Below are 54,237 nucleotides of genomic sequence, written 5' to 3'. Positions count from 1 at the left end.
TGTTGGCTTGTCTTTCTCTGCTTCTTGCGCTTCTGCCACCAGCTCTACTATTTGAGCTTGAAGAGCTAGAGCCGTGTTTTTCTCTTTGCCTTTCTCGGCTAGCAGCACTACGACCACCTGCTTGTTTTTTATCCCCGCTCCAAGAGCTATGTCCGCCATTAAAGGCTTTTCCTGCGGCAGCGCTAAGCCCAGCTCCACTTAAATTACCAAAACCTCCATTATAGTGAGAATGTGTATCTGAAAAGCCGCCCCAACCTCCATCGAAACCACTATAACCACCTCTGCCATTGCCGCCACTTCCTCCATTTTTACTAGCGGCAGCTTCTGCTGCTTTTTGTTTTTCGATAGCCGTTTTTGCGGCAGCAAGGGCAGCAGCTACTTTTGAAGCAAGCCCATAGTCGATTTTAGCCCCACCAAAGCCAACCAAACCCATTGCCTCTACCATATTGCCTGCTGGAGTATTTGAAAAACTAAAATTTCCGTTTTTATCAACCGACACTCCAAGCCCATTGCCGCCATTTCTCATTATTGATGCAAGTTTTGTGGCAGTGTTTGCCCACTCATTTGAGCCAGTATATGTGTTTTCTCTAGCTGTTGTGCTGGCGTTAGTGTGATCACTTTCTGACGCTCCAGCTGGCGCAATATTAAAGGCATTCAAATCAAAAGCTACTACTTTATCAAGCAATGATTTTGTTATTTGCTGCGTCGCACTAAATGCCACATCTGATAGCGTTGTATCAAAACCTGCATTTTGTAGTGATGTGCGAGTGTTTATCTCGTAGTTTAGCCTGCCTAGACTATCCATGCGCATATTTGTCATTAGCGAGCTTTGCGACCTTATGCCCTCTAGTTTATTGCGTGCAAAATTTTGCATTGCTGCTCTTGCTGGATCAAGGCTAGTTAGTGTTTTTGTGCCAGGTCTGCCATGTAGTGCATCATCAAAGGTTTGTTGCATTTTGTATCCATATAGTTGTTTGCCAACTCTCACGCCAGTTATGTTGCCGTTGTAGTCAGTTTGTCCTATCACTGCATCAGGTATGCCAAACCAACCGCTAAACGTATCTTGCATAAACTCGCCAAAACTCATAGGGCGATCATAAAAAGCAGTGTTGCCTACTACTGCGTTTAGATCACCACCAAAACCAAAACTATTATCAAGCCCTACCGCCATCTCAAAGACTTCAGTTATAAGGGCGTTAATCAGTCCAGCTATCGGAGCTATACCAAGTGGGGATATGGTCGTGCCAAGTGCTGAAAGTGTGTTTTGGATAGCGACCGAGGTTAGTGTGCTTTTCATATTTTGATACATCGCCTCAGCTACGTTCATGGCGTTAAAGCGTCCATTTACAATGCCATCATATAGCATGCCAGCCAAAGCTTGACCTACTACGCCACCATACATCCTGCCGACGTCCTCAGCTAGATTTTCGGCATAGCTGTCGTTTCTTAGCTCGCTTACAAACTCTTTTAGGCTTGTGTAGTCGCCTCTTTGCAAACTAGCAAAGCCATTGCCGTCTATTCTGCCAAAGCGATTATCTCTGTTTGAGTTTTTAGGAGTAGAGAATTTTATTTTAGATACTGCTTCTACGCCGTCTAAGAGTAAATTTATACTCGTATCATAGTCAGGTTGATTTATGGCGATTATCATCGGCATTAGCACGTATTCGGCAAAGTCTTCATTTAACCCAACTATTGCGCCGCTTAAGTTGCCAGCTTGCGCGATAAAAAAACTCCTTAAATCAGGCGAAGGTGTGTTAAAAGCAGAGTAACCAAGACTACCTGCTTGATAAAAATCAAACTGACCACCAGCCATAAACTCATAGTCGTCGCCAGTGTCCGAGTTTGTTAAATTTAGTATATCGCTTAAGCCGATCATTTCTTTGTCATTATGAAGTTGTTGTTTTCTTCGATTGTTATATCATTTTTAATCAGAGCATGCACCATATTAAATAGATATTTTGTCATATCTGACGGCACTATCATTCCGCCAGCTTGATTTTCTGCGATGAAATTTCCAAGCACTGACATTGATTTGATTATTCTATTGTCGATTACTTGCCTATCTACTGCACGTTGTTGGCTCTCTGCTAGCGCTTGCTCTTTTGCTAGTTTTGCTATTTGAGCGCGTAAAAGATTATTCTGCTGTTTTAAATTTTCTAGTTTATCAGCTGCTTGAGCCTCTAGCTCATTATTTTTTAGTTTAGTGTTTCTTGTTTGCTCTTTTATGCCCTCAATGTTTGCATCCATAGCAGCTGCTTGCTTTTCAAGGTTTTTAAGTGACAACTCAAAGCTCAAATCCTGCTGTGTTAGCTCAAGCCCAGTTTGCATCGCTGTAATAGTAAATTGTGTTGTAATAAGGGGAAGCATTTGAGAAAGCACGTTTATTCTGTGCTGGTTTGGTATCTCGTATTTTTCAAAACAATCATCAAGATATTTTAGGGTTTCTTGATATGGTGTATCAGCACCAATGCTTAATTTTAATAACTCTCTCGTTCTTTCTAAATATGCGTTTTTAAAGTCCATTGTCTTTTCTCTCCAGTCTAGTTACTTTTATTCTTTGTAAATCAAGATCATCACGCAAGTCGCTTACGGCACTTTTTAAGCCATTTGTTTCTATTCGTCTAATCCTTGATGAAAAGCCGTTGATTGTGTTGTTTAGGTCGTTTGTAAAACTTCGCAATGATATAGCTTCAGCTTCAATGCTACTGATCTTATTTGTAATTGTTTGTAGCTGTGTTTTGATTTCGTCGATCTCGTCGCCTAAATTTCTTTCAGCCATTACACACTCCTCGCTCTATTCTTCCAACCTCGCTCATATACGCCAAGGCGTGGGTTTTTTCTTATTAAATTTCGATAATAGGCGATCTCTGCTCTATCAAAATCAACATCAAAGGCTTGTTCGTTATAATTATTTAGTGCCCTTAGCGTTTCTTGTCCCATTATGCCGTCGCATTGCAGCCCCAGCATATTTTGAAGCACACGCACGGCACTTTTTACTCCGACATTGATTGCAAAGCAAAAAAGCTCATTTGCTTTTAGCTGGCTATTGACATCATCTAGGCATAGAGCGTCCCAGTATGTTTTCTTGTAAAAACTTGCCACTAAATTTACAAGTGCATCGTCGTTATACAAAGCGACGCTAGCCTTTTTTAGATCGCCGTATGCGTTGATTGCCGCCCTAACTTGCCCCCAGCCTTGCCAGCTTGGGTTTGCTGCTTCATAGATACCCATAAATGTTAAGCCTTTTTCGTTTGGGTTTTTATGTAGTGCGTTTTCAGGGCGACTAAATTCTAAGCTCATTAAAAGATTAAAAGCTTGTGTGTAGTTCATTTTTCATCTCCTATATCGTAGTCACGAGGGGGTCTTGGCGGATAGTCATAGTTGTTGTCGCTTAAGTTGTCTATCTTTTTATCTATCGCTTTATCAATCACGGCGCTAACCCAAGCTGTGCCACGCCAAGCAAAAAAGCCACCAACTGCGAGGCTAAAGCTACCTTTCCCAGTAAAATAAAAAGCCGTCTCGTAAGCTACCCAGCATATAAAAGTCGAGCTAATAGTGCCAACGAAAAAATTTATGATAGCCTTGCCATCGCTTGCAACCTTAGCGTTGCCCCCTGCAATGCTTAACACACCACCCACAAAGCCAACTATTATCACCCAAAAGTAAAAGCCTAGCCTATCCATAAGATCATCCATTACCCAGTCCTTTTTTTAAAATTTATAGGTAAAAACATACATTATTAGGACGGATAATATTATTTCTATTACGACCATCTTATTAAGCCAAAAGGCTTTAGTTTTCTTTATTATTCGTTCCATTTACACACCCTTTTAAAAGTTCTTCGCATGTTAAAAAGTAGCCCATTAGCTCCTTTGCGCTTCGTAAATCACTAGGGCTATACTTTGGCTTTGTTGGCATCTTTTCAATGCACGCCACCGGCACATATACGTCTTGATATTGTGTTTTTACGATTACTTCAGGCTTTGAAGCGCATCCAGCCATAAAAAACGCCACTATTAGGCTACTTACTATTAGCTTCATTGAGTAGCCTTTCGTAAAAATTTAGCTTTTCCTCGCAGTCAGCAGGGTTAATAGGCATTGTTACGCGTATAACCCTAGTTGCAACACGCTCTTTTATCTTTGCCTCGTCTTGTTTTGGCACACTTAGAGCTTTTAGGCTTGTGTTGGCTAGCTCGATCTTGGCGTTACATGTTTCCAAATTAGAAACAACTACTGCATTACTTGCCTCTTTTAGCGCTATCTTTTTGGTTAGCTCGTCGATTTTTTCCGCTGCGCTATTGTTTAGCCAGTAGAGCACACCAACTACAAAACTCAAAAACAAGATAGCCCCTATATAAAATTTATCGCTCATTTCGCACCCTCTTAAATGGATTTATCGCCCATACGCTCTTAAGATACTCTTTGTCGTCTGGCTGCATAAAAGTATCTTTGTTGTATTCGTTCATCTCACATATATCCATAAGCTTCCATCCTAGATAGATACGGCAATAAAAGCCACTTAAAAAGCCTTTGTAGCGGATCGTTTTGTAAAGTCCAAAACGAGTGCGTCCGTCCTTTAGTTTTAGCGTCACTTTGCAAAAGTCGCTTATCGTTCCGCCGTTGCTTGTTACTTTTGGATTGCCTTGCACTCTTACACTTGACGGATCTATCTCGCTCACTTTTACGCCGTTTATTTTGCTTGAAAAGTAGCCGATACGGTTTCTATATAGCCACAAAAGACGCGCAAAATACGTCCTATTTTTGCCGTTTGGGTAGTGTTCTTTACACCAGCCACTATCGCCGTTTATGGCTGAATTTATGCCGTCGTAGTAGTCGCTTGCGTCCTCGAAGTATCTAGCCCACTTTGGCAAGTGTTCGCTTTGCTTATTGCAAAATGCTAGAGCGATAGGCACTACTATGTAGCTAAGTATCTCTAGTGGTAGCTCGACGGCTATAATGGCTAGGATTTGCAAAAGCTCTTTAAATTTAAGCATCACTCATCCTTTTTATCTTTTGGTTTTTCTTGCTCTTTTTCTTTATATTTAGGACTTTTGGGACACCCATCCCAAGTGCAGTTGCCATCTTTGTCTATCCTGCTGGCGCAAATTTCGCACCTTTTAATTTTTACTCTCATTTTTTATCCCTTATAAATGATCTGTCGGCGCTACCGTCATAGGCTCGCTTGCTTCGTTTAGTTTCTCACGCTCTGCAATTAGCTCTTTATATTCGCTTCTTAGATTTTCAAGTACGGCGTTGTTGCCGATTATCAAAGCGTGGCGGATATAGTTTTCACACTCAGCGATCTCGGCTTCAATTTCGGCTAGTTGCTTGTCTTGCTCGTCTATCTTTGGTTCAAGAAGTCTGCTTGCTTCTTCGTCGCTTATTGGTATTAGTCCTAGCTCTTTTACTCTTTGGTTTATTATCTCTTTGCTTATGTCATCTTCATAAGCATAAATTTCATTATTTTGATTTTTGTATTTTTTCATTTTTCCTCCTAACTAAGCTCTATCCAGCTGTAAAGAGCCCCATTTGATGTGACTTTGTACCTTGTTTTTGGTGGTATCAGTACGGTTATGTTTGTGTGCGTTGCCGATGTTGTAGTAGCCGTGTTTGATGATGTGAGAGTAGCGGATCCGATAGTGACATTAAGCGCTAGTTGTGTGATAACGCCATTATTCCATACATCTATATAAAGCACTATTACTTTATCTGTTGTATTCTCATAAAAAATATTGAAGGCTCTTTGTGTTGTCACCACTTTTGTGGTTTGATTTACCCCTATGACTTGATCGATCTTGGCAAATTTATCATCGCACTCTTGTTTTAGATAGCTAGCCCCACTATTTGCCTTTGTATTTATAGAGGCATCAAGTACCTCTTTTAGTGATGTTATTTTTCTCGTAGTATCGCTTGACATTTCGGCTTTTGCAGAAGCTATACTCTCTTTTAACCCATTACTTGACACTTTTACTTCATTTGATACAAAGCTTTTTAAACTGGCAGTGGTAGATAGTGAGGTACTATTTATTAACTCATTTATCTTACTGCTTGAATATGTGTGATCAGTATCAACAAGAGTGTCATTTATCAGCCCTAAAGCACTGAGGTTTTCTATCTTTTTTTTAAGAGCATTAAGTTCGGTGAGCTTTTCTTGAGTTTTTACTATCTCGTTAAGAACATTTTGTGTTTTTTGTTCTAGTGGTTTTATAGTTTCTAAAACCTCTTTAGCTTCAGCTAAATTTTCTTTTATTTGGTCTATTTTTTCAGCAGTTGCAACAATGAGAGGATAATTTTCTAAAATTACTCTATTTTTTGCATCAAAGTCTGCTTTCTCTTTATTAAAGCTATCAAAAAGTACGTCAAGCTGAGCCCTTTTTTCTATAATTTCACTCCCCATACTCTCAAGTATATTTTTGGTGTCTTGCAAAGTTTTTGCTTGCTCTTTTGCCAAGACATTGTTTTGCCTTAGCTCTTCCATATCTATTGTTTTTAGCTCACCTTCAAGCTCACTAACATTTATGAGTAGATATTTTAATGCCTCTAATGTTTCATTCCCTAACTTTAATTCTTCAATGCTTACCATTTTTTATCCCTGCTTTTTTGATTGCTTCATTGCATTTTTTTAAACATTTCGCCATATCCTTAAAAAACTGCAAAAGGTCTATATTGCTTAGTTTCAATCCCACAACTTCTATTTTTTCTAAATCTCTCATATGCCAAACTCCACTCCATTATTTGCGTTATAATCAGCTATTATTTCAAGTGCTAGCGTGCGGTAGTAAGTGTCTTTGTTTATTAAAAAAGCTACGTAGTTAATCACTGCATAACTCAAGCTCTCGTCTATTTGCAAGTGCTCTTTGTCGTTACTAAAATTTGGTACATCTGGCACACAAATAAAGCAGTTTCCTTCAATGTTTCGATATACTTTTTCACTACTATGTTTTCTAATAAGCACATTTGGTACACACTTATCACAGCAAAAAAGCATAGCCTCTAAAAATAGCGAGCCAAGCATATCATCAGCAGGGAGCTTAACCCCTGCTGTCGTTTTAAAGCTCAAATGTTTTTTGGCTTCAGTGCAAAGCATTACTAAGCCTTTAAGCCAACGCCTATTGCAAATGCGTCTGCGTTTCTTACCTCTATACAACTTTCTGTGTAGTATCTCTTTTGGATAGCTGTTTTTGAAGTAGTCACGTCTTTTAGTTCAGTTGGCACTAATAGACCATTTTTCATGTAGTCAAAATCGCCAGCGATGATACAATCGCCCAAGCCGTATTTAGGGCTCAAGAAGCGGTGAAGTCTAAAATTTACCCTGCCAAAGTCAGTGTCTAGACTAACAACGCTAGAGTTGATATTTTTCTCATTGCCAAATTGACGAGTTGCTATTTTATTGATAGCTGGTTTTAATTCCGCACCGATAAACACATCTTTTGGAGTTGTGCCTGCATCCCAAATATTTTGAAGTAGTTGTGATAGCACAGTTTCGGTTAGTGCTGCTGGAGTACCTTTCCAATCGCCTGAGCTATCAAATGCTACAACATTGCCACGCTTACCACTTGCAAATGCAGCCGCACCTTTAGCCAAGAAATAAAATAAGCCTGCCATTTCGCCAGCTGTTGCGTCAGTTCTAACGCTCGGTGCTTTAAACACGCTCTTTTTAACATCAGCATCACGACCAAGACCAAAAATGGCATACTCCATATCTAGCTTATGCTCTTTCGCTCTTTTAGCTGTCTCACGCTCTAGCTCTTTACCGCCGTAAGTAGCCACTGCTTGCATACTTCTTGAAACGCTAACGTTTGAAGTGAAAATTTGCACCGCATTTGAAGTCTTTTGCACGCTTGATTTGATCTGATCATCAAAGTCAGAAATCTCTAGCTGTGCATTTTTCTTTGGGGCAGCTAAGCTGTCAGTTAGCCAAGAGTGCTCTATACCTTTAACACTTGAAGTGCCAATTAGTTTAAGTATAGGCGTCTCGTCAGCACCTATTAAGATTATGTTTTCATAGACTGAGGGCTTTAAGCCTTCACGTTTTGTAGCTGGGGCTTGAAACCCAGTTGTAGTTATTGCCATTTCTTTGCTCCTTTTATGCAATTTAATGGCAATTTATCATTAAGGGCTGTGTCAAATCTACCCAATTTTGAGAAAATCAAAAAGAAAATTTAGTGTTTTTAAAAAAAGTGAGCCCTAAAAGATAGGGCTTTTTAATTATTATTGGAGTTTTTAGTAGATATATAGCTATTTTTTACACCTTGACTAATTTTATTTTTAGTTAGCCTATTTACTGCTTTAGCTTTTACTCCGTCGCTTATATCTTTATTTAGTAGCACTTTCTTAATTAAGCCTACCTTATCGCTACTTGTGTCTATCGCATCAAGTAGCTTAAGCTTTGGGTTTTCAAACTTCATAGGCTCTTTTAAGTTTCTATCAGAATAAAAGGTTATAATGTCATCAAGGCTGCCACTTGGGCTTAATCCCTTTTTCGTGGCTGGGCGAAGGTCATTAGTAATTGAGGACACGTCTTGGCTTTTGCCAAGCGGTAACCCTCTCCCTTCGCCATTTTTATTACTAACTACTAGCTTAAACCTGACACCTTTATCATCTTCCCACTCATAAATACGAGCATTTTTCTTATTTACAAATGGCTCTTTGTGTTCTTTAATAAAATTACGCACATTTTCACCCAAATTTAGCAATTCCTCTTTCGTAACAAAACCAGCCTTATTTTCATCATCTAAGTGCCTGATGCTTATATGCTTCGCTCCTTTACCAATATTGCCTCGTTCATACTTGATAGCATCATTTATGTTGTCTAAATCTTGCTTTATTTGTGTAGAGTTCTTGCCATTATATGTAACATTATAGATGCCTCTTTTTTCTTTTAGCTCAGGTAGTTTTTGACTAAAATTTACTCCGTCTTCTCTACTTACAAATGTATCATTTGGATTTACGTCAAAGGTCTCATGCGGATAAGCTCTATCTTTTTTATTTAGGTCGAGCCTATTTTGTACATTCCTTGCTTCGGCTTCACCATGGGAGAGGGCATATTTTTTATCATTTGTGTTGCTCCCTTTTGCAAACCCTTCAATATCTTGTATGGCGTGTTGGATTTCGTGCATTAAGGTTGATTTATCTGCTATTTCTCTAAGACCAATTTCTTTTTTAACTGGGTCGTAATAGCCTTTATTACCTGATGCATAAATATCATTTTCTTTATTAAAATTTCCATTGTTTTTCACATGTTTTATTTGGTTTGGGTTAAATGCAACTATTACGTTATCGTCTAATATAATGCTATCATATCCTGCATTTTGCAATTTATCTTTAAACGCTCTTGCCTTTGTATCATATTGTTTTAGGTTGGTATTTTTTATATATTCATAAAGACTTTTACCAACACCATTTTTTATGTCATCTCTTTTTGCTAAATTCCCAAGCAATGCTTGATATTTATTAGCAGTATCCTTTGTGATTTCTTCTCTTAAATCAAAAGGCTTTTTGGCATTTATATATACCTCCATAACTCCGCTATTTGGTTCTTTTAGCCCATATCGCCCTTTTGAATATTCCTCGCTCAACCCTTTATCAGTTGTAAAGAAAAACCCCCACTTACTTTTATCAAACTTTTGGTCAAACTCGCTTATATTTGATTTTTTAGTCCCATGATAAAAAATTTTGGGGGTTCCATCTGTGTTTTTAGTTAGTGGGGAGCTCTCTTTGTGCCAATCCTTTAAGTTTTTATTGTAAAGTTCATCTTTTATTTTTACTACGTTTATATCCTTCAGCTCAGGATATGCTTTAAATAACTCTTTATGCTCTAGTAAGTCGCCTAATTTATCTGCGTTTTGATTTTTGATTTTAGCTGGGCTATCATCTATCTCAAACTTCCAAGCGCCATCTTTATCTTTATACCAACCAGTGCTTTGCCAAATCTTAACTTCATCTTCGCCTTTTTCTAGCATAGCTTTAGCTTTTGAGAGTTTATTAGCACTAGCATTAAGTGCCTTTTCTCCTGCAAAAGAATTTATACTATTGCTCTTTGCTGATCCATAAATTTTAGTTAATAATTTTGGATTATCTTTCACCATTTGCGGCATCTTTTTGCCAAGCCCAAGAATAGAATTGTAAAGCTCTGGGCTTATGCGTTTAACTGCTGAAGCACTAAATTTTGATCCAAACAATGCATATATAAAACCTTTTGCAAACTCTTCAGGGCTAACGTTGCCATTTTCATCAGCACCATTTGCTGTGCCACCAAGTAAGCCACTTGCTATATGTGGGCTTGCATTTATTGTTTTAGTATTTTTGTCTTTTTGTGGTATAATGCTTTCATCAGAGCTAGAGAATGTGCTTTTTGCACCAGCCGTCGGTCCAACCTGATTAACATCAGCACGTTGGAGTGTAGGATATGGCGTTCCTACCTTTAGCTCTTTCTCATTAACTTTTCTTAGTCTATCCATCTCATTTTTATTTGTGCTTTTTGATAAGTGTCCTACAAGCCCACTTTCTTTTACTATGCCAAGCTTCCCTACACTCCCGTCTTCTAAGACCTTAGCTATTAAAGCTATATCTGGACGGTTGTTTTTAAAAAAGTGAGTTGGGTTATTTTTTATCTCTTTTAGCAGCCTATACACATCGCTTGGCTTTTTAAAAAGTTCAGGGTGCTTATTTTGTAAAATAAATAAATTTGCACTAAGCTCGTTATTATTTATTTCTGATAGTTCCCTCACCCAGTCATCCACGCTAATTTTTACATTTAAATCACTTTTTGGCGCTGGACTTTCTTTTGTGATGAAATTATCCCCTTTTATTTCTGCGTTTTGAGCCTCTTCTCTTAACGCCTTTACCTCGTTTTTAAAAGCTTCTAATAGTTTAGTTGAGTTCTCTGGTGCATCTTTTATCTCTATCTTTTCAAGATTATTAATAACACTTTTTAGATCGCCTGCATTATTAATTGCATTTCTTATATGATTTTTTAAAGATGCGTCATTGCCTAATACTGGGAGCAGTGATTTTAACCTTTCAATGGCTAAATTTCTCTTCATTGTCATAAGTGCTCCAGTTACTGAATGCCCTATGCCTTGTTGTAGCTCTTTAGCTTTTGGATTAATCGCTGTTAGCTTTTCAAGCAGTGAAGATGTGTTATTTAGTATAGGAGCTTTTTTATTTAGCTCTCCCATTATCTCCACCGCTCTTTTACTCTCAAACGGAGCATTTTCTAAAGTATTGCTTACTTTAGAAAAGTCAGTTATTCCATCTTTGGTAAATTTTTCTATTACACCACGGATTAAGTTAGTTTCTAATGCTTCTTGTTCGCTACTGCTTAATCTGGCTGTAAGAGCTTTTAAATCTAAGCCATTTTCCGCATTAAGAGCTTTTAAGAGTGAGTTTGTTATATCGCCACTACTCTTTAGCTCACCCATTACATCATGGTAAATTTTAGAGTTTTGAAGTTCTTTAAAAAGAGCGTATTCGCTTCTTGCTTGTTTTAAAACATCTTTTGCTTTTTGACTAAGAGCTGGGTTGCCAAAAGCTTGCTCGGCGACATTGTCTATTGCATTATCTACTGCTTCTATCATCTTGCCAAGTGTTTTTTTGGTACCTGCTGTGATAGCATCAGGAGCAGTTAGCCTTGCCATATCAGCACTTAGCACGTTTCTTACTTCATTAAGCCCTTTAAAGCCTTTGGTATTCCCTAATAACTCTAATGTACTATCTCTATACCCTGCTGGCAATCTTAACGCCTGAGTGCCAAGTTCATGCTTAGCTTGGAGTAAATTTGCGCTTGCTTCTTTGCCTACAAAAGCATCATCAAGAGCATTTATCACCTCGCCAAAATTATCTTTTGTGCGTTTTTCGTATCCGCTTAAAATATCTGCTGTCTTTTTCTTTTCTATCATATTAAGAAAAGCACTTTTTGCGTCTGCGTTTAAGTCGCTTGACATTTTATAAATTTTTGAAAAGCTTTTTGGGTCTCTTGCAACTGCATCGGCAATTATATCTGCTCCCTTAGCGTCGTTACCAAGAGCAGTTAAAAATAGATCCATTTCTCGCTCTCTTGTCCCCTCACCCTTTATCATATCTCTTGTTATTTTTTGGGCTGGAGCTAAGATATTATCGTTTACGTAGTTAATGCCTTTTTGTATCTTTTCATTGCCAACTTTTGGTAAAGCATAAGCTTGGTTGTCGTTTAGTAAAGTCCTATAAAGGTCATCGCCAAGTGCATTTTTAGATAAATTTTGAGCTGCTGCCGTGTTTGCCTCTCCGCCTAATTTATCCATTATTGCTTTTTCAGCCCCACCAATATTGTCATTTATTACATATCTTGCAAGAGGTTTTACAAGTGATAGATCAGAAGCTGTTTTTGCCCCTTTTTTTAACGCTTCTTTAACTGCTGGCGATGCCATTGCTGCTAGTGGAGCCGAGACTAAAGCATCATCGCTTGCGCCACGCAAAGCGTGTTTTAAATAATCATCAGTGGTTATGCTATCATCGCCTAAAATTCTTTTATCGGCAAAAACGTCCATTGCGGCACCAATACCAGATGCTCCAGCTGTACCAAGAGCAGCAGTTACCGCCTTTTGTGCTGCACTTAGTTTTTTATTTGGTAAAAGATTAGACGCTAGAGTTATTGCTCCCATGGGCACGCCCATTTCGTTTAGGTAGGTTGAGACGCTATCGCCTATACCTGGCTCATCTACTGGGATAAAATTATCTCCTTTTTGTAAATAATACTTACCATTAGCCTCTCTTACGTCATCATAATTATTCTTTTTAGCCCAGTTGTAGAGCAAATTTTCAGTTCTTTCTTTCACCGCCTGATCTTTACTCTCGTCACCTGTAAGCTGTGAGATAATGTTCCTATCATCGCTTGCGTGTTTTGCTCTTGCTAGGGCTTCAGTAGCCTTTTTTGCTTCTAATTCTTTGCCAGTAGCTCCGTCATAATGAGAATACTCAAGCATTCCCCCTAACTCTTTACCTACCCCTTTTATGACATTTATTGGAGAGATTTTATCCGCAAACTCACCAACTTTGTCATACCATGTCTTTTCTTTTGGTGTAGCATCTACTGCTTTACTCATATCAGGAGCAGGCGGCGCATAAGTTGGCGCGCTATTTGCTGTTGGTTGCGTGCCTAATAAATTATCAGGTATCTCGACCTCTTTCATGCCACTAGGTATTTTTACCCAGTTGCCACCTATCTGCATTTCAGTTTTGTTTTCAGGTATTTTTATCCAAGCCATTTTTTTGTTTCCTATCTAAAATTTATGCCAAGTGTTTTTGCGTCTATATAATTTTTTTGTGAGTTGTTTTTGTTTGCCCCAATACTTCGTCCTTCTTGAGGTGAGATTTTTTGTTTTTCAGGCTCACCTCTTGGGTTGTAATAAAGCCCGTTAATCTGCGACTGTATCTCTGGGAGCATCCCTTCAAACTCTCTCATATCAACGCCCCCATTTTGCATTTGTTCAACTGTATTTTTATAATATGACCCCAACGCGTCAAGAGTGGCGTCATAATTTGAAATAAAAGCCTTATCGCTCGCTTCATCCCCAGTTGGGAAACTATTTATGAGTTGCTGATATTGCAAATTTGACATCTTACCGTCACCAAACACGCCTTTTGCAAAAAGCATTGCGTTGTTTAGAGCAGATCTAAAATCGTTCATTTGCTTGCCGTCAAAACCCAAATATTTTGCCCCACTATGCAATGTAGTATCAAGCCATCCAGTGTTTGTAGAGCTATATTTTTCTTTCGCCCTTTTTAGGCTATCGAGCAGTGTTTTTAGGTCGCTTAAGTTTTGCACTGATTTTTGTGCTAGTTGTTTTCTATCCACAAGAGACCCACTTGCCCCATTTAAAGCTTTATTTGTCTCTACGTTTATAACTGCTTTTTTGTAAGCTTGCACTTCTTGCGGAGACATATTTTCTGCCCAATCAGGCAACTTTGCCCCTAGCTTCTCAAATGCCAAATTGGTTTCTAAACTATCACTATTTAACCCATTATTGTATCTTTGTACGTCAAAATTAAGTCTATTTGCGTTTGTGTTTGCATTTTGCATAGCAACATTTGCCATTAGATGGTTATAGAGGGCATCGTTTTGATACTTGTTTGCTTTTAGGTTTAGTTCTTGCCCTTTTATCCCAAGCTCGTCACGCTTAAGCCCTTGATTTATGGCATTGTTATTCGCTGTTTCAGTTTCGGTTGAAATATTGTGACGTATGTTTTCGTTTAGCCTATCTATATTATTTTGCTCGGTTGCTAAATTTGATCTATTCTCCTCTGCTAATTTCTGCTTTGTGAAGTTATTTCTCACGCTATCTTGGTAAATGTCCCATAATGCTCTACCAGTTGCACCTACTGCGTCTATTGTGTTGGTGTTGTAGTTAAAATCTACTTTGTTTGGGTTAAAATACGGCATTTTTGCTCCTTTTTGTGAGGCTTAGATTAGTAAGCCTCGTCCTCTTGTTGTTTGTGAAAATTTGATGCGTTCCAAGCATTGACTAAATTTTGATTTGCTTGATTTTCTCTTTGTAGCTGTCTTTGTGAAAGCATTTTATTGAAATCGTAAGCATCTTTATTTAGATTAAATGCTTTTTTTGCCATTTTGCTTTGATTATAAGCGCTCCATAACGCACCACCAGTTCCTAAAGCTGTAAGCCAGTTAGGTGTGCCACCTACACCGTTTTTATCTCCACCACTTGAACCGCCAAGCCAGCCTAAAATATTTCCAAATAGGCCATTTTCAGTTTCTGCCATTTTTTACTCCTCTTATAATCCTGCTAGTTTCAAAAGCTCTGCGCCATATTCTACGTCGCTCACATTCTCGCCTTTTTTGGCTCTATCAAACGCCGATAGCTCACTGCTTGCATTTGAGCCGCTTAAAATTTCGTCTGGCTTCTCTTTGCTTTTTGCTACATTGATCATTCCCATTGCTACTGCTTTCCAGCCTACATAATTTTCGCCTAGTAGATCACTCATGCCGTGAGCTTTTGCAAACTCTGCTAGATCATCAGGGCGTATTGTTGGGTAGTCTTTTTTAAACTCTGCTAGGTTTTTGTCAAAAACTGCTTGTCGTCTAGCTTCCTCTGCTTGTGCTGCTTGTGCTTGTGTGATTTGATCCATTTGAGCTTTTAGTGCGTCAAGATTTCCAAGACCTAAACTATCAAGTAGTGCTTGTTTTTCAGGGGCAAGCTGTGGTTGTGATGGCTCTTGCGGTTGCTCTTTTGCTGCTAGCGCTTCAGCCATTGCTTGCTTGATAGCCTCGATATTAAGCTCCTCTTTTTTTGGCTCTTCTGTTGCTACTGGTTGCTCTGTTGGCTGTTCTTGTGGTTCTTGTGCCACTTCGTTTGTTTCAGGCTCTACTTGATCATCACCATTTACGATACTTACTAATTCATTTAGTGCTTCTTGTTCTGTCATTTATTACTCCTCTTTGTAATTTTCAAAAAAACTTAAAAGGCTTTCGAGTGTTTTTATGTTCTCGATCGCCCTTAACCTCATTTCATCGCTGTTCTTTTCATTTTGGCTAGCGGTCACACTTGCCGCATAAAGCCCTAATAGATATTCTGAAAAATCCCTAAACGCTTGGCATTGCGTCAGCTGGTAAAGCTCCTGCTTCTGCGTCAAGGCTTGCCACGCTTGGCAAAATAGCCTGTGGCTTAAATTGTTTAGCAAGCTCACTCTCCTTTCCGATAAAATTCTCTGGGTCTTTTATGCCATATAGTGGCAATAGCTCTAATAGGATTTTCTCGTTTGCTTCTTTCATTCTATTTGCACCCTCGCCGTCTTGTAATTGCAAGCACATACCAAATTGAGCTGCTATTACTTGGCTAGCGTCCATTAGGCTTTTCTTTTGCACCTCTTTGTTGAGCGCTCCTATACCAGTGTTTAGGTTGATGTTGAAGCTCGGTACCTCTCCGCGGTTAAAGCCTGCAAAAAACAATGGGTCGCCGTATTTCCAAACTAAGAATGCAAGACGTTCAAATATAGGCTCAAAAAAGGTCTCATTGTAAGTTCTGATATAGCCTTGAAGTCTGACACTCCCCTCATTTGCCATAATTGATGCCATTGTTGCTGTTTCTTGCCTAGTTGCAGGTGCTCCATTTTGTTGAGGGCTAACACCGCTTACCTCGCTCATCTCTTGCTCGATCACTTGTATTGTTGCCATTGAAGCGTTGATGTCGCCAGGTGGCACGATCTTGATGTCGGCTGGGCTATCGGTGAATATTGCACCGCTTGGACGTTCTAAATCAGCTCTTGATATGCTAGCGCTGCGATTAAAGATGATTTTTGGCATTGCTTGGTTTCTTGTCACGTCTGTGATTGAGTTTCTGATAGCGTTTAGCTCATCCTGCAACGGTAAAAGTGAAGCAAGCGCAGGCTCTCCATAAGCACAAACAAAAGTTTGGTCTATGTTTCTTCTTGTTTGCGGTAGCATATAGCCAAAAACAAAAGGCTGTCCGTCCTTTAGCTCTATTTTATCTCTTAGCAACTCGCTATTGTAAAGCGTGCTAACGCTCCATTTATCGTCGTTTAGTTCATAAATTTCATTTAAGCAAATTCTCTCATAAGGTCTATTCTCGCTTAGATCGATTTGTTTAAAAGTTTTATTCTTGATTAGCTTTTTGATGTCGTTTGTCGTGAGGTAAATTCTATGCACGATATAGCGGATGTCGTCCGTGTTTTTTGCATCAGGGTCAAAATAGATGTCATTTATATCTACTTCCTCTATCTTTGCCTCATCTTTAGCCCAAAACACTTTTACCACCGAGCTTGCCGAAAAGGCAGATTTTAAAAAAATCGGTGCAAAAACTTTGTATAAATTTATCTTGTCGCAATAGAAATTTAGTGCCTCTTGCCACTTGTCGATCACATCATGCGTTGAGTTTATATACGGTTCTAGCTTGGCAAATGTATCATTGTTAAAGTAAGTTTCGGTTAAGCCGTCATATATCCTTTTAGCTTTTGAGTTTAGTTTTGGTATGTAGTTTTTGCTTTTGTTCCTCTCTTTGAGGCTATGATACTGCTCGCTTTCTAATAAGAGCAAATACGCATCATTTAGTTTGTCAAAAAAAGGCTTGTACTCCGCATAGCCATTGTATGCTGTTTGCACTAGCTCCTCGAGATAGCTTATTCTTTCATCGTTCGTCATTTTCGTGTCCTACTCTGTAAATTGTGCTTCTGCTGATATTTGTTAGCTCTTTCACTCGTTTTTTATCGACCCCTTTTTCTTTTAGAGCTGTTGCAAGTTTTACTCTAGCTTGTTTTGTAGGGATAAATTTTGCACCCTTAAGCCACTCGCAAATCATCACGCAAAAACAAAGACGCAAAGCCTCATCATCAAGCGTTGCCACCTTTCTAATTAGCTCTACATCAATACGCTCAAAAATATACTCGATTTGTTTTCTCAAATCTACCCAATTTTGACACTCTTTCACCAAATATCTCCGTCATCATAGTTGATTGTGTTGATTTTTGCTGGCAATGGATCAAAAAATGTCAAAGCCAACGCATCTGCAAGGTCAGGGCTAAAGCCAAACTCTTTTTTGATATTCTCTTTTGGCAAGAGCAAGTAGCGCTCTTTTTTGTCGTAATAAAAACTAATAGTGCTAAGCTGTTTTTTGAGTTTGTCATTTGGCACGATACTAAGTAGCCTAAATTTCTCTTTGAGTGTGAAATAAGCCTCTGCTCTCTTGTTAGCATAAAGCTTCTCATTTGTAGCTTTGTATGAAAATTTTGCCTCTCTCGCTATACCACGCAAGCCAAAATCCACTAGAGTATCAAACACACCAGCACCAACACCAACACTATCAATAAAAATAGCGTCTGGCTTATCCTCACTTCTCTCATATATTCCAAAAATCTCCCTTGCTAAAGCTGTCACACTATCAAGCCGAAAAGTATAAAAGTTTGTGACGCCGTATCCTTGCCTAACACAAAGTACGCTTTCATCATCTCCCTCACGTGCCACGTCTAGTCCCCAAACAATGCTAGCTTTTTCGTTTGGCATCTGTGTGCTAAAGGCGTTTTCTATCAAAGCAAGGTTAAATAGCACATTTGAGGTTGTGTCTAAAAACTCGCCGTATATCTCTTGGCGCACTACATCGCTATCTATACCGCCAAGCTCTGCCACCATCTCGTCTATCTGCTCTTTTTTGAGTAGTGGATTATTAAAGCTTGATATTTGATAGTTTTTCCAGTCTTTATCTCCGCTCATGCCGCGCTTTGCAAGATCATAAAAGCGGTTCTTGCCTTTTGGCACGCCGCCTATAAATGCTCTTGATTTTGGATTATCCAGTAGCATCGCTCTTATAGCGTTGTCCCAAAGATAGGCGTCTTTCAAGATTATGCCTGCCTCGTTTAGGATTACTATATCGTAGCCAAAGCCCTCAATATTTTCTGGGCGTTCTGCACTTCTCATATCAAGATAGCCCTCTCCGATGCTTAGCTTTTTGTCCTGAGCGTGAAATTTATACAACTCTTTTGGTAGAGCTTTTAGCTCAGGCAAAAAATAGCGTTCATAATATCTTTGTAGGTTTGACGTGATAGTATCTACCCAAAGCACTTTTTTACCCTCTAAAAGCCACTCAATCGTAGCGTTTGCTATGCCCTTGGTAAATCCTACACGGCGCCCTTTCTCTATTGTGGTGAAGCGTGCAGTATTTTCAAAAAAAACTTCTTTTTGCCACGGCGTATAGGTTAGGCTTAGATTTATATCGCTCACCCTGCCACCTTTTCAAATATCGCCTCAATAAAGAGCCAAACGCAGATCACGCTTGCAATAGCCATACTCACGACTACGCAAAAGACAATATCTGCCCAAGTAATTTTATTCACCCTTTAGCTCCTTTCTCTCAATGATTATCTTTTGCTCGCTTTGCACGTTTGCATTATTGATCACCGTATCAGCCTCACGCCCTAGCACAGTCTCTTTGTTTCTAGCCGTGATCCTGCTGTGAGCTTCAACGTCTGCTATCTTATCACTCATCTCTAGCATCTCATCGGCTATTTTTTGATTTCTAAGTGCTGCGTTCTGAAAATATAGTAAATGCCTTGTTTTTTCATCTACTATTCGCTCTATACTATTCACTTCTATTTGGCTTTTCCCCTCTAATGCCCTATTCGTCGCTATCGCAGTATTCACTAAAGTATTCACTATTTCGATATTTTCTTGAGGGATATTCTTGCATAGCTTATTAATAGTTGCTGGGCTTAGCTTGTAGTTTTTTGCTAGTTGGTTTTGGCTTACTCCTGCTTTATAATCAGCTATTATTTGCTCTTTTATCTTGTCGGTTAATTTTCCCACCATCTGCCCCTAAAATAAAGTCGATTGTTGATATTTTTTCTTTTTATATTTGCGTTTAGGCTTTATAAATTTGCTTTGGCACATCTTTCGCCTATCCGCTGACATTCTATGTTTTAATACCCAAGTTAAAAACTCTTTAGGCGTATTTAATAGTGTGTTAAGCTCGTTTTGGTATTTCTTTACCTCACTTACTCTTAGATTATTAATAACAGTTTCGTCCGTATAGGGGCTGTTTAACACTTCCCTTATTAAAAACGAAATTTCCGTTAAATAATAGTGATCCTCTCTCTTTTCCCAGCCTGGGTAAAACTTATCAAGCACGGCATAAAATACGTCTAAATGTTTTAAATTAGGCAAATCCATTTTTCTAATAAATCCTAAACTCGCCCTCTATCACTCCAAGGGCTATTTCTCTCTCTAGTAGTTTTCGTTTGATTTTAAAAACGTCCGTCTGCATTCCTTTTACGTCCTCAATGATGCGTGTGCCATCTTTAAGACGATAGGTAAAATCTGCTATGTATCTGATCTCACGCACGGTTCTAAGACCACTTTTTGTTTTTTTGTCTGTTATGGCAAAACTAGGCATTAGCACAAACGGCACTTGGCGATTTAATTCGCTTATCTCTCCAGCTCTTTGTAAGGCTTCTAGCTCTTGGTTTCTACGCCACTCTTTTGCACTATCAAAGCCTTTAGTTTTTTTGTTGCCATATTTGTTCCTAACATTCACCGAAACGTTGCCAGTTCTCATCTGCTACCTCCTCGTATTTTTCTATGCTCTCGTGTTTGTGTGCGTGGCACCATTGATGGCACTCTCTACAAACGGCTATTTGCTTACTGTCGTCCTTATCTGCTCCAAACCTGCCATATCGTACGTGGTGGCACTCTATGCTTTGTTGCTCCTCGCATATTTGGCAAAGTGGGTATGCTTCAAGTAGTCTTAGCTGATAGGCTTTATTTTTACTTCTTGTTAATCTCAAAATAGCCCCCTTGCTCCGCTCTTATAAATCATATAATCAGTCTTCCTTTGTCCATTAGTTAACTTTGCTTGTTTCAGGCTGTAACCTTTAAAAACTTTATCGCCACACTCTACACGGTCGTCTATGTATGGCAAAATGTCGCTATTTTCACTTGAGAAAAATATAAAAGGTTCTCGCACTAGTCTAATCAGCTTTAAAAAATCTCTTAAGCCCCAAAAGCATTTATACCCAGCCTTATCCGTTTGCAAATATGGTGGGTCTAAAACCAATACAACATCTTTATTTTCAAATTCTTTTATCAGCTCCATTGCATCTTTGTGGGCTATCTCAACGCCTTTTAAATAACCATTTGCTTGGTATAAAGACATTTTTAAGGTGTTTATAAAAAATGTTTTCTCTTTTTTTAATTCATCTTCATTATGAGCATATTTACCAGGAAAAAGAAGCCTTGAGCTGAGCGTTAGCCAGTCGATGAAATATCCTCTTTTTATATACTCATCTATAATTTTTATAATTTTTTCTCTATCCTCTCCACTTATTTTTTCACCCTTTTTATATTTTTTTGTGATAGGCTCTATTGCCTGTAAAATCTCGTTTGTTGCCTCTATATTTGCCAGCCTCTGGCTGTAATTATCGTAGTCGTTATAAATTACCCTTGCATTAGGGTAAATTTGCTTTATGTTGTGGCTAAGTAGCCCAGAGCCGCCAAAAGCATCAATAAAAACTCCGTTCCGATGTGCTCTAAACTCGTCTTTTATAAGCTCTCTAAAATGCTTAATAAAGTTTCTTTTCTGTCCTTGAAATGGCAAAGGGGCGGTGTTAAATGTATTCATCAAAATAGCCCCTTTGTGTCATCGTCCTTGTGCTTCTCGTTCCACTTTCTCATTATTTCAAGCACTCCGCTTGCGTCTTTACGGCTTATCTCAAAGCTATCAAGTATCTTTTTGTTTTCGTCCGCTACCTTTGCGATTATGCTAGCTCCGCTTTCGATTATCGTGATATATACGGCTTTCATTTGCTCTCCAAATAACGCTCAAATATCTTTTTGCCTATCTCATAATCAACTTCATTTTTTATGGCTTGACGTTTGTTTTTTATCTTAAACTCATTCAAATCTAAATCCATAAAATCGCCAACTTTGATCTTTGTTACGATCCTAAAATTAGGGTTATGTAAAAAGAATAGATCAAAATTAGCCCAAAAATAGTGTCTTCCTATCTCAGCGGTAGGCTTTATAAGTGGCTCATAAAATGGCACCACGTTTTCAATTACAAAAGCTTTTTTGCAAAAGTATTTTAAATACACGATTAATTCATAAAGTCTAAAATCAGGTAGCCTTTTTGTTCGATCATTACGGATATTATTTGCTATGTTTAATCTGCTATGAGTTTGACACGGAGGGCTAGCCCAAATAAAGTCAAAATCTAAATAGTTTTTAGTGGCATAATCCCAAGCATCACCTACTATCACGTTGTCATTTGGATAGCGTTTTGCATAAGCTTTTGCTATTTCAGGGTCAAACTCAACGGCTGTTACCTCTATGCTTACGCCTTTTTCTCTTGCCACATCGTCCCAATACTTGCGGTTACCACCAAGCCCTGCAAAAAGATTTAAAACTTTCATCTTATGCGCCAATTCTTTTTATCACGCCCGTTAATATCGCCTTAATAGGTGATTTTTGCGCCGTTAAGGCTTTAAATTTAGCCGCGCCCATAAATTTACCGTCGTTAGCTCCGCCGATAAAATATACTGGCTCGTTTCCACCTACGCCGTTAAAGCCGTTATCCGCCTCACTCTCGCCGATTAGATAATCAGGACAAATTTGCGGGGTTTTTGCATAGATCTTGTAAAGCTTAGCGAAGTCCCACTTTTTAAAATTTTCCCAGTCTTGCCCTTCTAGGTTGCAAACCTTTACCCAGCCACCCCTAGCACGCACTACTGACATTATCGCTCCGTCTTTAAAGCATACGCTACGATAAGGTCCGTAGCGTCTTATCGCGTAAGCTAGCTCGTCTAACGCTTTTTGCGCTTTGTCGCCCTCGTCCCCGTTAAGCGCTTCTAAAATTTCCGCAGACGTAGGCATAGTAGGATATTTTCGCGTTTGTCTAACTAGTTTTAGCGCCGCAGCTAATTCGCTCGCCTCGTAGTCCATTAAGTCCTCAAAATAAAGTGCGATCACGGCTTTACTTAAATTCGCTCCGTAATACTCCACTGTCGGCATAAATACGCCGTAAAATTCTTGTATCATCATTGAAAATCTCCTACTAAGTCACTTTTTCCGTTTTTTCTCATTTCTCTAGCTAGCTCCCTAAACGCCGCCATTGTGTTTAAAGTGCCTTGTTTTAGCCCGTGAGGGTTATTATCGCTTATGCCTTGTGCGCTACTAGCCACCTTTGCGCCGTAGCTAGGCTTTGGCTTAAAGACCCCTTGCCACTCATTTCGCATTGCTTCTCGTATGCAGGCATTGACGTCTATGCCCTCGCTTGCCCATTTAGCCCACTCGCTAAATTTCATCTCGATACCCTTATCGCTTAGTTTTTCTTTGCGCTCTTTCTTGTAGGCTAGATAGTCTTGCCATAGGTTCGGATCGATGAAGTCAGGTAGTGAAATGTCCTTAGGGGGTAGGGGGTTAATTGACGGTTCATTGACGGTTCTACTGACGGTTCTATTGGTGGTTATATTAATAGGGGTGACACCCTTGTCACTACACGGTGACATACTTGTCACCCTAGGGGTGTCATCTGTGTCACTAGGTAGTGTCATACTTGTCACCCTCTCTTTTTCGTTTGTCACCCTAGGGTGCGTCTGTGTCACCCTCTCATTTTCACTTAAAATTTTGTATAGATTTGCACTACTTGTTCCGTCTTTTAATTCTCTTTTTTCTTTTTGTAAAAATCCAAGCTCGGTTAATTTTTCAACTGCTCTTATCGCTGTTCTTTTTGATTTTGATATTTTTTTAGCTAAAACTTCATAGCTAGGGTAGCAGTAACCCTCATCATCTGAAAAGTCAGCCAAAGCCATAAGCGTTAGTTTTGTAGTGCTATCGTCGATTTCCATATTCCAAACTTGGCTCATTATTCTTATGCTCATCTAAACCCCCTCCAAGTTTCATAGATTGTTGCAAGTATCAGCCCCGCGCAGAGTATATAGCCTATATACATTTGGCTCATTACGCTATCCTTTCAGTGGGCTTTAGTATTGACGTGCTACATCCACTTATCACGTCTTTTTTTGATCCAACCTCTACTAGGTAGCCCCGCTCAATTAACTCATTTACACGTCCACAAACACTATTTATCGCCACGTTATGCCAACGCGCTATCTCTTGTCTTGTCGCACCCTCTTTGTGCTGGCAAAACATTTCATATACGGCTCTACGTTTGCCGCTTAGCTCTGGTTTTAATTTGTTATATGCCTCTAGGCTGTTATTCGCTACCATTTTTATTTTTCTCCTGCTTTTCTGCCTCTAAAATGTATGCATTTAGCTTGTCGCCCCAAGCGTAAAAGGGATGTCCCAACTCTTGCAAAGCTGCGTATCTCACATCCCCATTAGGTTTTTTGTTGTTTGATCCACACGCGTATGTATTGCAAGTCCCAGCCGACTTGTAAAATTTACCAAGCCATTTTCTAATCTTTTTTCTATATTCTGTCTGTTTCATAACCTTATATTACTATCTGTTATATAAAATATAACTTAAGGTTATTTGATTTTTAATGATTTTAGTTATAAAATATTACGCAAAGTTATATCTTGCAAAGGGGTAAAAAATGAAAGAATTTAAAGATAAATTGTCAGATTTACTAAAAGAAAAAGGTATAAATACTATACAATTCGCCGATATTTTAGGCATTTCACAGCCTTTAGTTAGCCAGTGGTTAGCTGGAGAAAAGAGGACAAAAAAACATTTATTGCCACTGGCTAAATTTTCAGGCTATCCGATCGCTTATTGGTTAGACGACACCATAGAGAAACCAACAGAAGCCCATAAATATACAGATAATATCTCTTCTAGCAGTGCCAAAACTGTGTATATCCCTTTTTATAAAGATGGGGTGGTTTCTGCAGGTCGTGGTGCTGAAAACGACGATTTTGGCGAGCCTGAACTATTGCCGTTTAACCCAAATGATTTAAAGATTATGTTTAATGTAAGCCCTCACGCAAAATTAGGTATTGTCCCTTGCTTTGGTAACTCAATGGAGCCGACTATTAAAGAAAGCGACTTGGTTGTTTTTTGCGATGATATAAACCAAATAGAGGGCGCTATTTATGTTTGCAAATATGAAAACGAAATATTTATAAAAAGAATAAAAAAACGTCCTACATTGGCGTTAATAAGTGATAACAAGGATTACGAGCCAATAATTATCGAGGAAGAGTTAAACGTCGAAATTTTAGGGCGTGTTGTTGGTTGTTACGCCATAAACTCTAAGAGAATATAATAAAGGGCTAACGTTTGAGGATTATGGGATAAAGTAGGGGGGATAAACTATGACAGACCAAGAAGCTAATGAGTTGATAGCGGTTTTAAAAAGAGCTAAAGAGATAAATTTTGTTTTAGATAAAATAAATTTTTATGTTAAAACGATCGAGCTTGAGGTAGAGGATGAGAGGCTAAAAGATATTTCTTTATTGTTCGATATTAGCACATCAAAAAAGCAGTCCAAAAGAAAGACTTTACAGCTAAGAGCTAATAAAAACATCCATCTTTTAAGAAATGACTTTTACAGCGTTCATACAAATCCACCATTTAATGAAAATACTGCTCCAGATGATGAAACTTTAAGATTACTTATGCAAAAATATTCCGATGCAAGATTAAAACTCGGCGCACATTTACATGTCTATATTGATGGCTATAATGATAAATGGGCGTTTCCTATAAGTGAGTTTAAACTTAGCGAATGTGATGATAACTTTTTGGCTCAGATAGAGCAGTTTTGCGCTTATGGCAATATAAAGATAAAAATAGAAAGGGCGTTATTTTAAAATGCTTGATATTAATAGACTTTTAGGGTCTTATTATGAGTATTTAAATGGTGGTTTTGAGGTTAATACTATCAGCAAAGATAGCTATGAGGTTATAACACCATTTTTAAATAGACATAATGACAATATTTCAGTCTATATTGATTTTTTAGATGACCGCTCTATTAAGATTAGCGATGGTGGCGAGACTATTCAAGATTTAAATTTATCAGGCTTTGAGTTTAACTCTCAAAAAAGGGTTAGACAGCTTGAAATAGCATTAAATGGTTTTGGCATTTTTAAAAATAAAGATAACGAACTTTTTGTATCTGCTACGGCATTAGATTTTGCAAGAAAACAACACAATGTCATACAAGCCTTAATAAGCGTAAATGATATGTTTGTCCCAAGTAAGGGCAATAACGGCTTTTTTTATGATGAAGTGGAGAATTTTTTTAACAATATTGATGCTCGCTACACTACAAATATATCAGTAGAGGGAAAGTCTCATTTATCACATAAATTCGAGTTTTTAATAAGCCGTTCAAAACAAGAGAAAGAGAGGCTTATCAAGTTGTTAAACAACCCAAAAAAAGAAAATTTAAAAGCTACCCTTTTTACTTTTACCGACTTAGCCGCAGATAGAAGCTCCAGCGATAAGATCATTATTCTTAATGATGATGCCTCAGATGATCAAGAGATAAGATTAGCCACACAAGAGTTAAATATCAAGCTCTTTAAGTGGAGTAGCATAAAAAATTATACTAACTATTTAGCTGCGTAATATCCGATTTGTTTCCTATCATCTGCTTTTTTCTTTTGCCGCTATCTCTTTTTGCTTTCCCTGCAAAAGTCATAAAAATATCTGACGGCGACACGATCATGATACTTCAAGACAAACAGCAAATCAAGGTTAGGCTTTTCGGCATCGACGCACCCGAGCTTAAGCAGCCCTACGGCAAAAAGTCAAAGCAGTTTTTGGCAAATTTGATAGCCGGCGAAGTCGTAGAAGTTGAGGAAAACGGCAAAGATAGATACAAACGCACGCTAGGCATTATCCATTTCAAAGGACAAGATATAAACGCTCAAATGGTACTAAACGGCTATGCTTGGGCTTACGTCAAATACTCAAGAATATATGTAGATCAAGAGAAAACAGCTCGTGAGAAAAAGCGAGGGCTTTGGCAGAGTAGCAATCCTACTCCGCCGTGGAAGTGGAGAAAACGCTAATAAGATAAAGCCTTGTATTTAGAACATCCGTCTTGGTTACCATAATCGCAAGCAAGCCCAAAATATTCTTTTGCTTTTAAAATGTTAAACCTAACTCCAATTCCTTCTTTGTATGCTGTCCCCACCAAGAGGCAAGAGCCACCATCTTTATATTGTTTGCACAAAAGCTCACTGATTTTTGTGGCCGTTAAATAATCCTCATCTTTTATTAGTAAGGGTTGTTTTAAAAGACATAAACAAGCGTCATTTATTTTATCATCTGGGACAAAAGGCTGCGGCTTGCTTGCGTCGTATTTGTTAGGGCAAGCACCAATTGTATAAACTGTTAGTAAGGCCTCGCTGAGATCACTTAGTGTCTTATATTGCTCTTTTGTAAAATATCCACCATCATACAATGCTTTCGCTACTTTTTCCTCATCTTGTGCGATTATAATAATTTTATAGTTTATAAAATTTTTTTCAGTATCTTTTATTTGGTTCTTAGCCTCTGCCATATAAAAAACAGCAATAGTGTCTAACACATTTAAGATGTTAATTTTAGATACATTTTTATTCTCAAAATTTTGTTTCAGAATATTTTTATAGAGATATATGCATGAGGGGATTGTTGTCGGTTTATTTCCCTCGCATTCCTTGGCTGCAATATTCCAAAGTTCATCATCTGTAGCATTTTTATGGGCTGTTTTAAACATTGATATTTGTCTGGTCTCATATTCTAGGAGCTTATAGTAATAATCCTCACAAACTTTAGCATAAGAAAAAACAACACCAAGACATAAAACCAACAAAACTCTAAATACTCGCATTGTAACTCCTTATATTTTAACAATTATATAACAATTAATTTAAAAAGTATATAACTTTAAGTAATATTTTAAATAACATTAAGTTATATTTAATATAACCTTTGGTAATATTCTCTCATCGAAACAAAAAGTAGATAGGCTTCAAGCGTAAGCTGACAGAGTGAGCCTCCTGCGAGTTTGCAGGTAAATCACGTTTCAATCTGAAGCGTCAGTGATAGGGCGAAAATCTATCACTCAGCACCAGCCCTGATTTAGGATAGTTTTTCACAGGGTTATTAATAAAACGAAAAACACTACTTTTTCTAATAAAAGCCTTGCTTGCTTATTTCAAGGGCGGTTTGTCTGCTCCGCTCTTTTTGATTTGGCTTTTTGCTTTTTATTGCATTAATCAATCTTTCGGCTAGCTTTACTTGACCCCTTGGCGTGGGCTTAATACCTTATTTTGTTAAATCGGCGGTGGCGAGCAAGGTTTCTATTAGAAAAAGGAGCTAGAGATGAGAAACAGACAAAAATATTTAAAAGTAACGTTTGACGGACACACTAGATACTCTACAAGAGAACCAAATTTTTACACCTACGAGGTTTATTTCGACACATTGGGGCTAGTGCTCTATATCCACAAAGATGCGCTTATGCTGCTAGCGGTAAAAGATAAAAAACTAAACCCAGTAAAACTAAGTAAAAAACAACTATCCAGCTTTAAAGCCGAGTATGTTTATGAGATAGTTTAAGGAGCTAGAGATGAGAAAGATAATTAAGTTTTTTAGGGTGCTTTTTAGCAATGGTGGCGAGATAAAGAATATTGCCTATCTAAATATCAAAAGGGGTTAAAAATGAGTTTAAACTACGACCTAATGCGTGCTAAAAACGACGTAGAAAATATAAATTTTGAGCAAGAATACGACGAGCTAATAACTGACATTAAAGCTGTATATAACCTCCACCGCTACACATTTAAAAATGCACTTGGCGAAAACAGCGGCGAAATAGTTGATCTGCTTATTGAACATTGCAAAAAAGACTTTTTCGCCTACGCAGCGCTCGTCTATGTGCTATGCGTTGAAGCTGAAATGAGTAATGAGGTAGTCTTAAGCTATACAACTACCTACAAACAAACGCTTAAAAAACTACGAGAGGAGGCTGAAAGAGATGCGCTCTTATATTCTGATGAGGCTTGTTGAATTTTATTATGAGCCAGGTATGACTGTCGGCGAGTTTTTAAAAATTATAAAAGGACTTAACAATGCTAACAAATAAACAATACCACGCACGCCCTGAAATATCAAAGAGTGACCTTGACCTACTTGCACGTAGCCCCTTACACTTAAAAATGAAAAACGAGCTTAAAAGTGAGCCTAGTGATGCTCTAATTTTAGGCTCTGCAGTGCATAAGCTAGTGCTAGAAAGAAAAGATTTTTTAAACGAGTTTAAGATAGTTCCTGGAGCCGATAAACGCACCAAAGAAGGCAAAGCTATACATGAAGACTTTTTAAAAAATTTAGGCGAAAAAACTCCAATAAAGTGGCCTACTATTAAAACAGCTTTAAAGATAGCAAACTCGGTTAATTCTATGTGTGAAACAGCTAAATCTTTAAGAGACGGACTAGCCGAGCAAAGCTATTTTAGCGAGATAAATGGCGTAGCGGTCAAATGTCGCCCTGATTTTTATAATGAGAAAATGGGTGCAGTAATTGATCTAAAAACAACTTCTGACGCTTCGGCTAGCGGCTTTGCTAGATCGGTAGCTAGTTTTAATTACCACGTGCAAGCAGCGTTTTACAGCGATATTTTAAGGAGTTTAGGCAAAGAGGTAAATTATTTCTTGTTTATCGCCGTTGAAACAAAAGCCCCTTATTTTGTAGGGTTTTATGAGCTTGATGCCGCAGCAATAGAACAAGGTCGCAAAGCATATCTTGAATTACTAGAGCTTTACAAATATTGCAAAGAACATGACGAGTGGTGGGGTTATGCGAAAAAAGATGGCGACAAGATAGAGGCGGTGCAAACTTTAAGCTTGCCAGCGTGGAAATTTTACGAAAATATAGCGTGATTTTTGTATAATCTAGTTTTTTAAAGGAAAAAAATGAGCGAAAATATACAGATTAAATTTCGTATCGAAAAAGACAATCCGTTAGATATTACGACCTTAGCCACTGCTCTATTATCTTTTAATAATTCTATTGATGAGTTTGTAGCCACACAAACTGGTGTAAGTGGTGCAAGAGCAACATTGCAAAGCGTAGAAAAAGGTAGTGATATTTTTAATATGGTAATTTTTGCAGCTTCTGGTGTGCTGGCTATCGGGGAGTTTTTGCCTACTATTAACGCCTACTTCGAGTTTTTCAGCAATATAAAAAATATGGGCAAAAAAAGCGTGGACGACATTATACAAGACCCACTTTTAACGCCCACTTCTCTTCAAAATTTAGAAAATGTAGTAAAACTTGCCGACAAAGACAGAGTAAGTGTAGAGATTACAAGCCCAGTTTTTAACCATTGCGTTTTTATCAATCAAGACAACAAAGAAGCCTACAAACAAGGCATCGCAACAGCTAGACAAATAAAAGATTTTGAAAATAAAGAAGCGGTTAAAAAAGTCTTTGAAAAGATGTCTATCACGCTTTATCAAACTACCAACACAGATAAAAAGGTTAAATTTAAAGCCTACTGCTACGAGCTAAGCGATAAAGCTATACCGATATTAATAGATGATGAAACATTAAAGGCAGAGATTTTAGAAAACCCTTATAGCTACCGCTTTGTATGTGATATTGAAATACACAAAGACGAAAAAGGCAAAATAAGCCTTTATCGAGCGTTTAATTATGTAGATAAATTTGAGATCATAAAGGATTAATAATGGCAGATGAAAAAGAAATATATTATGACAATGAAATAGACCATGTAGTGATTGTGTCTGGCAAATATGTCGATAAAATAAAAATAGATACAGAGCCAAAATACTCGAATTATACAAAAATAAAGGAAGAGCTAACGCAAAAGGTTTCGGCACTATACGGGTCACCTATTAGTCCGTCTAAGAGCGGCGGTAGGCATATAGTGCTTAAAACCGAAAACGGGGATGAGCTTTATGTGGTAGAGTGGCATTTTGAGAAGCAAAACATCGTTAAGCGTGTATGTAAAGAGCTAGGCATAACTCAAAGAGAGTTAGCGGAGAGGATAGGAATGAGCGCGGATAGCTTGCGAACATTAAGCGCAAAGGGGCAAATCAGCACGCAAACCGAAGCCGCCATAAATTTGGTGCTTGAAAATGAAAATTTAAAAAAGGAGCTTGAGAACTACAAAGCGTTAAGAACCGCGATAAAAACGATGATTGATTAATAGACAGAATTTCTGGCTATTAAAAAAACTTAATGGCTGGGATTTCCAGCTATTAAAATTATCCACACTTTTAAAACTATTTTGTGAATAATATCTACAAAACTACTTGACAAATCTAAATAATATTGCTATACTTTCGTCAAATATTTAAATAATATCCACACAAGGGGCGAAAATATGCAAAGTTTATTTCAAACAGAACCAACACAAGTTGAAATTCTAAATTTCCAAACCTTTACTACAGAATATGTGGCGGAGCGCTACGGCACAACCGTGAATAACATCAAAGAACACAAGCGACTACACGCCGACGAAATCGTCGAGGATATTCATTTTGTCGTAGTTAAAAACGATCGCAATCGCCCACTCATTAAATGGACTTTGCGTGGCATCATAAAGCTTGGTATGTTTATCAGAAGCAAAGAGGCTAAATACTTCAGGCTTTGGGCGGAGCAAGAGCTAGAAAAAACAATACTTAGCGAGCTAACACTTGCAAAAGAGACTAGGCAAAAGAATTTATCCCTTGTTAGCAAAGTAGCCGACCTTAACGCCGTCTTGATCGACAACGCAAAACGTCACAAAAGAGAGATAAACGGCTACAAAAGCCAACTAAAACAGCATAATGACAAAATAGTTGTTTTAAGACACGAGCTAGAAAAGGCGAGTAACCCACGCCCAAGCGATCCAATATACGCACAGATAAAGGCAGAGCGTGACTACTACAAAGAGAGATACAAAAAGCTTTCACAAAGCAAAGACGAAACGATCATTTTAAATTTAGCAAAGATACAAAAAGAGTTAGAAAAGAGCTATACAGCCATAGGAGCAGTTATGGCGTATGCTGACGGAGACGATTATTTCATAAAGAAAGGATAAAAAATGAACCAACTACAAGAATATCAAGATAGGAAAACGGAGCTTGAGGTAAAGAAATTTGAGCTTGAACAAAGGAAAGCCAAAGCTTTTGTGGCTACTGATTTTTTCCCAGCTCATTTACGCAAAGGTAACGAAACAGCAAATATCGGAACGGCGATTATTGTGCTTGATTTAGCTCAGCGTATGAATATAGGCGCTTTAGAGGTAGCACAAAGTATTTATATCATTCACGGCAAACCTAGTTTTGAAACGAAATTCCTAGTTGCCAGGCTAAACTCAAGCGGACTTTTAAAGGGGCGATTGCAAACTATTGTAAGCCCTGATGGCACTAGCGCACATTGTGAAGCCATAGACGCCCAAACTGGACAATTATTAAAAGGCACAACCATAACAATGGAAATGGCAAGGCGAGAGGGTTGGCTAAGTAAAAATGGCTCAAAATGGCAGACAATGCCAGAGCTAATGATGAAATATAGAGCACAAAGTTTTTTTATAAATGAATTTTTTCCAGAAGTAAAATATGGACTAAAAACATCTGATGAAGCGGAAGATATTGTTATGTTTGAGCCTAATGAGCAATCAAAAACACCGCCAAAAGCTGGGTTAAACGAGCTTTTGAGTAGTTCGGAAAAACCGAACAGCTCAACTGTAAACCAAAAATTGACAGTTGGCGACGCCGAATTTATCGAAGCCGCGCCCCTTGAAGTTGAAATCGCCCCACTCCCCCACGATCTACTACAAAGCGAACTGGTGAAAAGAGGTGCGAGTGAAACAGAGGCTGAAAAATTAGTCGAGAGATTAAGCATTGATGAGGCGACTGCGTATCTAAATGATCCAAGTAGCATAGACAATTTAATAGAAAATTTAAAGGATAACTAATGAATGTAGGCTATTTTAAAAATCAAACTTTCAAAGCTCAAGACGGCAAAGAAGTAAAATTTATAGGGGGTATGATAAACATACCCTTTTTACGCCCTATTGAGTGTGGGCTGATCCCAACTCCTGATGAGGAGCTAGCTAAAAATCAAAACGCCCCAATATATAAAATTGTGCTCTTTAAGCCTAAAAATTACGAGGGAGCAAGGCAGATTATAGGTGGAATTTGGAATGCGGTTAGCAATGACGGAAAAACAAATTATTTTAAAGGGCATATTGAAACGCCATTGGTGTCAGGCGGTCGCATTTATCTAGCGTTATTTACTCCAAAAGAACCTAATGGGTTAATGTTTGAAGCTACGTGGAGCGCACCAAAAAGAAATAATAGCTCGCACACGCCACAAGCTAACACCACCATAGATGATGAAGTAGATATTGATGCCGACAAATACGACAACGACGAAACCATACCGTTTTAAAGGTTTTTAATGCGCGTTTTCGTATAATCGCATAAATTTAAAAAAGGATAAAAAAATGCAAATCAGTGCAGACGAAGTTAAAAATAAAGTAATACAAGGAATGGTTGATAATCTTTATAATAAAGATTATGCCGATAATCCAGAGGATATTTTTAAACTAATAATAGCACACATAGAACAAAAACTAAATTATAAATACGATTATTCAAGTATAGAAATACTAATGAAAAACATGCGTGATACTATTGTAATGGCTATTCTAAATATTAAGGCTCCAGAAGAAAAAGAAAAGATGAAATTTTATTCAAGCTTGCTAAGTATTGAGGATTGGTTTGTTGACCTTGACACATTTGAGAGGAAAATGCAAGAAATGTATTTACTAAAAACTAACATCATAAAACGCGTATGTTATGAGCTGGGGCTAACATATAAACAGCTAGGTGAGGCGATAGGATTAAGCGAGGGAAGCATTAAGCGACTAGCAACGAGCGACGAGATAAATACGCAGGCTGTTAAATCGTGCGAAATGCTACTTGAAATTAAAAACCTAAAAAAGCAATTATCGAATACCGAGACGCTAAAAACCGCTTTAAAAACACTTTTAGATTAACCGACGCATTTTTGCGTTGGTTAAAAAGTCTCAAAATACTACTCAATTTTTTATAAAAAATCTCATTTTAATACTAAAAAATATTGACTTAGTCCTAAAATAATGCTATAATTATTCCATCAAGCAACAAAATGATACTTGTTTGATAGAAAGGAGTAGCACAATGCAAAGGTTAGATTTTTTAATCAAACTCGCGATACTGATTTATCTAATCTGCAAAATCCTTAAAATATGGATTTAGACAAGGGGCGAAAGCCCCACCTACGCATTGCGCTACTCATATTTTAGCTAAAGGAGCTTAAAATGAGTGAAGTATTAGAAGTCTTGCAAGTACTTTTACTTGCTTATATTGTCTTACAACTTACAAGGGGGCAAAAATGAAAGCCCCTACTAAACAGAAATTTGCCGAGTATTTAGAGCTATACAAGATAGAGCCAAGCGACAGCGACGAGGAAGTGAGCTACAAGGTGCTTGACTGCGCTTATGATTTATTCTGCGCTTTAGAGATGTTAGCCAATAATCATAATGCTATGAGAGCCAAAATTTTAAACATACTTCAACTAAAAGGAGAAACGAAATGACAGAGCTAATCCCTATCAACAAAGCGGATTTTAACGGCGCCGAAATAAATTCGGTCAATGCGCGAGAACTACACGCGGTTTTGGAAAGCAAAACAGACTTTTCGACGTGGATAAAAAGGAGGCTAGAGGAGACGGATGCCGTCGAAAACGCCGACTACATCATCGTTCCCCAAAAATGTGAAACGATGACCGAACACGGCAAAAAGGCGAGTATCAAAAATGAATACATCCTCTCGACCGACATAGCAAAAGAGATCGCGATGCTGGAGCGAAACGAAGTCGGCAAAAAGGTCAGACGCTACTTCATAGAGTTTGAAAAAGCACATAAACAAATTTTTATCCCGCAGGATTTGCCGACAGCGCTAAGAGCGTATGCAAATGAAGTAGAACAAAAAGAACTCGCGTTAAAACAAAGAGATCAGGCGCTGGCTACTAAAGCGTGGATAGGCTCAAAAAGAGAAGCTACGGCTATGGCTACGGCAAGCGCGGCGAAACGAGAAGCCCAAAAGCTACAAATTCAGTTAGACCAAAACGAGGACTGGGCGACCGTTAAAAAAGTAGAGTTTGCGCTGGGCGGCTCTTATGACTGGCGAAAACTTACGGCAACGAGCGCAGAGCTGAAAATAGAGCGTATAGACGTGCCCGATAAAAACTACGGCACGGTAAAATCGTATCATAAGGATGTATGGCTTAAGGCTTACGGCATAGATATTACAAATTTGGATTTTAAAAAAGGAGCATAAAATGAGAAAATTTAACGTAGTGGTAACGGATGAGCTAGTTGTATCAAAAGCCTTTTTCGCAGATACTCTAGAGGAAGCTAAAGATCAGGCGGACGCTGATTACAATAATATGAAAGTTGACGTTTTGGTGCAAAACGGATATAAAGATATGAGTAACAAAGAATACGAACTCGGCGTCGAACTTACGCGGGAGTATATGCTCGATGAAATACAAGACGCTTACGGCAATTTTTGGGACGCCACCGTAGCACTAAACAAAGAGCTGAACGACTGGACGCCTGAAAGCGTGGCGACTATCTTTGGCAAGGGCGGAACTCTAAGAGAGGAACTAATGGTGCTACAAAGCACTCTTAGTAAAATGCAACGCAAGATTGAGGATTACGAGAAAATAAAAGACATTGTAGCCTAATCTCCTACAAAAAGGCTACAAAAAAGCAACTCCAAATTATACAAATCGCGGGATTAATTCCCGCTTACTACGAGGCAAAATATGACAACAGCAGAACTAAAAGACGCCGCCATTTTTGTAATGGCGTATAGCTTTTTGCAGATGGATAGCACCGAGAAGTTAGGATTATTCATAAACAAAAAAGCGAGCAATTTTATCGATGAGCTAATAGAGGCAATGACGCCGATCGTTGAGTATTACCGCGAATTTAGAAAGAGGATTGATACCCAAATTAGCGCCCTTGATAATAAAGCGTGTATCGCCAAGCAAAACTTTAGCACAACAGCCCCACAATTAGCTTGTGATCTGCTTTATTTGAGGCTAGCACCACACGAGCGAAAAGGGCAAAGATTAGCGCCGATACTAGCCGATTTTTACGCGGCGAACAAAGAAAAAATAGCGTATATCTCAAACAAAAGTTGTGATACAAAATACCGCAAAGAGGCAGAGGATAGCCAAACGCTGGCTTATTTTTATATTGAGAATATTTGAAAGGACTAGTAATGAGTAGCCCAGAAAGAGAAAAACACCTAGCAGCCCTTGCAAACCTAGAGGCGTTTTGCGAGGCACACAATGAAAAAATAAATTTAGTCGAGCGAATACAAGCTCTTTTATTTAAATGCGACGTCCGCTATTTACGGCACGCATTGCGAGATTTAAAAGATTACATCAAGGAGAGGAAATGAGCGACACATTTATTACACGCGATGAAGCCTTAAAAGAGCTAGGCATATCTGCACGATCGCTTTATGACAAAGTAAAACAAGGCGCAATAATCGCCAACAAAATAAACTCCAGGGTAATTTATTACTCTCTAAAATCTATACGTGCCTACAAATCAGGCAAAGCCACCCAAGCTATCTAAATAATCACTCCACCATTGCATGAGCTTCGCCCTTGTTTTTAGGTTTTTGGCGTGGTTGTATGCGTCCTTAACCTTGTTGCTCTCAACGTGAGCGAGGCAAAGCTCGATAACATCACTATTGCAGCCGTGCTTATCTATGTTCTCGTTGGCGACTGTGCTAAATGTAGCCCTAAAGCCGTGTGGCGTTATCATATCTTTGTTAAAGCCTAAATTTCTAAGCATTATGCGGATAGTATTATCGCTTAGCGGGGCGACGTTTGATTTTATGGACGGAAAAATTAACTCACTTTTTAAAGGCAAGCGCTCACGATATGTTTTTAATAGGTTGATTACACTTTTTGACAAAAACACTTCGTGGGGCTTTGCCATTTTCATCTCGTCTGCTGGGATATGCCAAAGGCAATTTTCAAAATCTATCTGCGACCACTTAGCATTTCTAGCGTTTTGCCCTCTTACTGCGGTATATAGTTGAAATATCGCGCACGTTTTTACTCTTATATCTCCAAAATAATCTCTTATCGCCATTAATACGGCTCTTATCTCATCATCATTTTTTAAATATGCAAAATGTTTCACTTCTCTACGCCCTAGTAGAGTTTTTTTGTCAATATCCGCTATTATGTTGTGATCTACATACTCGTGCAATAGAGCATATTTGAAAAAGCCGTTTAATATGCTTAGCACTCTATCGGCTGTTTCTAGTTTTTCATCCTCTAGTAGTGGGCTAATGGCGAATATTATATCTTTTCTACTTATCTCTTTTATGTTCATTTCTCCAAGTTTTGGCAATAATAACGTCTCAAACCGCCTTTTCATCCAAAACTGCTGCTTCTCACTCAACTTACTTTTTGTTTTATACCACGCTTCAAAAACTGCTTTAAATTTTGTTTTTTCTTCTGTTTGTATTAGGCTCTCGCCTTGATTGAGTTTTAATCTTAACTCACTTCTTTTATCTCTTGCTTCACTTAGGCTTATTTCATCATATTTGCCCAGTGTTAGGCGGTGGCGCTTGCCATTTTCTCGAAACTCATATATGAAAAATTTTGTGCCGTTTGGCATTATTTTAATTAGCAAATTATCGCCGTCGCTGACAAAATATGGCTTCTCTTTTGTTTTGAGATTTTTAAACTGCGTGATCGTGAGTTGGCGTGATAGTTTAGGCATTTTATACCCCTTTGGCTGACTATTTTTATTTTTTTAGCTACTTTTTTAAAGGCAATCAGCCAAAAATCAGCTAAAAAGTCTTTGCTGTTACTTGCTTTTTATTTCTTTTTATTGCCGTAAGTTTATGAGATAATGCTTTAAACTATTGTTAAAATCGAAATTTTATTGCTGTAACTTGCTTATTAATTCTGTGTGTTTCTTAATATGGTGGCGGGTAGAGAGAGATTTGAACTCTCGGTGAGTTGCCCCACACACGCGTTCCAGGCGTGCTCCTTAAACCGCTCGGACATCTACCCAAGAAGAAGGTGATTATATCTTTATTTGTTTAATGCTTGGCTTTTAGAGCTTTAGCCCCAAGATAACGACATCCTTGTACTCATTATCCATCAGGCAAACGCTCGGCAGTTCGCCCCATTTTTCAAAGCCTAATTTCAAAAAGAGCCCAAGGCTTGCTTCGTTTTTGCTAAAGATTAGCGCGATGATATTTTTTAAATTTAGCTCTCTAGCTTTGTTTATACTGTGGGCTAAAAGCTGCTTGCCTATGCCCTTTTTAAGAGCCTTTTTAGCGACATATATGCTTATCTCTACGCTTATATCGTAAGCGATTTTAGGGTTAAAGTCGCTAAGCGAGCAGTAGCCTAAAATTTCGCCATTTTCTTTGTAGATAAAGATAGGACGCGAGCCGCCGTGGGCGTTAAACCAAGGCTCTCGCTCCTTTGTGCTAACTGGCTGCATATCAGCAGTCGCACTTCTTTCTAAGATGTAGCCATTATAAATTTGCGTGATCGCAGGAAGATCGCTCGGCTTTGCCACCTCGATCAAGTCTAGCCCCTTTTTGCCGCCTGATAGACCGGCTCAAGCTTGGCCGCGACCTCTTTTAGATCTTTGATCCTGCTCTCGTTTGATGGGTGAGTGCTTAAAATTTCAGGTATTTTGCCAACATTCGTCTTGCTCATCTTGACCCAGACTTCGACCGCCTCTTTTGGATCATATCCGGCTCTTGCCATTAGCTCAGTGCCGATGCGATCGGCTTCGGTCTCATGTGAGCGAGAAAATGGCATTGAGATGGTGTATTGCGTAGCTAAACCTAATGCGGTTATTCCAGCACTACCAAAGCCAGCAACATTAGCTATAGCAAGGATACCTGCACCTATTAATTGGTTAGTGCTTGCTTGCTCTCTGCCGTGCTCTCTAAGTGCGTGGGCGATCTCGTGACCCATAACCGCTGCTAATTGCGCATCTGTTAGATTTAATTTCTTAACAATACCACTATAAACAACGATCCTGCCTCCTGGCATGCACCAAGCATTTAGTGTATCTTCGTTTATGACATTTACTTGCCACTTCCATTTTAAGGCGTCCTCTCTGAAAACGCCAGTTTGTGCGATCAGTTTTCTTGCGATATCTTGAACTCTCTTTGTGAGGATCGGATCGACATTTAGCTCGCCCTTGCTTCTAGCGGCTGTTAGCATCTTGACGTAAGCTTGAGCCGAGCTTTGCTCCATCTCTTTAGCGGATACTAGCATAAATTGTTTTCGATCTATGCCGACAGCGCCTGATTTTGTGACGCTCGTGCAGCCGGTGATAAGCATGCTGGCTGTTAATAACGTAAGTAAAATTTTTTTCATTTTTATCCTTTTTGGATTAAAATTTGGCGTATTATAGCTTGTGTTGGATATGCATTGTTAAACGAGGGGTGAAATTTAAATTTTGCGATTTCAAAAATAGAAATTTGCTTATTTTGTAAATTTCAAATCTTTACTCACTCGCCTTGATATGTGTGCTCGTAAATTTTAAAATTTACAAAAGTTTTAGACTGCATGCTGTGCGTTAGCACTATTGCATGCACTTTGAACGTTGTCGGGGTTAGGGGATTGTTAAGGGGGAAGGGAGCGACTTCGTAATTCAAGCCTCTTCCCCCTTAACAAAGAAATAAAACTTTAAATTTCTAAAAATCTATTTTTGCAAATTGTAAAACTTTCATTCACCCCTAAGAATTGACTACTAAAATTTGGCTTCGCTTATAGCTTAGCTCAAATTTTAGAGCCGAAATTACTCGTTCATGAAATTTTAAAATTTGTCTGAGTTTTTTGATATATAAATTTAACCCCTACACTTTGTAGTCTATATTTCTCTCAAATTCTCTCAAACGCTTATTAACAGACCTTAGCTCTGTTATCGTCGTCCAGTTATCGATAAAGACACTAAAACTCTCTCTGACCTGCGAGAAGGCATTGCTAGCTTGGATCAAAACACCAAGCGTGATGACACCGCTAAATAGGCCATTTCCCATGATGATGTAAGGCACGATGACTAAAATTTGCGAAAACGAGATGAGCCAAAGATTGAAGTAGCCGTAGTGCAAAAATAGCTTGTAGTAGTTTAGCTTCACCCCTGTAAAAAGCTCTAGCATGACGTTTGGCTGGCAAAATTTGAGCTTATCATCCTCGCCATAAACTAGCTCTTTTCTAAAGGCCGCCTCTGCTTTTTGGTTGTTGTACTCAAGATGTGGTAGCTTTATGCCTACAAACCACGATACGATGAGGCCTCCGATGCTAATTAGCAGTGCGATATAAACTAGCGAGCCCTCAATGTCCTTGATGAAAGGTAGGCTCACGCTCTTGCTTAGCTCCCAAAGCACTGGTATAAAGGCAATAAGCGTCATAAACGCCTTTAAAACCTGCACACCAAGGCTCTCCATGATCTTAGCAAAGCGATAAACATCCTCTTGGATACGCTGTGAGCTGCCCTCGATGTCGTTTTGGCAGTTTCGCCAAAATTTGAGATATTTAAAGGTCATCGCCTCCCTCCAGCGAAAGACCCAGTGGCTCGCAAAGAACGATATCACCGTGTAGGTCACGACATATGGCATGGCGATCTTTATGAAATTTAATATCTCGCGCCAAAACTCATCTACTTTGTGATCCTTTGAGTTTTGCACGATGTCGTAGAAATTTTTATACCACTCGTTGATGCGGACGTTTAGATGCGTTTGATAGACAAGTAGCAAGATGATAAATATCGCTCCGCCGTAAGCCCAAAGCGCCCATTTTTTGTCTTTGAAAAATGATGAAAACATAAAGTGCCTTTTGTAAATTTTGGCAATTATAGCAGGCAAGGTTTAAGCATTTATATAAAATTTAAACCCAAGCTATATCATTTTGCAAATTTTAACGTAAAGGAAAATGATGAAGAAATTTGCATTTTTAGCTCTTAGCCTTTGTGCGACCTTAGCGCTTGGGGCAGACATGAAGGTCTATAAAAGCCCAACTTGCGGTTGTTGTGGCAACTGGGTCAATGCTATGCAAAAGGCTGGCTTTAGCGAAGAGACCATAAAAGTAGATGATATGGTCAAGGTCAAAAAAGAATTTCACGTGCCACTAGAGCTTTCAAGCTGCCACACAGCTATCGTTGATGGCTACGTCGTTGAAGGTCACGTGCCAGCTGATGAGGTCAAGCGTCTGCTGGAGCTTAAACCAAAAGATGTCGTTGGTATCGCAGTGCCTGGCATGCCTATGGAGAGTCAGGGTATGGAGCAAGGCGGCAAAGCTGAGCAATACGACGTCATACTCTTTAAAAAAGATGGCTCGCAAGAGGTCTTCGCTACTTATATTGGCTCTAAAAAGCTAAAATAACTTCAAATTTAGACTTAGCTCGTCTTTTGATGGGCTAAGTTAAAAAGAAATTCCCTTGCTAATAGCGATGATGCAGAGCAAAAAGGCTATTGGCACATAGATAAATTTACCCACAAAATACCAAAATGAGCCGTAAGTTTTATTTGCTCCTGAATTTACCTCGTCTAAAATTTCATCTTTTTTAATGATCCAAAACCAAGATATTGCGCCGATGACTGCGCCGATCGGGATGATGTAGATAGAGACAAAGTCCATCCAAGGGCCCCAGCTGCTAATAGGCTCCATAAACGCTCCAACACCAAAGCAAACCACACAAAGCAGCGCAAGCACCCAAAATCTACTAAGGCTAGGAAATTTATGCATAAGCGACTCAGCCACGACCTCAAACATATTTTGAAGAGAGGTGATACCACCAAAGATGACTGCGGTAAATAGTATGATCGCAAAAATTTGACCACCGATCATATTTTGTAAAATTTTAGGAAGTGTTACGAAAAGTAGCTTTGGTCCGCCAGCTGGGTCCATAGCGTAGGCAAAGACCGCTGGGATCATGACAAGCGCTGCTACAAGCGCTGCAAGCGTGTCAAAAAATGCCGTAGTCTTGGCACTTTCTACGATGTCTTCATCCTTTGAAAGATATGCTCCATAAACTATCATGCCTGATCCCGTGATAGAGAGCGAGAAAAAGGCTTGACCCATCGCAGTGACCCACACCATCGGATCTTCAAGCTTGCTAAAGTCAGGGATAAATAGAAATTTATACCCCTCAAATGCGTTTGGAAGCATCGCGACATTTATAGCCAAAATGGCAAATAGCACGAAAAATAGCGGCATCATTATTTTATTGGTCTTTTCTATACTTTTTGCTCCAAAAAATAGCGTAAGAAGCGTGCCAACGATGACTATGAAGTGGTATGGCAGGACTGAGTACTCATGAAGCGCAAATGAATTAAACCAAACATTTGTATCAACGCTCATAAATGAGCCAGTAAGTGCCTGAGTAAGCGCCTTTAGCACGTAAGCGATGATGACAGCGTAGCCGATGGCTATGCAAAGCGAGCCAGCAAGTGGAAGCCAGCCGATGATACTGCCGATGACGCCTAAATTTCTACTTTGCCAAGCAAATTTATATGATCCTAGCGTGCCAGTCTTTGCGCGTCTGCCGATCGCATACTCAGCGCTCAAGCCAACGTATGAAAAAAGAGCTACAAAAAAAACGTAGATGAGCAAAAACGCTCCGCCACCATTTGTACCAAGTTTGTAAGGAAAGCCCCAAACATTTGCCATACCAACGGCTGAACCAACTGAGGCTAGTATAAACGCCCAGCGTGATGAAAAATTCTTTTTGCTCATTGTAAAATCCATAAATTTAGTGATGAAAATAATGTTACCAAAATATGATTTAAGAACTTTTTATAAATCTTAAATTTAAGAAACGTTGTTACTTTTGGGCGTGGCTAATTTGACCGCTAAATATAAATTCGCTATAATCAGCCAAAATTTTTAACTCTTAAGGATCATAATTGTACCCCAGTAGCGATAACTCGCTTTTAATGGTAATACTTGCCATTATATTCATTTTACTAAACGCATTTTTTGTTTTGTCGGAATTTTCCCTTGTCAAGGTTCGCAAGTCTAGACTTGAAGAGCTTATAAAAGAGAAAAAGCCAAACGCCCAGCTTGCCTTTGATATGTCAAACAAGCTTGATACCTATCTTAGCGCCACTCAGCTTGGCATCACGCTAAGCTCACTTGCCCTTGGTTGGATCGGTGAGCCAGCAGTCGCAAGGCTCATAGAAGCCCCACTTAAAAATGTTTTTAACCTTAGCGATATCTTAGTTCATACAGTCGGCTTTGCGATCGCATTTACGCTTATCACACTACTTCACGTCGTTATGGGCGAGCTTGTGCCAAAGTCAGTCGCCATAGCCAAATCAGAATCAGCAGTGCTTAAAATCGCTCGTCCGCTTCACTTTTTCTGGATACTATTTTCGCCTATCATAAAGCTTTTTGACATCCTAGCTACATCTGGACTTAAAATTTTAGGCATCCAGCCAGCAAAAGAGAATGAGCTAGCACACTCTGAAGAGGAGATCAAGATCATCGTTGGCGAGAGCTTAAAGGGCGGTGTGCTTGATAGTTTTGAGACTGAGCTTATCAAAAATGCAGTTGATTTTAGTGACACGGTCGCAAAAGAGATCATGACTCCAAGACGCGACATGATCTGCATAAATAAACAAAAGAGCTTTGAAGAGAATTTACAAGTCGTTTTTGAGTCAAAATATACTCGCTATCCTTATATAGACGGCTCAAAAGATATTATTTTGGGCATGATACACATTAGAGATATCTTGCAGCTACACTTTAGCGAGGATAAAGAGAAGAGTTTTGATGCGATCGTACGTAAATTTGTCATCGTGCCTGAGAGCCTCTCTATCTCAAAGGTGCTTGTGATGATGAATAAGGAGCAAATTTCAGCCGCACTTGTCGTCGATGAGTATGGTGGCACGGCTGGACTTCTTACGATGGAAGATATCATGGAGGAGGTGCTTGGCGACTTTAACGACGAGCATGACGAGGTCGATCAGCACTATAAAAAGATAAATGAAAACATCTATGAATTTCAAGGCAGATACGACTTAGAGAGCGTTGAAGAGGTCCTTGGCATAAGCTTTGATGAAGAGACCGATCAAGTCACTATCGGCGGATATGTCTTTAATCTCATCGGTCGTTTGCCAGTAGTTGGGGATAAGATCGAGGATGAGAACTGCTACTACGAAGTGAGAAAGATGGATGGAGCTAGCATCTCACGCGTAAAAGTTAGAAAAAAGATAAAAGAAGAAGAGGAGCCTGCTCAGGCTTAGTTTATAAATTTAATGGCTTTTTTGGCCATTAAATTTAACCTCGCAAAATCATAAAATAACAGGGTAAATTTAAGTGAGATTACGCTTTTTAAAAGCCATCAAATTTAACTCATAAAATCGCAAAATTTAAAGTAACACCATCTTTTTTGTAAATTTGGTTATGTAATTTAAAAATGGTTTGCTGGTAAAATTTATCATCTGCTCGTAAAAGTAGCTGTTTGAGCGATCTTGTTTGTGAGATTTAAATTTACTAAAGTAAATTAGCCTTGGCTGGAGTCACGATACTGCAAAATTTCGTCATAAATTTCTTTACCACGCTCATCTCTAGGCTGCAACAAGAGAGCCAAATTTCTTTTGTTAAATTTTAAAGCGCCTCTTAATAGCTCTTTTGTAGCCAAATTTGCTTATCTATTTTTATGTGTAAATTTATAATTTATAAAAGCGTGCTAGATCTTTGCCATACTTTAATGCTAGCTCGTAGTAGGGCGTCTCTGGATCCTCAGCTATCATCTCGTAGAGCTTTTTACGAAGCTCTGGTAAAAGGCGAAGATCGCTATAATCTATCCTCTCTTTATACGCTGGCAAGCCTTGTAAGAGCAGGGCATTTGAGTAGTTTATGCCACCAGTTTTGCTGCCAGTGATGTTAAATTCGTTCTCATATTGCGTGCGAGTTAAGCCAGTTGGTATGCTAAGCTCTCCACGTTGTAGGCAAATTTTGTCATTGCTACTGACGATATACTCTGGAAATTCTAACTCTTGGTAGTTGATATCTTCGTGATCATAATATACCCACTCCATAGCATCTTTATTTTTGCGGTTGAAACTGCTTTTGTAGATGAAGCTTCCTGGAATGATAAATTCACGGCTTTTTAGTACTGGAGCGTCTGCTATATCTTTATAAACAGCAACCAAGTAGCAGTCACTAAAAAAATCAAGCGGCCAAAGAAGCCCCTCATTTGCTCGCTTTATAAAACGGCTCATGATATCAACTAAGATTTTGCCAAAGAAATATCTCTTGTAGTAATCATTATAGACGTAAAATATATCGCCCTCTTTGAGCTTTTTCTTTTCTGACATTTAAATTTAGCTCTTCCAGATATTTTTATTTAGCTCCAAATCATGCATGATCTGCGAAAAGTCGCTGATACTAGAGATGTAGTTTTGCACGCTCTCGTTGCTGTTTATCGGCTTTTTAAGATCAGGCTCAAAGCTATCTTTTCTAAGATCGATCGCGATGAAAATTTCATTTTTTAAAAATACCGCCGAGAGCGGAGCGTTAAATTTAGTTCTTAATCTGCTTAAATTTTCCATCAGCTTTGGCGTCAGAGCGTATCTAGCTGCGATCTGATCGGTCGTGTAGGTTTTAAAAAGCTCATTAAATTTAGGGTTGTCCATGACGGCTAGTTCACCCTCGCTTCTTAGATCAGAAGTTCGCTTTTTATCGCAGACATAGATCGTGGCGTTTAGCTCTTTTTTAAACTCAGCCTTTAGCAAGATGCCTTGAAATTTCACCGTTGTGGTGGTGCGTTTCTCGCCTTTTACTTCTTTTGCCGCATAAAAATCACAAAGCTTAAACTGCGTGTTATCGATCTGTCCGTAGATCATATCCTCTGCGTAGTGTCTATTTACATCGGCGTCATAAATTTTTAAAAAATCATTCAAACTTAGTCCGCCATTTGCGCTGAAATTTAGACCATAGTTTTTTACGATTACACTAACTACTTTTTGTTTAAATTTTGCTATAAGCTCGTTTTTTAGCCCATTTATCGTCTTGCCAAGATAAAAAACTCCGCCGATTAGCAAAAAGAAAAATAAATTTCCAAGGTGCAGTGATGCCAAAAAACCACTTACAACTATGATGCCAAGAAAGCCATAAACGATCATTTTAAAGGCTTTTTGCCCCATGGCAAGACGCTCTTTTTCAAGCTCGTCAAGGTCGCTTAGATCGATGCCTTTTAGTTCGTCTGCTTGCATTTTTATGCCTTATTTTTTAAAAAGATCACCGATGTTTGGAGCAGCTGCTTCATTTTCTGGGATATCAAAAAATACATCTTTGTGAAAGCCAAACATTGAAGCTACGATGTTTGAAGGAAACATCTGTGTGGCGTTGTTGTAAATTTCAACAGCTGAGTTGTAAGCGCGTCTGGCAGCTGAAATTTGCTCTTCGACCTCGTTTAGTGTGCTTTGGATGTGAAGTAAATTTTGATTTGCTTTTAGGTCTGGGTAGTTTTCTACGCTAACTCTTAAACCATTTAGCAAGCTTGAAATTTTGTTATTTAGCTCAAATTTCTCCTCATTTGTAGAGGCGCTTCTAGCACTCTCTCTAAGGGCAGTGATGTTTTCTAGCAGGCCTTTTTCATGCACCATGTACTCTTTTGCAGTAGCTACTAAATTTGGTATGAGGTCATATCTTCTTTTTAGCTGTGCATCGATGCCAGCCTCCACGCTTTTTACCTGGTTTTGCTTTGCAACAAGCGAGTTGTAAAGGCTGATGAAAAAGACAAAAATGACTGCGATAACAAGTATCACGATGACTAACGAATTCATAACTTTTCCTTTGAAATTTAAGTTTGTTGTAGTTTATCCAAAGTTGCTTAAGAGTATTTAAACACCGATGGTGGGTGATTAAATTTAATATTATAATTTAATCTTAAATTTTACATATAATTTATATAATTAAAAATTGTTTTTTACGAGGAGGATAAATGAGAACGGTAAACGTAAAAGATATAAAAGAGGTCGTTGCAAAGCTTTGCAAACAAGCCTGTTACGTCGTTACACCAGATCTAAAGGCTGCTTTTACAAAAGCTCAAACCACTGAGAGCTCATCTCTTGGAAAAGACATTTTGGGCAAAATTTTACAAAATGCCAAGCTAGCAGAAGAGGGTGTTGCGCCTATTTGTCAAGATACAGGTATGACAGTTGTCTTTGTAGAGATCGGTCAAGACGTGCATATAGAAGGCGGATATATCGAAGATGCGATCAATGAGGGCGTTGCGAAGGGCTACACTGAGGGCTATCTTAGAAAATCAGTCGTTGCTGAGCCACTTTTTGAGAGAAAAAACACTACAAACAACACTCCAGCGGTCATTCACACTAGGATCGTGCCAGGAGATAAATTTAAGATCAAAGTAGCTCCAAAAGGCTTTGGTAGCGAGAATAAGTCAGTTTTAAAAATGCTTGTGCCAGCTGATGGCGTAGAGGGCGTTAAAAAGGTCTTCTTGGAGGCTGTGAAATACGCTGGACCAAACGCTTGCCCTCCAATGACAATAGGCGTTGGCATAGGTGGCACTATGGATAAAGCAGCACTTCTAGCCAAGCAAGCTGCAGTTCGTCCAGTGGATAGTAAAAATCCTGACCCAAGATATGCAAAGCTTGAAGAGGAGCTACTTGAGCTTGCTAGTCAAACAGGCGTCGGTCCTCAAGGACTTGGCGGCGATACAACTGCTATAAAAGTAAATGTCGAGTGGTATCCAACCCACATCGCAGGCCTACCAGTAGCCATAAACATCAACTGTCACGCTGCACGCCACGCAGACGCCGAGCTTTAAGGAGATAACATGTCAGAAGTAAAAAGAATAACAGCACCATTTGATAAAGAGGTGGTAAAAAGCCTAAAAGCAGGCGACAATGTCCTAATCTCAGGCACTATCATCGCAGCTCGTGACGCCGCTCACAAGGCGCTAACAGAGGCTCTAGCACGCGGCGAGAAGTTGCCAGTTGAGCTAAAGGGCGAGACTATCTACTACGTCGGACCAACTCCAGCCAAGCCAAACCAAGCTATCGGCGCAGCAGGTCCAACAACAAGCGGCAGAATGGACAAATACACACCAACCATGATAAACGAAGTTGGCATAAATGGCATGATCGGCAAGGGTTACCGTAACGACGCCGTAGTCGAGGCTATGAAAAAATCATGCTGTGTTTATATGGTCGCTATCGGTGGTATCGGAGCGGTCATTAGCCAAAGTATCAAAAAATACGAAGTCTTGGCATATCCAGAGCTAGGACCAGAGGCAGTTGCAAGACTCACAGTAGAGGACTTCCCAGCGATAGTCGCTATCGACTGCGAGGGCAATAACTTCTACGAAGTCGGTCAAGCACCTTATAAAAAGATCTAAATTTGATCCGCTAGCAGCCTAAGCTAGCGGAATTTCTCCCAAAATGAAAACTTTTTGCAACGATCAAGCAAAGCCACTACTTAAATTTTTCACAAAAACCAAAAGTGAAATTATAAATTTAAAGCTAAAGCAAATTCTGGACGAGGGCTTTGTCTCAAAACCACAAGGGATATTTTTAAAAGCTGCCATCAAAAAAGGGCAGAAATTTGAAGAAAATAAGACACAAAATGAGTGGTCGCTAAATGAGATAGTGGTCTTTGAAAGCGAGTATGAGAGCCCTGAAGAGTATTTTAGTGATGTGGGGTTGTTTGTTGTGAAATTAGCTGATAAATTTAGAGCAAGTGACATTAGCGAGGAGTTGGTCTTTGCTGTTTCGTTTCAAGCACTGCAGTTTATCACGCTGAGTAGCGAAGAGTTTAAATTTATATATGAAGACTACAACGAGAGCACAAACTCCGCTCACATTAAAATTTACGCCAAAAGAGAAAACGACGAAATTTTACTATATAAAGATAGGATAGGGGGCTACAAAACTGAGGCGCTAATCGTTTACGAGGTGGCTAGTAGTAGCCAAGACACATAGTATCAGTTAGTTTTATGCGTTTTTCAAAGGGTGCTGGCGAGAAAAATTTGCACTTTTCGATGTAAATCCTATACGAGTAGTTAAGCTTTAAATCATCATAAAATTTCTTTAAATTTAAAAATTTGATACCGCAAATTTCATGAAATTCAAAAAGCTCATAAATTTTAGAGCCATTTTTGGCGACAAGGTGCGAAGGTGCAAGCGAGGTAAATGAACAAAAGACGCCAGTTGGGATAAGTCCATCTAGCGGCGTGCAGGCTTGTAAGGCGCTCGCAAATTTCTCTGGGACGCTCTTTTTTCTAAGAAAAACGATGCGTGAGTTTTCAAATTTAGCGATGATAGCATTTTTCCAAAAAAGATAGGCATTTGATGAGATGCCGGCGTTTTTGGCAAGCTGAGCATTAAGCACGTAGTCATCTAAAAATTCGTTTGGTGCAAGGGTTATTTGCATCTTTGTCCTTTTGAAATTTTGCTCATTATAGCCTTTGGTGCCTAAAAATTTAGAAATTTATAGTAGGATTTTGCCAAAATTTAAAGGAGAAGATATGAAAAAACAAATTTCAACAAAAAACGCTCCACAAGCGATCGGACCATACTCTCAGGCGATTAGCGCGAATGGATTTTTATTTATCTCAGGGCAGCTTGGCGTCACACCAGGGGGCGAGTTTGCAGGCAGCAATGTAGAGGCTCAGGCGCAGCAGTCACTTACAAATTTGCAAAACATTTTGGCTGAGGCTGGACTTAGTTTTGATAATGTTGTAAAGACTACGATATTTTTAGCAGATATGGCAGATTTTGCCAAGGTAAATGTCACATACGCTAAATTTTTTAAAGAGCCATATCCAGCTAGAAGCACGGTGGCTGTGAAGACTTTGCCAAAAGATGCACTTGTAGAAATTGATGTTATCGCAGCACAATAATGTCACAAATGTACCAAGGCACAATTTACAAAGAGGATTAAGATGTCTTAAAATTACGTAAATTTTTTTACGATAAGGATAGACATGCAAACTCAAGTAGGAGTTATCAAACAAATTTCAGGATTGGTCGTAGCCATAGATCAAAACGGAGTAAGCCGCGTACTAAAAGCTGGCGACGCTCTTTATATAGGCGAAGTAATCAAAACCTCTTTGGCTTCCTCAAAAGCCGTAGTTTCAATGGATAATGGCAAAGATGTCACCATTTTGGGTGATGAATCGTTAAAACTTGACGAAAATGTAGTCGCGGGACAAAATTCAAATAAAGTAGCCGATGTTAGCGACTTGCAAAAGGCGTTGCTAAATGGTGAGGATCTAACTAAACTAGAGGAGACTGCCGCTGGCGGTAATGCAGCCGCAGCTGGCGGCGGAGATGGCGTTAGCCTTGGTGCAGCGTCGTTTGATGAGGGTGGTCACTACTCAAATATCAATGAAAATTTCCGCTCGATAGGTGATCTAAACAGCGCAAGAGGCGCTGAGAGGATAGGCGGTGTAAGTGGCGCAGCCGATAATGCTGGTGGTGACGCTGGTTTTGTAGATACTACTACCCCAACAGTAACTCTAGATCCAATTAACAACACTTCAACAGTAGTAACTGGTAAGGTTCCAAATCCTGATCCAAATACCACTGTAACTGTTGAAATTCCTGGTCATACCCCAGTTACAGTCCCAGTAAATCCTGATGGTACATTTAATGTTCCTACACCAAATAATGAACCATTAAAACCAGGTACTGAGGTAAAAGTTACTCCAAAAGATGATGCAGGCAATGGTACTCCAGCTACTACTCCAGTATCAGACGTTGTACCGCCGCAGGCAGATCTCACTCCAAAGGCTGACGGCACAGTTGATGTAGTGCCTCACGACAATGACGCGACAAAGGTTGAAATTTCATACACAGATAATGGTGGCAACACGCAAACTATAACCGTGGTCAAAAATCCAAGCGCTGGCTGGGTCGTAGATAGCACCCCTGGCAAGACGACAGCTCCTACAGGTGCTTTCAAGCTTGATTCAAACAGCGGTAAGGTCACTATCAGCGACGACGCGACAAAAGACAATACTCCAGTGACGGCAAAAGCAACTGACGCAGCTGGCAACACAGCCATAGGCGAGACGACTTCTCCAGATAAATTTGCTATCAAATTTAATGATGATACAGATAGCAACGGCACTATCACAAGAGGCGAGAACTATGCTGAGGACGGCGCAAAAGCTACTGCAACTATCAGCATACCAAATTTGGCAAAAGACGGCAGCAAGATCCACGTTGTAGGCACGGGTATAAATGACTATTACACAGTTCATAAAGATGCTAGTGGCAACGTTACAAGCGTTATGGATACAAAAGGTAACAACGTATTTGACGGCGATAATGGCATAAAGGTTGGCTATAACTATAACCACTACCAAACAGCCCTCGGAAATGCAGCTAGTATCACAGCTCAGTTAGAAGGTACAACTCTTAAAACTACTTCGAGTGTTAAATTTGAAAATGTCAAAATGGCTGACGTTGAATTTGTAGAGTTTGATAAGAATGGTAATGTTTTAAGCGATATGAAAACTGGCAACATAGATACTACTAGGAGGTATAATAGAGCCACGGCTGCACTTGATGGTGACATAAACCACACCACAGCTCGTATATCATTACCTGACAATATCCAAGATGGCGACGTTATAACCGTAAAATATGGTTTTGGACCTATTGCTGCATCTTTAGCCGCAACAGGTGGCACAGATACGACTGCTTATAAATATTTCTTAGTTCATAAAGCAGCTGATGGCTCTATGACAGTTGATCAGATCACTTCAGCTGATGATAAGACAGTTATCAAATCAGGTCTTACATCTACAAATGGTGCTGGTGAGAAATTTGGTATAGATATCCACGATATGCCTACAACTACTAACTTTTTAACAACATCACGTGGTATACGAGTAGATATAACTGGCGAAGATGGTTCAAGTGTAAGCATGAATCCTAGATATACAAATAGAGAAAAGATGCAAGCCCCAACTGTTGAATTTATAGAAGGCAATAAAATATATAGTCCAAGCGAGTCAGGAAGCGGCTCAGGTGCATTAACTGCCTGTATAAAAGTAGCTGACGCTATAAAAGACGGTGATATCAGCCACACTACAGCTCCATAACATTGCCAAAAGTGTTCTCAGACAGCGATAAACTAACAGTTGCCATAACTGACTACAACAAAATTTATGCCGACACTGGTGTAAAACAATACCCAGCAAATAACCCAGAGCCAACATTTGTTAAGGCATTTATCATTCACAAAGCGGCTAACGGCACTGTGACTTTTGACGAGGTCGATGCAGCTGGTAATGTCACACATGCAGGCATCCCAGCGCTAAATAATAACGCTATCGAAATAACTGGCGTGGCCACTATATAATATGTATGAAAATGGCGTTGTGAAGTCAGATTATGTACATGCAACAGGTGTTGATGCTACTATCACAGACCACCTTAACCTAAATGGTAACGATAGTGGAAGCAATTTAAGTTTTGCATTCTTAGCGAACGTAAATGTTGTCACTATCACAGAGGTGATCGACGACGTTGCAGGCGGTATCGTAAATGGCAATATCAAAGATAACGACGTAGCAGTAAATGGTGTAACTAAAAAAGGGCTAACAAACGACAGCACTCCGACATTTAACGGCAAAGCAGATCCTAACTCAGTGGTAGAGCTATACGATGGCACAACTAAGATAGGTAGCACAACAACCGATAAATTTGGCAACTGGTCTATCACTCCGACCACTCCACTTGGTGAAGGCGCTCATAGTATCACAGCCTCATCTCCAGCCACAAACGCGATCAAGGCCTCTGACCCAGCTACTATAACAGTAGATACAAGTACTAAGGTTACATTTGATAGCGTTATAGACGATGTTATGGGCGGCGTTGTAAATGGCAATGTTAAGGGCAATGATGTGACAGTTGAAGACAAAACACTAAAAGGCCTAACAAATGACAACACACCAACCCTATCAGGCAAGGCTGAAGCTGGCTCAATTGTTGAGATCTTTGATGGTACAAACAAGATCGGTCAGGAAGTGGCAAAAGCTGACGGCACTTGGAGTTTTAAAGTGAGCACACCGCTTAGTGAGGGCGAGCATGAGCTGAAGGTAAAAACTACTGACAAAGCTGGCAACACAGCCGAGGCTGATCCAGTAACCATAACTGTTGATACGAAGATAGTGGATGCAAGAGTTGAATTTATCGAAGATAAAAATAACGATGGTAAATTTAGCTGGGGTGAAAACCTTGCAAATGAAAATCCAGGACGTATCGCATGGAAGATCGATCTTCCAAAAGATGGTTCGGTTAAGGTTGGAGATGAGCTATATTACACCGTTAAATCAAACTATATGATTGAACAAAATGGCAAACTTGTCCCTGCCTGGACTAGTGCACCTGATACACGTAGAGTCGTAACTCAAGAAGATATAGACAAAGGCTACATGGGCTGGAAAGCGACCAATCAAGACCAAGAAACAAAGATAGTTGGTGTCTTTGGTAAAAATGCCAGTGGACGTTATGTCGAGGCCGAGGCTTACTTTGTTGATAAAGCTGGAAACAAAAGCCAGGTAACCAAAGATAAGGTTGTCTTTGACTTTACAACTACTAAGATAGATGGGGATGCTATTTGGCAAACAAATCAAATATGAATTTCACATCCAAATAATATCGATGCAAGTAATCTTCAAAATGATATAGATTTGGATCGTAATCGCAACTTTGAAATTACTGCAAAGCGTATCGTTAAAGGCGCCAATATCACCACAGGAGACGGCGATGATGTGATTACGGTAGTTGATGGCTGGGGTGGCCGGATAAATAATCACTCTAGTGTTGATTTAGGCGATGGTACCAACATGCTAAAAGTTGCTAGAGATATTGATGAGTCAACGGTTAAGGCAGGAAGCGGCAATGACGTGGTAACTGTTGGTAATTGGATAAGAGAATATTCTGATATAAATTTAGGCAATGGTAGCAATACCCTTACAGTTGGCAATAAAATAGTAAATTCTACTGTTACTACTGGTGACGGTAATGACCTTATAAAAGTAAATAATGCTATTATTGGCTCAACTGTAAAATTAGGTGCGGGAGATGATACTGTTGAAGTTGGTAATAAAGATATCACAGATAACACTCTAACAGGCAAGAGCGATATAAATGGTGGAGATGGTTATGATAAACTAACTATCACAAATCCAGGAACGACTATAAATTTAAGTAATATTGCAAGCCAAGCACATAATTTTGAAGAGCTTAATATCTCCAACAAGGGTCAAAACACTACTTTAAGTGTAAAATTATCTGATGTATTGAGTTTAACAGATAATGACAATACATTAAAGATCACAGCAGATGCTGGCGATAAAGTAGAATTTAAAGATGCTGGTTGGAAAAAAGGTGAATCAACAAATGGTTACACTACATATACAAATGATACTGGTGGAAGAACTGTTACTGTCGAGATCAAAGATGAAGTAATACAACCTATATAATCATAAACATGTAAATTTAGTGATAAAACAAAATTTAGAGAGCAAGGAAGCTCTCTAAATTTATTATGTAGAAAATAAAATTTCAATTTATAAAATATTTTGCAATTATTTCAACTGTCTTTAAGCATCCCTCATATATAATTCCAGCTCACGAAACGAGAAACCACCTTTAACTTCAACGTTAATAAAGCCTTTTTCTTATCGTTGTTCTTTTAACTTATAATTGTTAAACTATTAGTCAATCTT

Annotated in this window: 71 protein-coding genes and 1 tRNA gene (1 of these 72 only partly in view); 29 read left to right on the top strand and 43 right to left on the bottom strand. The window is 39.0% G+C overall.

The features are described 5' to 3' along the window. The 32 genes from G6W42_RS03250 to G6W42_RS03095 all read right to left on the bottom strand — a co-directional run. Positions 1-1,876: the 5' portion of a hypothetical protein gene (locus G6W42_RS03250; RefSeq protein WP_194172944.1), read on the bottom strand. The gene continues 17 nt to the left of window position 1, outside the view; 1,876 of the gene's 1,893 nt are visible here — the first part of the coding sequence; it begins with the start codon at positions 1,874-1,876; its stop codon lies off the left edge, out of view. Further along, entirely contained in the window at positions 1,873-2,523 is a 651-nt protein-coding gene (locus G6W42_RS03245) for a hypothetical protein (protein WP_194172943.1), read from the bottom strand. The genes G6W42_RS03250 and G6W42_RS03245 overlap by 4 nt, the downstream gene beginning before the upstream one ends. Continuing rightward, positions 2,513-2,779: a hypothetical protein gene (locus G6W42_RS03240; protein WP_194172942.1), complete on the bottom strand. Its 267-nt coding sequence runs from the start codon at positions 2,777-2,779 to the stop codon at positions 2,513-2,515. The genes G6W42_RS03245 and G6W42_RS03240 overlap by 11 nt, the downstream gene beginning before the upstream one ends. Beyond that, positions 2,779-3,330 (bottom strand): putative peptidoglycan-binding domain-containing protein, encoded by a 552-nt coding sequence (locus G6W42_RS03235; protein WP_194172941.1) that lies wholly within the window; start codon positions 3,328-3,330, stop codon positions 2,779-2,781. Before G6W42_RS03235 ends, G6W42_RS03240 begins: the two co-directional genes overlap by 1 nt. Next, positions 3,327-3,695 (bottom strand): hypothetical protein, encoded by a 369-nt coding sequence (locus G6W42_RS03230; RefSeq protein ID WP_103602829.1) that lies wholly within the window; start codon positions 3,693-3,695, stop codon positions 3,327-3,329. Before G6W42_RS03230 ends, G6W42_RS03235 begins: the two co-directional genes overlap by 4 nt. Positions 3,696-3,792: 97 nt before the next feature. Next, positions 3,793-4,041, bottom strand: a complete 249-nt coding sequence (locus tag G6W42_RS03225; RefSeq protein ID WP_194172940.1) for a hypothetical protein — start codon at positions 4,039-4,041, stop codon at positions 3,793-3,795. After that, the gene (locus G6W42_RS03220; RefSeq protein WP_194172939.1) at positions 4,022-4,372 is read right to left on the bottom strand and encodes a hypothetical protein; all 351 of its coding nucleotides are present in this window, start codon (positions 4,370-4,372) and stop codon (positions 4,022-4,024) included. The genes G6W42_RS03225 and G6W42_RS03220 overlap by 20 nt, the downstream gene beginning before the upstream one ends. After that, positions 4,362-4,994, bottom strand: coding sequence for a DUF7338 family protein (locus tag G6W42_RS03215; protein ID WP_194172938.1), 633 nt, complete (start codon positions 4,992-4,994; stop codon positions 4,362-4,364). Before G6W42_RS03215 ends, G6W42_RS03220 begins: the two co-directional genes overlap by 11 nt. Next, positions 4,994-5,134, bottom strand: a complete 141-nt coding sequence (locus tag G6W42_RS03210; protein WP_194172937.1) for a hypothetical protein — start codon at positions 5,132-5,134, stop codon at positions 4,994-4,996. The genes G6W42_RS03215 and G6W42_RS03210 overlap by 1 nt, the downstream gene beginning before the upstream one ends. 10 nt (positions 5,135-5,144) lie before the next feature. Beyond that, positions 5,145-5,486 (bottom strand): hypothetical protein, encoded by a 342-nt coding sequence (locus G6W42_RS03205; RefSeq protein ID WP_194172936.1) that lies wholly within the window; start codon positions 5,484-5,486, stop codon positions 5,145-5,147. An 8-nt stretch (positions 5,487-5,494) separates the two neighbouring features. Beyond that, positions 5,495-6,583, bottom strand: coding sequence for a hypothetical protein (locus G6W42_RS03200; RefSeq protein WP_194172935.1), 1,089 nt, complete (start codon positions 6,581-6,583; stop codon positions 5,495-5,497). Next, a complete protein-coding gene (locus G6W42_RS03195; RefSeq protein ID WP_194172934.1) occupies positions 6,570-6,713 on the bottom strand; it encodes a hypothetical protein in 144 nt (47 codons plus the stop codon). The genes G6W42_RS03200 and G6W42_RS03195 overlap by 14 nt, the downstream gene beginning before the upstream one ends. After that, entirely contained in the window at positions 6,710-7,087 is a 378-nt protein-coding gene (locus tag G6W42_RS03190) for a hypothetical protein (RefSeq protein WP_194172933.1), read from the bottom strand. Before G6W42_RS03190 ends, G6W42_RS03195 begins: the two co-directional genes overlap by 4 nt. A 2-nt stretch (positions 7,088-7,089) precedes the next feature. After that, complete coding sequence (locus tag G6W42_RS03185; RefSeq protein ID WP_194172932.1) at positions 7,090-8,073, bottom strand: SU10 major capsid protein; 984 nt, start codon at positions 8,071-8,073, stop codon at positions 7,090-7,092. Between the two features lie 131 nt (positions 8,074-8,204). Further along, positions 8,205-13,244, bottom strand: coding sequence for an LPD23 domain-containing protein (locus G6W42_RS03180; protein ID WP_194172931.1), 5,040 nt, complete (start codon positions 13,242-13,244; stop codon positions 8,205-8,207). Positions 13,245-13,255: 11 nt separating this feature from the next. Beyond that, positions 13,256-14,419, bottom strand: coding sequence for a hypothetical protein (locus G6W42_RS03175; protein WP_194172930.1), 1,164 nt, complete (start codon positions 14,417-14,419; stop codon positions 13,256-13,258). 26 nt (positions 14,420-14,445) lie between these two features. After that, positions 14,446-14,757: a hypothetical protein gene (locus G6W42_RS03170; RefSeq protein ID WP_103613359.1), complete on the bottom strand. Its 312-nt coding sequence runs from the start codon at positions 14,755-14,757 to the stop codon at positions 14,446-14,448. A 12-nt stretch (positions 14,758-14,769) separates the two neighbouring features. Next, positions 14,770-15,420, bottom strand: coding sequence for an HIT family hydrolase (locus G6W42_RS03165; protein WP_194172929.1), 651 nt, complete (start codon positions 15,418-15,420; stop codon positions 14,770-14,772). A 157-nt stretch (positions 15,421-15,577) separates the two neighbouring features. Next, positions 15,578-17,152, bottom strand: coding sequence for a portal protein (locus G6W42_RS03160; protein WP_194172928.1), 1,575 nt, complete (start codon positions 17,150-17,152; stop codon positions 15,578-15,580). Continuing rightward, entirely contained in the window at positions 17,139-17,411 is a 273-nt protein-coding gene (locus G6W42_RS03155) for a hypothetical protein (RefSeq protein WP_194172927.1), read from the bottom strand. The genes G6W42_RS03160 and G6W42_RS03155 overlap by 14 nt, the downstream gene beginning before the upstream one ends. Before the next feature lie 23 nt (positions 17,412-17,434). Further along, entirely contained in the window at positions 17,435-18,724 is a 1,290-nt protein-coding gene (locus G6W42_RS03150; RefSeq protein WP_194172926.1) for a hypothetical protein, read from the bottom strand. Positions 18,725-18,829: 105 nt separating this feature from the next. Then, positions 18,830-19,306, bottom strand: coding sequence for a hypothetical protein (locus G6W42_RS03145; RefSeq protein ID WP_194172925.1), 477 nt, complete (start codon positions 19,304-19,306; stop codon positions 18,830-18,832). Between the two features lie 9 nt (positions 19,307-19,315). Beyond that, on the bottom strand, positions 19,316-19,669 hold the full coding sequence (locus G6W42_RS03140; RefSeq protein WP_194172924.1) for a hypothetical protein: 354 nt from the start codon (positions 19,667-19,669) through the stop codon (positions 19,316-19,318). Positions 19,670-19,673: 4 nt separating this feature from the next. Beyond that, complete coding sequence (locus G6W42_RS03135) at positions 19,674-20,054, bottom strand: DUF1064 domain-containing protein (protein ID WP_194172923.1); 381 nt, start codon at positions 20,052-20,054, stop codon at positions 19,674-19,676. Continuing rightward, positions 20,023-20,283 (bottom strand): hypothetical protein, encoded by a 261-nt coding sequence (locus G6W42_RS03130; protein WP_194172922.1) that lies wholly within the window; start codon positions 20,281-20,283, stop codon positions 20,023-20,025. The genes G6W42_RS03135 and G6W42_RS03130 overlap by 32 nt, the downstream gene beginning before the upstream one ends. Further along, entirely contained in the window at positions 20,280-21,116 is an 837-nt protein-coding gene (locus G6W42_RS03125; RefSeq protein WP_194172921.1) for a DNA adenine methylase, read from the bottom strand. The genes G6W42_RS03130 and G6W42_RS03125 overlap by 4 nt, the downstream gene beginning before the upstream one ends. Further along, a complete protein-coding gene (locus G6W42_RS03120; protein WP_194172920.1) occupies positions 21,116-21,298 on the bottom strand; it encodes a hypothetical protein in 183 nt (60 codons plus the stop codon). The genes G6W42_RS03125 and G6W42_RS03120 overlap by 1 nt, the downstream gene beginning before the upstream one ends. After that, positions 21,295-21,906 carry a DNA cytosine methyltransferase gene (locus G6W42_RS03115; protein ID WP_194172919.1) on the bottom strand — a complete coding sequence of 204 codons (612 nt, stop codon included), beginning with the start codon at positions 21,904-21,906 and terminating at the stop codon, positions 21,295-21,297. The genes G6W42_RS03120 and G6W42_RS03115 overlap by 4 nt, the downstream gene beginning before the upstream one ends. 1 nt (position 21,907) lies before the next feature. Next, positions 21,908-22,534 carry a DUF6475 domain-containing protein gene (locus G6W42_RS03110; protein WP_194172918.1) on the bottom strand — a complete coding sequence of 209 codons (627 nt, stop codon included), beginning with the start codon at positions 22,532-22,534 and terminating at the stop codon, positions 21,908-21,910. Beyond that, the gene (locus G6W42_RS03105; RefSeq protein ID WP_194172917.1) at positions 22,531-23,373 is read right to left on the bottom strand and encodes a helix-turn-helix domain-containing protein; all 843 of its coding nucleotides are present in this window, start codon (positions 23,371-23,373) and stop codon (positions 22,531-22,533) included. The genes G6W42_RS03110 and G6W42_RS03105 overlap by 4 nt, the downstream gene beginning before the upstream one ends. 79 nt (positions 23,374-23,452) lie before the next feature. Beyond that, positions 23,453-23,722, bottom strand: a complete 270-nt coding sequence (locus tag G6W42_RS03100) for a hypothetical protein (RefSeq protein WP_194172916.1) — start codon at positions 23,720-23,722, stop codon at positions 23,453-23,455. Then, the gene (locus G6W42_RS03095) at positions 23,709-23,942 is read right to left on the bottom strand and encodes a hypothetical protein (RefSeq protein ID WP_107770841.1); all 234 of its coding nucleotides are present in this window, start codon (positions 23,940-23,942) and stop codon (positions 23,709-23,711) included. Before G6W42_RS03095 ends, G6W42_RS03100 begins: the two co-directional genes overlap by 14 nt. Positions 23,943-24,051: 109 nt before the next feature. Between G6W42_RS03095 and G6W42_RS03090 the strand changes: the two genes are divergently transcribed. The 4 genes from G6W42_RS03090 (at position 24,052) to G6W42_RS03075 (ending at position 26,479) form a co-directional block, all read left to right on the top strand. Next, positions 24,052-24,723, top strand: a complete 672-nt coding sequence (locus G6W42_RS03090; RefSeq protein WP_103567438.1) for an XRE family transcriptional regulator — start codon at positions 24,052-24,054, stop codon at positions 24,721-24,723. 49 nt (positions 24,724-24,772) lie between these two features. Beyond that, positions 24,773-25,270 (top strand): DUF6978 family protein, encoded by a 498-nt coding sequence (locus G6W42_RS03085; RefSeq protein ID WP_194172915.1) that lies wholly within the window; start codon positions 24,773-24,775, stop codon positions 25,268-25,270. 1 nt (position 25,271) lies between these two features. Further along, positions 25,272-26,033: a DUF1828 domain-containing protein gene (locus tag G6W42_RS03080; protein WP_194172914.1), complete on the top strand. Its 762-nt coding sequence runs from the start codon at positions 25,272-25,274 to the stop codon at positions 26,031-26,033. A 98-nt stretch (positions 26,034-26,131) separates the two neighbouring features. Continuing rightward, positions 26,132-26,479: a thermonuclease family protein gene (locus G6W42_RS03075; RefSeq protein WP_194172913.1), complete on the top strand. Its 348-nt coding sequence runs from the start codon at positions 26,132-26,134 to the stop codon at positions 26,477-26,479. On the opposite strand, the gene G6W42_RS03070 is transcribed toward G6W42_RS03075, so the two are convergent. Continuing rightward, positions 26,476-27,285, bottom strand: a complete 810-nt coding sequence (locus G6W42_RS03070) for a hypothetical protein (RefSeq protein ID WP_194172912.1) — start codon at positions 27,283-27,285, stop codon at positions 26,476-26,478. The genes G6W42_RS03075 and G6W42_RS03070 overlap by 4 nt on opposite strands. Positions 27,286-27,779: 494 nt before the next feature. Here G6W42_RS03070 and G6W42_RS03065 point away from each other — a divergent pair, with 494 nt between their 5' ends. The 15 genes from G6W42_RS03065 (at position 27,780) to G6W42_RS02995 (ending at position 36,105) form a co-directional block, all read left to right on the top strand. Then, complete coding sequence (locus G6W42_RS03065; protein ID WP_194172911.1) at positions 27,780-28,016, top strand: hypothetical protein; 237 nt, start codon at positions 27,780-27,782, stop codon at positions 28,014-28,016. A 102-nt stretch (positions 28,017-28,118) separates the two neighbouring features. Then, positions 28,119-28,466 (top strand): hypothetical protein, encoded by a 348-nt coding sequence (locus G6W42_RS03060; RefSeq protein WP_194172910.1) that lies wholly within the window; start codon positions 28,119-28,121, stop codon positions 28,464-28,466. A gap of 62 nt (positions 28,467-28,528) precedes the next feature. Further along, positions 28,529-29,335 (top strand): PD-(D/E)XK nuclease-like domain-containing protein, encoded by an 807-nt coding sequence (locus G6W42_RS03055; RefSeq protein ID WP_194172909.1) that lies wholly within the window; start codon positions 28,529-28,531, stop codon positions 29,333-29,335. A gap of 33 nt (positions 29,336-29,368) precedes the next feature. Then, positions 29,369-30,142, top strand: a complete 774-nt coding sequence (locus tag G6W42_RS03050; protein WP_194172908.1) for a hypothetical protein — start codon at positions 29,369-29,371, stop codon at positions 30,140-30,142. A 2-nt stretch (positions 30,143-30,144) separates the two neighbouring features. Then, complete coding sequence (locus tag G6W42_RS10360) at positions 30,145-30,627, top strand: helix-turn-helix domain-containing protein (protein WP_196779931.1); 483 nt, start codon at positions 30,145-30,147, stop codon at positions 30,625-30,627. Positions 30,628-30,804: 177 nt separating this feature from the next. Further along, entirely contained in the window at positions 30,805-31,503 is a 699-nt protein-coding gene (locus tag G6W42_RS03040) for a hypothetical protein (protein ID WP_194172907.1), read from the top strand. 3 nt (positions 31,504-31,506) lie between these two features. Further along, positions 31,507-32,382, top strand: a complete 876-nt coding sequence (locus tag G6W42_RS10465) for a hypothetical protein (RefSeq protein WP_242042685.1) — start codon at positions 31,507-31,509, stop codon at positions 32,380-32,382. Beyond that, on the top strand, positions 32,382-32,858 hold the full coding sequence (locus tag G6W42_RS03030) for a DUF736 family protein (RefSeq protein WP_194172906.1): 477 nt from the start codon (positions 32,382-32,384) through the stop codon (positions 32,856-32,858). Before G6W42_RS10465 ends, G6W42_RS03030 begins: the two co-directional genes overlap by 1 nt. Positions 32,859-32,913: 55 nt before the next feature. After that, the gene (locus G6W42_RS10460) at positions 32,914-33,468 is read left to right on the top strand and encodes a hypothetical protein (protein WP_242042684.1); all 555 of its coding nucleotides are present in this window, start codon (positions 32,914-32,916) and stop codon (positions 33,466-33,468) included. A gap of 377 nt (positions 33,469-33,845) precedes the next feature. Next, entirely contained in the window at positions 33,846-34,049 is a 204-nt protein-coding gene (locus G6W42_RS03020; RefSeq protein WP_194172905.1) for a hypothetical protein, read from the top strand. Further along, on the top strand, positions 34,046-34,792 hold the full coding sequence (locus G6W42_RS03015; protein ID WP_194172904.1) for an antA/AntB antirepressor family protein: 747 nt from the start codon (positions 34,046-34,048) through the stop codon (positions 34,790-34,792). The genes G6W42_RS03020 and G6W42_RS03015 overlap by 4 nt, the downstream gene beginning before the upstream one ends. Position 34,793: 1 nt before the next feature. Next, positions 34,794-35,201: a hypothetical protein gene (locus G6W42_RS03010; RefSeq protein ID WP_194172903.1), complete on the top strand. Its 408-nt coding sequence runs from the start codon at positions 34,794-34,796 to the stop codon at positions 35,199-35,201. An 81-nt stretch (positions 35,202-35,282) separates the two neighbouring features. Then, the gene (locus G6W42_RS03005) at positions 35,283-35,732 is read left to right on the top strand and encodes a hypothetical protein (RefSeq protein WP_194172902.1); all 450 of its coding nucleotides are present in this window, start codon (positions 35,283-35,285) and stop codon (positions 35,730-35,732) included. A gap of 11 nt (positions 35,733-35,743) precedes the next feature. Then, complete coding sequence (locus tag G6W42_RS03000; RefSeq protein WP_103569168.1) at positions 35,744-35,926, top strand: hypothetical protein; 183 nt, start codon at positions 35,744-35,746, stop codon at positions 35,924-35,926. Continuing rightward, a complete protein-coding gene (locus G6W42_RS02995) occupies positions 35,923-36,105 on the top strand; it encodes a helix-turn-helix transcriptional regulator (RefSeq protein WP_072595003.1) in 183 nt (60 codons plus the stop codon). The genes G6W42_RS03000 and G6W42_RS02995 overlap by 4 nt, the downstream gene beginning before the upstream one ends. Here the strand turns inward: G6W42_RS02995 and G6W42_RS02990 are convergent. The 5 genes from G6W42_RS02990 to G6W42_RS02970 form a co-directional block, all read right to left on the bottom strand. After that, a complete protein-coding gene (locus tag G6W42_RS02990; protein WP_194172901.1) occupies positions 36,079-37,269 on the bottom strand; it encodes a tyrosine-type recombinase/integrase in 1,191 nt (396 codons plus the stop codon). The two genes, G6W42_RS02995 and G6W42_RS02990, sit on opposite strands and share 27 nt — an antisense overlap. A gap of 208 nt (positions 37,270-37,477) precedes the next feature. Continuing rightward, a tRNA-Ser gene (locus G6W42_RS02985) sits at positions 37,478-37,565 on the bottom strand. Positions 37,566-37,608: 43 nt separating this feature from the next. Continuing rightward, positions 37,609-38,082 carry a GNAT family N-acetyltransferase gene (locus G6W42_RS02980; protein WP_346010459.1) on the bottom strand — a complete coding sequence of 158 codons (474 nt, stop codon included), beginning with the start codon at positions 38,080-38,082 and terminating at the stop codon, positions 37,609-37,611. An 11-nt stretch (positions 38,083-38,093) separates the two neighbouring features. Beyond that, positions 38,094-38,897, bottom strand: a complete 804-nt coding sequence (locus G6W42_RS02975; RefSeq protein ID WP_194172899.1) for a M48 family metallopeptidase — start codon at positions 38,895-38,897, stop codon at positions 38,094-38,096. A gap of 482 nt (positions 38,898-39,379) precedes the next feature. Next, entirely contained in the window at positions 39,380-40,348 is a 969-nt protein-coding gene (locus tag G6W42_RS02970) for a putative transporter (RefSeq protein ID WP_194172898.1), read from the bottom strand. Positions 40,349-40,457: 109 nt separating this feature from the next. Between G6W42_RS02970 and G6W42_RS02965 the strand changes: the two genes are divergently transcribed. Beyond that, the gene (locus G6W42_RS02965) at positions 40,458-40,904 is read left to right on the top strand and encodes a DUF411 domain-containing protein (RefSeq protein WP_194172897.1); all 447 of its coding nucleotides are present in this window, start codon (positions 40,458-40,460) and stop codon (positions 40,902-40,904) included. Positions 40,905-40,943: 39 nt separating this feature from the next. On the opposite strand, the gene G6W42_RS02960 is transcribed toward G6W42_RS02965, so the two are convergent. After that, a complete protein-coding gene (locus G6W42_RS02960; RefSeq protein ID WP_194172896.1) occupies positions 40,944-42,257 on the bottom strand; it encodes a sodium-dependent transporter in 1,314 nt (437 codons plus the stop codon). A 170-nt stretch (positions 42,258-42,427) separates the two neighbouring features. Here G6W42_RS02960 and G6W42_RS02955 point away from each other — a divergent pair, with 170 nt between their 5' ends. Beyond that, positions 42,428-43,768 carry a hemolysin family protein gene (locus G6W42_RS02955; protein WP_194172895.1) on the top strand — a complete coding sequence of 447 codons (1,341 nt, stop codon included), beginning with the start codon at positions 42,428-42,430 and terminating at the stop codon, positions 43,766-43,768. A gap of 426 nt (positions 43,769-44,194) precedes the next feature. Here G6W42_RS02955 and G6W42_RS02950 read toward each other — a convergent pair whose 3' ends face one another. The 3 genes from G6W42_RS02950 to G6W42_RS02940 are packed head-to-tail and all read right to left on the bottom strand — an operon-like array spanning position 44,195 to position 46,315. Continuing rightward, positions 44,195-44,845, bottom strand: a complete 651-nt coding sequence (locus G6W42_RS02950) for a sugar transporter (RefSeq protein ID WP_194172894.1) — start codon at positions 44,843-44,845, stop codon at positions 44,195-44,197. Between the two features lie 6 nt (positions 44,846-44,851). Continuing rightward, entirely contained in the window at positions 44,852-45,742 is an 891-nt protein-coding gene (locus G6W42_RS02945; protein WP_194172893.1) for a DUF3137 domain-containing protein, read from the bottom strand. 9 nt (positions 45,743-45,751) lie between these two features. Further along, positions 45,752-46,315, bottom strand: coding sequence for a LemA family protein (locus G6W42_RS02940; protein ID WP_194172892.1), 564 nt, complete (start codon positions 46,313-46,315; stop codon positions 45,752-45,754). A gap of 158 nt (positions 46,316-46,473) precedes the next feature. On the opposite strand from G6W42_RS02940, the gene G6W42_RS02935 reads away from it, so the two are divergent. Genes G6W42_RS02935 through G6W42_RS02925 form a run of 3 tightly spaced genes read left to right on the top strand, consistent with a single transcriptional unit; the run spans position 46,474 to position 48,472 of the window. After that, entirely contained in the window at positions 46,474-47,319 is an 846-nt protein-coding gene (locus G6W42_RS02935; RefSeq protein WP_194172891.1) for a fumarate hydratase, read from the top strand. A 9-nt stretch (positions 47,320-47,328) separates the two neighbouring features. Beyond that, entirely contained in the window at positions 47,329-47,889 is a 561-nt protein-coding gene (locus G6W42_RS02930; RefSeq protein WP_021092611.1) for a Fe-S-containing hydro-lyase, read from the top strand. A gap of 43 nt (positions 47,890-47,932) precedes the next feature. After that, on the top strand, positions 47,933-48,472 hold the full coding sequence (locus tag G6W42_RS02925; protein WP_194172890.1) for a hypothetical protein: 540 nt from the start codon (positions 47,933-47,935) through the stop codon (positions 48,470-48,472). Here the strand turns inward: G6W42_RS02925 and G6W42_RS02920 are convergent. Further along, a complete protein-coding gene (locus tag G6W42_RS02920; protein ID WP_194172889.1) occupies positions 48,450-48,923 on the bottom strand; it encodes a cysteine permease in 474 nt (157 codons plus the stop codon). The two genes, G6W42_RS02925 and G6W42_RS02920, sit on opposite strands and share 23 nt — an antisense overlap. Positions 48,924-49,017: 94 nt before the next feature. On the opposite strand from G6W42_RS02920, the gene G6W42_RS02915 reads away from it, so the two are divergent. From G6W42_RS02915 to G6W42_RS02895, 5 genes are all read left to right on the top strand, one after another. Continuing rightward, on the top strand, positions 49,018-49,392 hold the full coding sequence (locus G6W42_RS02915) for a RidA family protein (protein ID WP_194172888.1): 375 nt from the start codon (positions 49,018-49,020) through the stop codon (positions 49,390-49,392). An 84-nt stretch (positions 49,393-49,476) separates the two neighbouring features. After that, positions 49,477-51,603, top strand: a complete 2,127-nt coding sequence (locus tag G6W42_RS02910) for a retention module-containing protein (RefSeq protein ID WP_194172887.1) — start codon at positions 49,477-49,479, stop codon at positions 51,601-51,603. Between the two features lie 2 nt (positions 51,604-51,605). Beyond that, a complete protein-coding gene (locus G6W42_RS02905; RefSeq protein ID WP_194172886.1) occupies positions 51,606-51,863 on the top strand; it encodes a hypothetical protein in 258 nt (85 codons plus the stop codon). Positions 51,864-51,882: 19 nt separating this feature from the next. Next, entirely contained in the window at positions 51,883-53,145 is a 1,263-nt protein-coding gene (locus G6W42_RS02900; RefSeq protein WP_194172885.1) for an Ig-like domain-containing protein, read from the top strand. 51 nt (positions 53,146-53,196) lie between these two features. Beyond that, entirely contained in the window at positions 53,197-53,991 is a 795-nt protein-coding gene (locus G6W42_RS02895) for a hypothetical protein (RefSeq protein WP_194172884.1), read from the top strand. Positions 53,992-54,237 lie beyond the last annotated feature (246 nt).

The sequence above is a fragment of the Campylobacter concisus genome, assembly GCF_015230015.1.
GTDB lineage: Bacteria > Campylobacterota > Campylobacteria > Campylobacterales > Campylobacteraceae > Campylobacter_A > Campylobacter_A concisus_AF.
This window is presented reverse-complemented; position numbering and strand designations above follow the sequence as displayed.

Coding starts and splice junctions, on each gene's coding strand:
- G6W42_RS03245 (WP_194172943.1), bottom strand. CDS start 2,523: ATGGACTTTAAAAACGCATATTTAGAAAGAACGAGAGAGTTATTAAAA.
- G6W42_RS03240 (WP_194172942.1), bottom strand. CDS start 2,779: ATGGCTGAAAGAAATTTAGGCGACGAGATCGACGAAATCAAAACACAG.
- G6W42_RS03235 (WP_194172941.1), bottom strand. CDS start 3,330: ATGAACTACACACAAGCTTTTAATCTTTTAATGAGCTTAGAATTTAGT.
- G6W42_RS03230 (WP_103602829.1), bottom strand. CDS start 3,695: ATGGATGATCTTATGGATAGGCTAGGCTTTTACTTTTGGGTGATAATA.
- G6W42_RS03225 (WP_194172940.1), bottom strand. CDS start 4,041: ATGAAGCTAATAGTAAGTAGCCTAATAGTGGCGTTTTTTATGGCTGGA.
- G6W42_RS03220 (WP_194172939.1), bottom strand. CDS start 4,372: ATGAGCGATAAATTTTATATAGGGGCTATCTTGTTTTTGAGTTTTGTA.
- G6W42_RS03215 (WP_194172938.1), bottom strand. CDS start 4,994: ATGCTTAAATTTAAAGAGCTTTTGCAAATCCTAGCCATTATAGCCGTC.
- G6W42_RS03210 (WP_194172937.1), bottom strand. CDS start 5,134: ATGAGAGTAAAAATTAAAAGGTGCGAAATTTGCGCCAGCAGGATAGAC.
- G6W42_RS03205 (WP_194172936.1), bottom strand. CDS start 5,486: ATGAAAAAATACAAAAATCAAAATAATGAAATTTATGCTTATGAAGAT.
- G6W42_RS03200 (WP_194172935.1), bottom strand. CDS start 6,583: ATGGTAAGCATTGAAGAATTAAAGTTAGGGAATGAAACATTAGAGGCA.
- G6W42_RS03195 (WP_194172934.1), bottom strand. CDS start 6,713: ATGAGAGATTTAGAAAAAATAGAAGTTGTGGGATTGAAACTAAGCAAT.
- G6W42_RS03190 (WP_194172933.1), bottom strand. CDS start 7,087: ATGCTTTGCACTGAAGCCAAAAAACATTTGAGCTTTAAAACGACAGCA.
- G6W42_RS03185 (WP_194172932.1), bottom strand. CDS start 8,073: ATGGCAATAACTACAACTGGGTTTCAAGCCCCAGCTACAAAACGTGAA.
- G6W42_RS03180 (WP_194172931.1), bottom strand. CDS start 13,244: ATGGCTTGGATAAAAATACCTGAAAACAAAACTGAAATGCAGATAGGT.
- G6W42_RS03175 (WP_194172930.1), bottom strand. CDS start 14,419: ATGCCGTATTTTAACCCAAACAAAGTAGATTTTAACTACAACACCAAC.
- G6W42_RS03170 (WP_103613359.1), bottom strand. CDS start 14,757: ATGGCAGAAACTGAAAATGGCCTATTTGGAAATATTTTAGGCTGGCTT.
- G6W42_RS03165 (WP_194172929.1), bottom strand. CDS start 15,420: ATGACAGAACAAGAAGCACTAAATGAATTAGTAAGTATCGTAAATGGT.
- G6W42_RS03160 (WP_194172928.1), bottom strand. CDS start 17,152: ATGACGAACGATGAAAGAATAAGCTATCTCGAGGAGCTAGTGCAAACA.
- G6W42_RS03140 (WP_194172924.1), bottom strand. CDS start 19,669: ATGGATTTGCCTAATTTAAAACATTTAGACGTATTTTATGCCGTGCTT.
- G6W42_RS03135 (WP_194172923.1), bottom strand. CDS start 20,054: ATGAGAACTGGCAACGTTTCGGTGAATGTTAGGAACAAATATGGCAAC.
- G6W42_RS03125 (WP_194172921.1), bottom strand. CDS start 21,116: ATGAATACATTTAACACCGCCCCTTTGCCATTTCAAGGACAGAAAAGA.
- G6W42_RS03120 (WP_194172920.1), bottom strand. CDS start 21,298: ATGAAAGCCGTATATATCACGATAATCGAAAGCGGAGCTAGCATAATC.
- G6W42_RS03115 (WP_194172919.1), bottom strand. CDS start 21,906: ATGAAAGTTTTAAATCTTTTTGCAGGGCTTGGTGGTAACCGCAAGTAT.
- G6W42_RS03110 (WP_194172918.1), bottom strand. CDS start 22,534: ATGATGATACAAGAATTTTACGGCGTATTTATGCCGACAGTGGAGTAT.
- G6W42_RS03105 (WP_194172917.1), bottom strand. CDS start 23,373: ATGAGCATAAGAATAATGAGCCAAGTTTGGAATATGGAAATCGACGAT.
- G6W42_RS03100 (WP_194172916.1), bottom strand. CDS start 23,722: ATGGTAGCGAATAACAGCCTAGAGGCATATAACAAATTAAAACCAGAG.
- G6W42_RS03095 (WP_107770841.1), bottom strand. CDS start 23,942: ATGAAACAGACAGAATATAGAAAAAAGATTAGAAAATGGCTTGGTAAA.
- G6W42_RS03090 (WP_103567438.1), top strand. CDS start 24,052: ATGAAAGAATTTAAAGATAAATTGTCAGATTTACTAAAAGAAAAAGGT.
- G6W42_RS03085 (WP_194172915.1), top strand. CDS start 24,773: ATGACAGACCAAGAAGCTAATGAGTTGATAGCGGTTTTAAAAAGAGCT.
- G6W42_RS03080 (WP_194172914.1), top strand. CDS start 25,272: ATGCTTGATATTAATAGACTTTTAGGGTCTTATTATGAGTATTTAAAT.
- G6W42_RS03075 (WP_194172913.1), top strand. CDS start 26,132: ATGATACTTCAAGACAAACAGCAAATCAAGGTTAGGCTTTTCGGCATC.
- G6W42_RS03070 (WP_194172912.1), bottom strand. CDS start 27,285: ATGCGAGTATTTAGAGTTTTGTTGGTTTTATGTCTTGGTGTTGTTTTT.
- G6W42_RS03065 (WP_194172911.1), top strand. CDS start 27,780: ATGAGAAACAGACAAAAATATTTAAAAGTAACGTTTGACGGACACACT.
- G6W42_RS03060 (WP_194172910.1), top strand. CDS start 28,119: ATGAGTTTAAACTACGACCTAATGCGTGCTAAAAACGACGTAGAAAAT.
- G6W42_RS03055 (WP_194172909.1), top strand. CDS start 28,529: ATGCTAACAAATAAACAATACCACGCACGCCCTGAAATATCAAAGAGT.
- G6W42_RS03050 (WP_194172908.1), top strand. CDS start 29,369: ATGAGCGAAAATATACAGATTAAATTTCGTATCGAAAAAGACAATCCG.
- G6W42_RS10360 (WP_196779931.1), top strand. CDS start 30,145: ATGGCAGATGAAAAAGAAATATATTATGACAATGAAATAGACCATGTA.
- G6W42_RS03040 (WP_194172907.1), top strand. CDS start 30,805: ATGCAAAGTTTATTTCAAACAGAACCAACACAAGTTGAAATTCTAAAT.
- G6W42_RS10465 (WP_242042685.1), top strand. CDS start 31,507: ATGAACCAACTACAAGAATATCAAGATAGGAAAACGGAGCTTGAGGTA.
- G6W42_RS03030 (WP_194172906.1), top strand. CDS start 32,382: ATGAATGTAGGCTATTTTAAAAATCAAACTTTCAAAGCTCAAGACGGC.
- G6W42_RS10460 (WP_242042684.1), top strand. CDS start 32,914: ATGCAAATCAGTGCAGACGAAGTTAAAAATAAAGTAATACAAGGAATG.
- G6W42_RS03020 (WP_194172905.1), top strand. CDS start 33,846: ATGAAAGCCCCTACTAAACAGAAATTTGCCGAGTATTTAGAGCTATAC.
- G6W42_RS03015 (WP_194172904.1), top strand. CDS start 34,046: ATGACAGAGCTAATCCCTATCAACAAAGCGGATTTTAACGGCGCCGAA.
- G6W42_RS03010 (WP_194172903.1), top strand. CDS start 34,794: ATGAGAAAATTTAACGTAGTGGTAACGGATGAGCTAGTTGTATCAAAA.
- G6W42_RS03005 (WP_194172902.1), top strand. CDS start 35,283: ATGACAACAGCAGAACTAAAAGACGCCGCCATTTTTGTAATGGCGTAT.
- G6W42_RS03000 (WP_103569168.1), top strand. CDS start 35,744: ATGAGTAGCCCAGAAAGAGAAAAACACCTAGCAGCCCTTGCAAACCTA.
- G6W42_RS02995 (WP_072595003.1), top strand. CDS start 35,923: ATGAGCGACACATTTATTACACGCGATGAAGCCTTAAAAGAGCTAGGC.
- G6W42_RS02990 (WP_194172901.1), bottom strand. CDS start 37,269: ATGCCTAAACTATCACGCCAACTCACGATCACGCAGTTTAAAAATCTC.
- G6W42_RS02975 (WP_194172899.1), bottom strand. CDS start 38,897: ATGAAAAAAATTTTACTTACGTTATTAACAGCCAGCATGCTTATCACC.
- G6W42_RS02970 (WP_194172898.1), bottom strand. CDS start 40,348: ATGTTTTCATCATTTTTCAAAGACAAAAAATGGGCGCTTTGGGCTTAC.
- G6W42_RS02965 (WP_194172897.1), top strand. CDS start 40,458: ATGAAGAAATTTGCATTTTTAGCTCTTAGCCTTTGTGCGACCTTAGCG.
- G6W42_RS02960 (WP_194172896.1), bottom strand. CDS start 42,257: ATGAGCAAAAAGAATTTTTCATCACGCTGGGCGTTTATACTAGCCTCA.
- G6W42_RS02950 (WP_194172894.1), bottom strand. CDS start 44,845: ATGTCAGAAAAGAAAAAGCTCAAAGAGGGCGATATATTTTACGTCTAT.
- G6W42_RS02945 (WP_194172893.1), bottom strand. CDS start 45,742: ATGCAAGCAGACGAACTAAAAGGCATCGATCTAAGCGACCTTGACGAG.
- G6W42_RS02940 (WP_194172892.1), bottom strand. CDS start 46,315: ATGAATTCGTTAGTCATCGTGATACTTGTTATCGCAGTCATTTTTGTC.
- G6W42_RS02935 (WP_194172891.1), top strand. CDS start 46,474: ATGAGAACGGTAAACGTAAAAGATATAAAAGAGGTCGTTGCAAAGCTT.
- G6W42_RS02930 (WP_021092611.1), top strand. CDS start 47,329: ATGTCAGAAGTAAAAAGAATAACAGCACCATTTGATAAAGAGGTGGTA.
- G6W42_RS02925 (WP_194172890.1), top strand. CDS start 47,933: ATGAAAACTTTTTGCAACGATCAAGCAAAGCCACTACTTAAATTTTTC.
- G6W42_RS02920 (WP_194172889.1), bottom strand. CDS start 48,923: ATGCAAATAACCCTTGCACCAAACGAATTTTTAGATGACTACGTGCTT.
- G6W42_RS02915 (WP_194172888.1), top strand. CDS start 49,018: ATGAAAAAACAAATTTCAACAAAAAACGCTCCACAAGCGATCGGACCA.
- G6W42_RS02910 (WP_194172887.1), top strand. CDS start 49,477: ATGCAAACTCAAGTAGGAGTTATCAAACAAATTTCAGGATTGGTCGTA.